Annotated in this window: 56 protein-coding genes, 1 tRNA gene and 1 riboswitch (2 of these 58 running past the window's edge); of the genes, 18 read left to right on the top strand and 39 right to left on the bottom strand. The window is 70.5% G+C overall.

Going from position 1 to position 54,801, the window contains the following annotated elements; genetic code table 11:
• Together FGW31_RS36115 and FGW31_RS21710 are read left to right on the top strand one after the other, a co-directional pair.
• Window positions 1–696 carry the end of a DNA cytosine methyltransferase gene (locus FGW31_RS36115; RefSeq protein ID WP_220450350.1) on the top strand. 1,131 nt of this gene lie to the left of the window's left edge, so 696 of the gene's 1,827 nt are visible here — the last part of the coding sequence; the start codon falls outside the window, past its left edge; its stop codon occupies window positions 694–696.
• Window positions 697–705: 9 nt separating this feature from the next.
• On the top strand, window positions 706–2,055 hold the full coding sequence (locus FGW31_RS21710; protein WP_142195134.1) for a DNA cytosine methyltransferase: 1,350 nt from the start codon (window positions 706–708) through the stop codon (window positions 2,053–2,055).
• Between the two features lie 13 nt (window positions 2,056–2,068).
• Here FGW31_RS21710 and tgmC read toward each other — a convergent pair whose 3' ends face one another.
• The 4 genes from tgmC to FGW31_RS21690 form a co-directional block, all read right to left on the bottom strand.
• On the bottom strand, window positions 2,069–3,232 hold the full coding sequence (tgmC, locus tag FGW31_RS21705) for an ATP-grasp peptide maturase system methyltransferase (protein ID WP_142195180.1): 1,164 nt from the start codon (window positions 3,230–3,232) through the stop codon (window positions 2,069–2,071).
• Window positions 3,225–4,193 (bottom strand): ATP-grasp ribosomal peptide maturase, encoded by a 969-nt coding sequence (gene tgmB / locus FGW31_RS21700; RefSeq protein WP_142195133.1) that lies wholly within the window; start codon window positions 4,191–4,193, stop codon window positions 3,225–3,227. The genes tgmC and tgmB overlap by 8 nt, the downstream gene beginning before the upstream one ends.
• Before the next feature lie 5 nt (window positions 4,194–4,198).
• Window positions 4,199–4,465 carry a putative ATP-grasp-modified RiPP gene (gene tgmA / locus FGW31_RS21695; RefSeq protein ID WP_142195132.1) on the bottom strand — a complete coding sequence of 89 codons (267 nt, stop codon included), beginning with the start codon at window positions 4,463–4,465 and terminating at the stop codon, window positions 4,199–4,201.
• Between the two features lie 173 nt (window positions 4,466–4,638).
• Window positions 4,639–4,971 (bottom strand): hypothetical protein, encoded by a 333-nt coding sequence (locus FGW31_RS21690; protein WP_142195131.1) that lies wholly within the window; start codon window positions 4,969–4,971, stop codon window positions 4,639–4,641.
• A gap of 393 nt (window positions 4,972–5,364) precedes the next feature.
• Here FGW31_RS21690 and FGW31_RS21685 point away from each other — a divergent pair, with 393 nt between their 5' ends.
• Window positions 5,365–6,627, top strand: a complete 1,263-nt coding sequence (locus FGW31_RS21685; RefSeq protein ID WP_142195130.1) for a hypothetical protein — start codon at window positions 5,365–5,367, stop codon at window positions 6,625–6,627.
• Window positions 6,624–7,178, top strand: a complete 555-nt coding sequence (locus FGW31_RS21680) for a GNAT family N-acetyltransferase (protein ID WP_142195129.1) — start codon at window positions 6,624–6,626, stop codon at window positions 7,176–7,178. The genes FGW31_RS21685 and FGW31_RS21680 overlap by 4 nt, the downstream gene beginning before the upstream one ends.
• A gap of 78 nt (window positions 7,179–7,256) precedes the next feature.
• On the opposite strand, the gene FGW31_RS21675 is transcribed toward FGW31_RS21680, so the two are convergent.
• Window positions 7,257–7,859, bottom strand: coding sequence for a GNAT family N-acetyltransferase (locus FGW31_RS21675; protein WP_142195128.1), 603 nt, complete (start codon window positions 7,857–7,859; stop codon window positions 7,257–7,259).
• Window positions 7,860–8,023: 164 nt separating this feature from the next.
• Complete coding sequence (locus FGW31_RS21670; RefSeq protein ID WP_142195127.1) at window positions 8,024–8,314, bottom strand: hypothetical protein; 291 nt, start codon at window positions 8,312–8,314, stop codon at window positions 8,024–8,026.
• Window positions 8,315–8,619: 305 nt separating this feature from the next.
• Between FGW31_RS21670 and FGW31_RS21665 the strand changes: the two genes are divergently transcribed.
• Complete coding sequence (locus FGW31_RS21665) at window positions 8,620–9,393, top strand: hypothetical protein (protein ID WP_142195126.1); 774 nt, start codon at window positions 8,620–8,622, stop codon at window positions 9,391–9,393.
• A gap of 29 nt (window positions 9,394–9,422) precedes the next feature.
• Here the strand turns inward: FGW31_RS21665 and FGW31_RS21660 are convergent, their stop codons facing one another.
• From FGW31_RS21660 to FGW31_RS21640, 5 genes are all read right to left on the bottom strand, one after another.
• Window positions 9,423–9,971: a TetR/AcrR family transcriptional regulator gene (locus tag FGW31_RS21660; RefSeq protein ID WP_142195125.1), complete on the bottom strand. Its 549-nt coding sequence runs from the start codon at window positions 9,969–9,971 to the stop codon at window positions 9,423–9,425.
• A 14-nt stretch (window positions 9,972–9,985) separates the two neighbouring features.
• On the bottom strand, window positions 9,986–10,567 hold the full coding sequence (locus tag FGW31_RS21655; protein WP_142195124.1) for a sugar O-acetyltransferase: 582 nt from the start codon (window positions 10,565–10,567) through the stop codon (window positions 9,986–9,988).
• A gap of 57 nt (window positions 10,568–10,624) precedes the next feature.
• Window positions 10,625–11,005: a VOC family protein gene (locus FGW31_RS21650; protein ID WP_142195123.1), complete on the bottom strand. Its 381-nt coding sequence runs from the start codon at window positions 11,003–11,005 to the stop codon at window positions 10,625–10,627.
• A 235-nt stretch (window positions 11,006–11,240) separates the two neighbouring features.
• Entirely contained in the window at window positions 11,241–11,684 is a 444-nt protein-coding gene (locus FGW31_RS21645; RefSeq protein ID WP_142195179.1) for a DUF2267 domain-containing protein, read from the bottom strand.
• 333 nt (window positions 11,685–12,017) lie between these two features.
• Entirely contained in the window at window positions 12,018–12,440 is a 423-nt protein-coding gene (locus FGW31_RS21640; protein WP_182674762.1) for an Hsp20/alpha crystallin family protein, read from the bottom strand.
• 213 nt (window positions 12,441–12,653) lie between these two features.
• Here FGW31_RS21640 and FGW31_RS21635 point away from each other — a divergent pair, with 213 nt between their 5' ends.
• Window positions 12,654–12,956: a hypothetical protein gene (locus FGW31_RS21635; protein ID WP_142195121.1), complete on the top strand. Its 303-nt coding sequence runs from the start codon at window positions 12,654–12,656 to the stop codon at window positions 12,954–12,956.
• Between the two features lie 391 nt (window positions 12,957–13,347).
• On the opposite strand, the gene FGW31_RS21630 is transcribed toward FGW31_RS21635, so the two are convergent.
• The gene (locus tag FGW31_RS21630) at window positions 13,348–14,877 is read right to left on the bottom strand and encodes an MFS transporter (RefSeq protein ID WP_142195120.1); all 1,530 of its coding nucleotides are present in this window, start codon (window positions 14,875–14,877) and stop codon (window positions 13,348–13,350) included.
• Between the two features lie 53 nt (window positions 14,878–14,930).
• Window positions 14,931–16,277, bottom strand: coding sequence for a DUF445 domain-containing protein (locus FGW31_RS21625; RefSeq protein ID WP_142195119.1), 1,347 nt, complete (start codon window positions 16,275–16,277; stop codon window positions 14,931–14,933).
• A gap of 330 nt (window positions 16,278–16,607) precedes the next feature.
• On the opposite strand from FGW31_RS21625, the gene FGW31_RS21620 reads away from it, so the two are divergent.
• A complete protein-coding gene (locus FGW31_RS21620; RefSeq protein WP_142195118.1) occupies window positions 16,608–17,975 on the top strand; it encodes an SGNH/GDSL hydrolase family protein in 1,368 nt (455 codons plus the stop codon).
• A gap of 199 nt (window positions 17,976–18,174) precedes the next feature.
• On the opposite strand, the gene FGW31_RS21615 is transcribed toward FGW31_RS21620, so the two are convergent.
• The 4 genes from FGW31_RS21615 to FGW31_RS21600 form a co-directional block, all read right to left on the bottom strand.
• Entirely contained in the window at window positions 18,175–18,978 is an 804-nt protein-coding gene (locus FGW31_RS21615) for a DUF1707 SHOCT-like domain-containing protein (RefSeq protein ID WP_142195117.1), read from the bottom strand.
• Between the two features lie 79 nt (window positions 18,979–19,057).
• Window positions 19,058–20,047, bottom strand: coding sequence for an ABC transporter ATP-binding protein (locus FGW31_RS21610; protein ID WP_142195116.1), 990 nt, complete (start codon window positions 20,045–20,047; stop codon window positions 19,058–19,060).
• Window positions 20,048–20,080: 33 nt separating this feature from the next.
• Window positions 20,081–20,902, bottom strand: a complete 822-nt coding sequence (locus FGW31_RS21605) for an ABC transporter permease (RefSeq protein WP_142195115.1) — start codon at window positions 20,900–20,902, stop codon at window positions 20,081–20,083.
• On the bottom strand, window positions 20,895–21,695 hold the full coding sequence (locus FGW31_RS21600; protein WP_142195114.1) for an ABC transporter permease: 801 nt from the start codon (window positions 21,693–21,695) through the stop codon (window positions 20,895–20,897). The genes FGW31_RS21605 and FGW31_RS21600 overlap by 8 nt, the downstream gene beginning before the upstream one ends.
• 321 nt (window positions 21,696–22,016) lie before the next feature.
• Between FGW31_RS21600 and FGW31_RS21595 the strand changes: the two genes are divergently transcribed.
• Window positions 22,017–24,428 (top strand): transglycosylase domain-containing protein, encoded by a 2,412-nt coding sequence (locus FGW31_RS21595; RefSeq protein ID WP_142195113.1) that lies wholly within the window; start codon window positions 22,017–22,019, stop codon window positions 24,426–24,428.
• Window positions 24,429–24,505: 77 nt separating this feature from the next.
• Window positions 24,506–25,597, top strand: coding sequence for an IS630 family transposase (locus FGW31_RS21590; RefSeq protein ID WP_142195112.1), 1,092 nt, complete (start codon window positions 24,506–24,508; stop codon window positions 25,595–25,597).
• Window positions 25,598–25,757: 160 nt separating this feature from the next.
• Here FGW31_RS21590 and FGW31_RS21585 read toward each other — a convergent pair whose 3' ends face one another.
• The 3 genes from FGW31_RS21585 to FGW31_RS21575 all read right to left on the bottom strand — a co-directional run bounded on the left by FGW31_RS21585 (window position 25,758) and on the right by FGW31_RS21575 (window position 26,970).
• Window positions 25,758–26,078, bottom strand: coding sequence for a DMT family transporter (locus FGW31_RS21585; protein WP_142195111.1), 321 nt, complete (start codon window positions 26,076–26,078; stop codon window positions 25,758–25,760).
• Window positions 26,079–26,111: 33 nt separating this feature from the next.
• Window positions 26,112–26,175, bottom strand: a riboswitch (guanidine-III (ykkC-III) riboswitch).
• 64 nt (window positions 26,176–26,239) lie between these two features.
• Window positions 26,240–26,596, bottom strand: coding sequence for a GroES family chaperonin (locus tag FGW31_RS21580; RefSeq protein ID WP_142195110.1), 357 nt, complete (start codon window positions 26,594–26,596; stop codon window positions 26,240–26,242).
• A 44-nt stretch (window positions 26,597–26,640) separates the two neighbouring features.
• Window positions 26,641–26,970 carry a DUF3618 domain-containing protein gene (locus FGW31_RS21575; RefSeq protein WP_142195109.1) on the bottom strand — a complete coding sequence of 110 codons (330 nt, stop codon included), beginning with the start codon at window positions 26,968–26,970 and terminating at the stop codon, window positions 26,641–26,643.
• A gap of 140 nt (window positions 26,971–27,110) precedes the next feature.
• Between FGW31_RS21575 and bcp the strand changes: the two genes are divergently transcribed.
• The 3 genes from bcp (at window position 27,111) to FGW31_RS21560 (ending at window position 28,451) form a co-directional block, all read left to right on the top strand.
• Window positions 27,111–27,578, top strand: coding sequence for a thioredoxin-dependent thiol peroxidase (gene bcp, locus FGW31_RS21570; RefSeq protein ID WP_142195108.1), 468 nt, complete (start codon window positions 27,111–27,113; stop codon window positions 27,576–27,578).
• Between the two features lie 135 nt (window positions 27,579–27,713).
• Entirely contained in the window at window positions 27,714–28,355 is a 642-nt protein-coding gene (locus tag FGW31_RS21565; RefSeq protein ID WP_142195107.1) for an HNH endonuclease signature motif containing protein, read from the top strand.
• A gap of 13 nt (window positions 28,356–28,368) precedes the next feature.
• Window positions 28,369–28,451 (top strand) — tRNA-Leu (locus tag FGW31_RS21560).
• Between the two features lie 41 nt (window positions 28,452–28,492).
• Here the strand turns inward: FGW31_RS21560 and rdgB are convergent.
• The 4 genes from rdgB to FGW31_RS21540 all read right to left on the bottom strand — a co-directional run bounded on the left by rdgB (window position 28,493) and on the right by FGW31_RS21540 (window position 30,827).
• Window positions 28,493–29,095: an RdgB/HAM1 family non-canonical purine NTP pyrophosphatase gene (gene rdgB, locus FGW31_RS21555; protein ID WP_142195106.1), complete on the bottom strand. Its 603-nt coding sequence runs from the start codon at window positions 29,093–29,095 to the stop codon at window positions 28,493–28,495.
• Window positions 29,096–29,128: 33 nt separating this feature from the next.
• The gene (locus tag FGW31_RS21550; RefSeq protein ID WP_142195105.1) at window positions 29,129–29,527 is read right to left on the bottom strand and encodes a tropomyosin; all 399 of its coding nucleotides are present in this window, start codon (window positions 29,525–29,527) and stop codon (window positions 29,129–29,131) included.
• 141 nt (window positions 29,528–29,668) lie between these two features.
• The gene (gene rph, locus FGW31_RS21545; protein ID WP_142195104.1) at window positions 29,669–30,406 is read right to left on the bottom strand and encodes a ribonuclease PH; all 738 of its coding nucleotides are present in this window, start codon (window positions 30,404–30,406) and stop codon (window positions 29,669–29,671) included.
• A 187-nt stretch (window positions 30,407–30,593) separates the two neighbouring features.
• Window positions 30,594–30,827: a glucose PTS transporter subunit EIIB gene (locus FGW31_RS21540; protein ID WP_030868674.1), complete on the bottom strand. Its 234-nt coding sequence runs from the start codon at window positions 30,825–30,827 to the stop codon at window positions 30,594–30,596.
• A 184-nt stretch (window positions 30,828–31,011) separates the two neighbouring features.
• On the opposite strand from FGW31_RS21540, the gene FGW31_RS21535 reads away from it, so the two are divergent.
• Both FGW31_RS21535 and FGW31_RS21530 read left to right on the top strand, forming a co-directional pair.
• Window positions 31,012–32,319 carry a PTS transporter subunit EIIC gene (locus FGW31_RS21535; protein ID WP_142195103.1) on the top strand — a complete coding sequence of 436 codons (1,308 nt, stop codon included), beginning with the start codon at window positions 31,012–31,014 and terminating at the stop codon, window positions 32,317–32,319.
• 212 nt (window positions 32,320–32,531) lie between these two features.
• Entirely contained in the window at window positions 32,532–33,779 is a 1,248-nt protein-coding gene (locus FGW31_RS21530) for a PTS transporter subunit EIIC (RefSeq protein ID WP_142195102.1), read from the top strand.
• 71 nt (window positions 33,780–33,850) lie between these two features.
• Here FGW31_RS21530 and FGW31_RS21525 read toward each other — a convergent pair whose 3' ends face one another.
• From FGW31_RS21525 to clpS, 9 genes are all read right to left on the bottom strand, one after another.
• A complete protein-coding gene (locus tag FGW31_RS21525) occupies window positions 33,851–34,603 on the bottom strand; it encodes an MBL fold metallo-hydrolase (protein WP_142195101.1) in 753 nt (250 codons plus the stop codon).
• 518 nt (window positions 34,604–35,121) lie between these two features.
• Window positions 35,122–36,072, bottom strand: coding sequence for a PLP-dependent cysteine synthase family protein (locus FGW31_RS21520; protein WP_142195100.1), 951 nt, complete (start codon window positions 36,070–36,072; stop codon window positions 35,122–35,124).
• A gap of 5 nt (window positions 36,073–36,077) precedes the next feature.
• Window positions 36,078–36,356: a MoaD/ThiS family protein gene (locus tag FGW31_RS21515; RefSeq protein WP_142195099.1), complete on the bottom strand. Its 279-nt coding sequence runs from the start codon at window positions 36,354–36,356 to the stop codon at window positions 36,078–36,080.
• 101 nt (window positions 36,357–36,457) lie between these two features.
• Complete coding sequence (locus FGW31_RS36110; RefSeq protein WP_310740016.1) at window positions 36,458–36,553, bottom strand: putative leader peptide; 96 nt, start codon at window positions 36,551–36,553, stop codon at window positions 36,458–36,460.
• A 99-nt stretch (window positions 36,554–36,652) separates the two neighbouring features.
• Window positions 36,653–37,075 (bottom strand): M67 family metallopeptidase, encoded by a 423-nt coding sequence (locus FGW31_RS21505; protein WP_142195097.1) that lies wholly within the window; start codon window positions 37,073–37,075, stop codon window positions 36,653–36,655.
• Window positions 37,076–37,215: 140 nt separating this feature from the next.
• Window positions 37,216–38,643 (bottom strand): amino acid permease, encoded by a 1,428-nt coding sequence (locus FGW31_RS21500; protein ID WP_142195096.1) that lies wholly within the window; start codon window positions 38,641–38,643, stop codon window positions 37,216–37,218.
• A gap of 428 nt (window positions 38,644–39,071) precedes the next feature.
• The gene (locus tag FGW31_RS21495; protein ID WP_142195095.1) at window positions 39,072–40,607 is read right to left on the bottom strand and encodes an alanine/glycine:cation symporter family protein; all 1,536 of its coding nucleotides are present in this window, start codon (window positions 40,605–40,607) and stop codon (window positions 39,072–39,074) included.
• Between the two features lie 365 nt (window positions 40,608–40,972).
• Complete coding sequence (locus FGW31_RS21490) at window positions 40,973–41,575, bottom strand: DUF2017 domain-containing protein (RefSeq protein ID WP_142195094.1); 603 nt, start codon at window positions 41,573–41,575, stop codon at window positions 40,973–40,975.
• Between the two features lie 55 nt (window positions 41,576–41,630).
• A complete protein-coding gene (clpS, locus tag FGW31_RS21485; RefSeq protein ID WP_137301422.1) occupies window positions 41,631–41,948 on the bottom strand; it encodes an ATP-dependent Clp protease adapter ClpS in 318 nt (105 codons plus the stop codon).
• 110 nt (window positions 41,949–42,058) lie between these two features.
• On the opposite strand from clpS, the gene FGW31_RS21480 reads away from it, so the two are divergent.
• Together FGW31_RS21480 and FGW31_RS21475 are read left to right on the top strand one after the other, a co-directional pair.
• Window positions 42,059–43,396, top strand: coding sequence for a nicotinate phosphoribosyltransferase (locus tag FGW31_RS21480; RefSeq protein WP_142195093.1), 1,338 nt, complete (start codon window positions 42,059–42,061; stop codon window positions 43,394–43,396).
• A 392-nt stretch (window positions 43,397–43,788) separates the two neighbouring features.
• Window positions 43,789–44,376, top strand: a complete 588-nt coding sequence (locus FGW31_RS21475; RefSeq protein ID WP_142195092.1) for an isochorismatase family protein — start codon at window positions 43,789–43,791, stop codon at window positions 44,374–44,376.
• A 198-nt stretch (window positions 44,377–44,574) separates the two neighbouring features.
• Here FGW31_RS21475 and FGW31_RS21470 read toward each other — a convergent pair whose 3' ends face one another.
• Both FGW31_RS21470 and FGW31_RS21465 read right to left on the bottom strand, forming a co-directional pair.
• Window positions 44,575–44,919 carry a hypothetical protein gene (locus tag FGW31_RS21470; protein WP_142195091.1) on the bottom strand — a complete coding sequence of 115 codons (345 nt, stop codon included), beginning with the start codon at window positions 44,917–44,919 and terminating at the stop codon, window positions 44,575–44,577.
• Between the two features lie 134 nt (window positions 44,920–45,053).
• Window positions 45,054–47,408 carry an immune inhibitor A domain-containing protein gene (locus FGW31_RS21465; RefSeq protein WP_142195090.1) on the bottom strand — a complete coding sequence of 785 codons (2,355 nt, stop codon included), beginning with the start codon at window positions 47,406–47,408 and terminating at the stop codon, window positions 45,054–45,056.
• A gap of 391 nt (window positions 47,409–47,799) precedes the next feature.
• Between FGW31_RS21465 and FGW31_RS21460 the strand changes: the two genes are divergently transcribed.
• Window positions 47,800–48,087 carry a hypothetical protein gene (locus FGW31_RS21460; protein ID WP_373303410.1) on the top strand — a complete coding sequence of 96 codons (288 nt, stop codon included), beginning with the start codon at window positions 47,800–47,802 and terminating at the stop codon, window positions 48,085–48,087.
• Window positions 48,088–48,231: 144 nt separating this feature from the next.
• On the opposite strand, the gene FGW31_RS21455 is transcribed toward FGW31_RS21460, so the two are convergent.
• From FGW31_RS21455 to FGW31_RS21445, 3 genes are all read right to left on the bottom strand, one after another.
• Window positions 48,232–48,930: an RDD family protein gene (locus tag FGW31_RS21455; protein WP_142195088.1), complete on the bottom strand. Its 699-nt coding sequence runs from the start codon at window positions 48,928–48,930 to the stop codon at window positions 48,232–48,234.
• A 96-nt stretch (window positions 48,931–49,026) separates the two neighbouring features.
• Window positions 49,027–50,520, bottom strand: coding sequence for an RDD family protein (locus tag FGW31_RS21450; RefSeq protein WP_142195087.1), 1,494 nt, complete (start codon window positions 50,518–50,520; stop codon window positions 49,027–49,029).
• A 115-nt stretch (window positions 50,521–50,635) separates the two neighbouring features.
• A complete protein-coding gene (locus FGW31_RS21445; RefSeq protein WP_142195086.1) occupies window positions 50,636–52,051 on the bottom strand; it encodes an FAD-binding oxidoreductase in 1,416 nt (471 codons plus the stop codon).
• Window positions 52,052–52,154: 103 nt separating this feature from the next.
• Here FGW31_RS21445 and FGW31_RS21440 point away from each other — a divergent pair, with 103 nt between their 5' ends.
• Window positions 52,155–53,552, top strand: coding sequence for a tetratricopeptide repeat protein (locus FGW31_RS21440; RefSeq protein WP_142195085.1), 1,398 nt, complete (start codon window positions 52,155–52,157; stop codon window positions 53,550–53,552).
• A gap of 167 nt (window positions 53,553–53,719) precedes the next feature.
• On the opposite strand, the gene hppD is transcribed toward FGW31_RS21440, so the two are convergent.
• Window positions 53,720–54,801, bottom strand: the 3' portion of a protein-coding gene (gene hppD, locus FGW31_RS21435; protein ID WP_142195084.1) for a 4-hydroxyphenylpyruvate dioxygenase. It continues 67 nt past the right edge of the window; only the last 1,082 of its 1,149 coding nucleotides appear in the window; the start codon falls outside the window, past its right edge; its stop codon occupies window positions 53,720–53,722.

Raw genomic sequence — 54,801 nt, 5'->3', positions numbered from 1 at the left:
CGGGCCGAGGACACCGAAGAACGGCGGGTCCTTCGGCGCGCGATCGAACTCGCTTGCAAGATCAGGCCCCGCGCCGTCCTCTTCGAGAATGTGCCCGATCTAGTGGAAAGTCCTGATTTCGCAACGGACCGCGCCTGGATGGAGACCGAGTTGGGTAACGCCGGCTTCCGGTCGAGTTGGAAAGTCCTCAACGCAGCGGACTTCGGCGTGCCGCAGAATCGCCGGAGCGGCTTCCTGGTCGCTCTGCAGGATGCCGTATTCCCGGCCTTCTCGTGGCCCGATCCGAGCGGGGTTCCGGCCCCCACTGTGGGCCAGGTGCTGGGGCCCTCCATGGCCTCCCGCAACTGGTCCGGAGCCGACCGCTGGGCCGTGAATGCCGACCGCGTCGCACCCGCGCTCGTCGGTGGTTCGGACCGCCGGGGCGGCGCGGACCTGGGGCCCACCGGGAGCAAGAAGGCCTGGGCCGCACTGGGGGTGAACGGCAACAGTCTGGGAGACGAGCCGCCCGGCGCGGACTTCCCGGCGGACGAGCTTGTCAAGCTGACCGTCTCCCAGGCGGCAATGATTCAGTCGTTCCCCTCCGAGTGGGCGTTCTCCGGAGGGAAGACGTCCCGGTACCGTCAGGTCGGTCATGCCATGCCACCACCGCTGGCGACTGCTCTGGGCCGTGCCCTGGCAGCCGCTCTGCGCAGCTAAGATCGCCCCATGCGCACGCCCCGACCAGTTGCCCCCGACCCCATCACAGTCGTTGATCTCTTCAGCGGTTGCGGGGGCTTCACCCAGGGCTTTCACGAGTTTCGTCCCGGAAACTCGACCGACAGCGGTCCGGTCTTCCACAGCATCGCGGCGGTGGAGCACAACGCCGCCGCGGCGGCCACGTACGCGGTCAACTTCGGCAGTCTTCGAGTGCACGAGCAGCTTCCGTCCGCTCGAGTGCACGTGGGAGACATCGAGGAGTGGGAGCCCACTTCCGAGGCCCTCAACGCGGACGTGGTCGTCGGCGGCCCGCCGTGTCAGGGTTTCTCCGCTCTCAACCGCAAGAAGAAGGGCAGCGAGCGCAACCGCCTTTGGGAGGACTATGTGCGCATTGTCGCGCTCGTTCGTCCCAAGGTTTTCGTGATCGAGAACGTCGACCGCTTCCTCAGGTCGGACGAGTTCAGGAATCTGTTGAGCGAGGTGGAGGACGGGGGCCTCCTTGCCGAGTATCGCCTCGTCGACCCCCCGGGCCACGAGCCGGCCGACAGCGCCGAGGGACGAGCGAAGCGCTATCTGCTCAACGCTGCCGACTACGGGGCGATCCAAGCCCGTCGCCGTGCCATCGTCATCGGGGTCCGCCGTGACATCGACACGGGACGCGTGATGTCTTATCCGGTGCGGACCCATGTCCGACGTCCGAGGAACACGGCCACCGATGTCACAGTTCTGGCAGGAATGGAATCCACGGTCTCCTACTGGAAGGCGGTCGACGACGTCTTCGCGGAGTCGTCCCTACGTGAACTTCGCGGTACCGAACTTCCGGACAGCAAAGAGTTCGTCCCGGAGATAAATGCCGTCCTGCCGGGCATCTTCACAACAAACGATCTCCATTTCGGCCGGAACCCGGAGCCTCTTTCCAGGGCTCGGTACCGGGCCATCCCTCCGGGCGGCAATCGCAAGGACCTCAGGGGCAAGTACTACACCATGGACGAATTCGGGGAGATTCACATCTTCCCCGAGGAGAAGCCCGCAGGTGTGCGAACCCCCGTGGAGTACCTTTCGACCAAGAGCTGGGACAGCCACAACACCGGCACCGGCGACGTCATGGGGCGACTGCGTCTGGGAGAGCCGTCGGTCACCATTCGCACCGAATTCTACAAGCCGGAGAAGGGCCGATATCTGCATCCGGAGGAACACCGGCCCATCACCCATTTCGAGGCCGCCAGGATCCAGGGCTTCCCTCTCGACTTCCGCTGGTGTGGCACCAAGACTGAAATCGCCACGCAGATCGGTAACGCCGTTCCGATTCCCCTGGGGAAAGCCATCGCCGGAGCCATTCACTCCTTCCTACGAGGCTGAACGGCCTGCGCCTTCAGGCAAGACAGTGGCTCCATGCGAGTTGCGTGTCCTCGATCCAGTACTCGTGCGCCCGCTCGGTGACACGCAGCCGCAGGCTGCCGATGTCCGGGCGACCTGCGGCATACCAGTCCGCGAGGTTCCGCTCGACCACGTCCCACAGCGCGACTGGTCCCCCCTGGCCGACCGTCCAGCCGGCCGCGTTCTCGGTGAAGGCCGCGAACGACTCCCGTTCCTCGTCGAACAGGTACAGCAGTCGCGAACCGTCGCTGCTCCGGGCACGGACGAACTGAGCACGTGGTAGCGCAAGCTGGGTGAGGAAGGCAGGCATCCACTCCTCCAGGAGGGTGGGTGGCAGTTCGGCGAGGCGCTCGGTGTCGACGTAGGCCGTGCGGGCCGACAGGTCTCCGTCCGGCGGTCTGCGGGCCTGTGAGCGGGCCTGCATGAACGAGGAAGGGCCGACAATCCTGCCTTCCGCAGTGCCGTCCTCGTTGACGGTGACCTTCGCCAGGCCCGTGCCGTACGGCCACGAGCCGATCGTCGTGAGGACGATCCCACCGGGCCTGGTCTGCCTGACCCAGGTGTACGGGATGCGGCGTACGGCGCATGTGGCGATCACCCGGTCGTAAGGGGCGCGAGCAGGGTGCCCCACCAGGCCGTCACCGACCAGTGTCCACGTGCTGAACCCTGCTTCTTCGAGAGCCGCGTCCGCCCGGCCGGCGACCTCGTGGTCCACTTCGATGGTGGTGACGTTGTCCTCGCCGAGCAGGTGACACAGCAAGGCGGTGGAATAGCCGGTGCCGGTTCCGATCTCCAACACTGTGTGGCCGACACTCGGCTCGGCCTCCTCGATCATGCCGACGACGGTCATGGGCCTGGTCGACGAGGATGTGGGCACACCGGCCACCGGCTCAGGGGTCCGGTCGGCAGTCAAGTGGCCGTCCAGTTGGGTGGCGAGCGACTGATCGGCGTAGACGATGTCCAACCAGTCCTTCGGCGTTGTGCCGAGTGCTGTCACCGGGCGCCAGTTCCCTCCTTCGCCGGGGAGGAACACGCCGGGGTGAAGGAACAACTCACGCGGGACGGCTTCGACAGCAGCGCTCAGCTCCGGGCTGGTCAGTGCGCCCTCCGCCTTCAGCCGTCCGGCCAACGCGCGCCGGTGCAGGGCACTTTCAGACATCGGCATCGCCCTCTCCCGTGATGAGCAGGTCGGCAAGAGCAGCGGACATCCCCAAACCTGTCTTCTCCTCCAGCCATCCCCACTGACCATTGGGATTCAACTCCAGCCAGTTGGGATTACCGTCACGGTCCAGGGCAAGATCGAACGAGCCCGAGACCAGACCGAAATGATCCAGAAAGGCGAGCAGTTGTTTTTCCAGGCGGCCGGGCAGGTCGACGACACGATAGGTGAGAGCCCTGTAGTCCTGACGCCAGTCGAGGAGATCGGAGTCAATTCGCACGGTGAATACTCGGCGGCCGACCACCAGAACCCTGAGGTCGGCTGTCTTGTCCACCTGGGCCTGGAACAGGTGAGGCACCACACGTACGGTGTCGTCCAGATCCTCGACACCGACCGGTTCCGCCCATGAGGTCAAGGCGACTCCGTTTCGCTCGTACGGGGTCCAGCGCAACGTCTTGTGGATGACCTGCCCGTGCTCGCGGATGAACCGCCGCGCCTCTTCCGGATCGTTCGTCACGAGAGTCGGTGGCACCTTCAGGCCCACGCGGCGGGCCAGCGCCAGCTGCGCCGGCTTGTAGTCGGCGGCGGCGTTTTTCAAGGGGTGGTTGACCCAGAGGCAGCCTCGCAGGGAGTAGAGGGTGCCGCCCAGGCCGTAGCGCACCTGCGCGGCGGCGAATCGGGCGTCGGCGTCGGGCAGCGAGGCGAAGGCGGGCCAGACGGGACGGCGCCAGTACACGGCTCGGATCTCTTCCAGACGTACCGCCCTCGATGAGGTCCGGAGCTGTCCGGTCTCCGGGGCCGGGCAAGTACCGAAACGCGCCGCAACGGTCAGGCCCGTACCCATGTCGGCTGGATTGAAGCGAACCACTCGTGCCCCCAGCCGGTTGAGGCGGGCGATCACCATGTCGGCGGTGACGTCGTTGGCCTCGGTTACCACGAGCACGGTGTTCCTCTCGACCACGGTCGTCAGTCCCTCTGGCTGTCCTGGTCGTGGCCCTGGTCGGGTTGCGAATCGAGGTTCGTCGCCGTGCAGGTCTCGGTGCCGGAACTGGTGCCGTGCTTTCCCATCTCGATCACCTGACCCGAGTGGTCTCGGAAGACACCGGTCTGCGACACGGGGTCGATGGCGACCGTGGTGAACCGCAGCTCCACCGTGGTGGGGTACGGGCGCAGGCGGCCGATCCCCCAGGGACGTACGGGCGTGAGGTAGTCGCGGGTGGTGTTCGTGGCCATGGGTGCCCTCTCGGCGTTGGGTCGAGTGGATGGTGGTTGGAGGCGGGGGTCGCGGTGAGTGGTGGACTCGTGCAGCGCAAGGCGCGTGAGAAGGTCTCCCAAGTCGCCCCTGCCGGTTCGGATCTGCCTCGCGCGCTCCCCTCGGTAGGCCGCGCAGTCCGGACAGTCGTCTCTCATGCGGTCCGCCGCTCGACGTCGATGAAGGCCTCCGTGCACCGGGCAAGGTTCACGAGGTGCTGCCAGGCGGTGAAAGGGGTGGCGTCGGCGTGCGGCGGCGCGTCGAGAAGCCGGTTGGACAGGCGCCGCATCACGCGCACGGCCTCCCGTTGGTCTCCTCGCGTGTGGTCGACGAGTGCCCGGAGCATTCCGGCGACGGTGTCCATGCGCTCCAGGGTGTCGGTCAGCGGCGGGACTTCCAGCCGGGGTGACGTGATTCGCCCCACCACGGCGAGGACGTGCGCGCGGTCGAGGGCCGGCACGTCGGCCTGTTCGGTTGTGATCTCCAAGGGTGACTCCCTTTTCGGGTCCGGGCGCGCCTGTTGCCTGGTCGCCGGTTCTCAGGCGCAGCGTCTTCTGCATTGCTGACCGGACGGACGCACCGCCGTACAGGGGAGGCCGTTCGAATCACCGGTGTCTCGCGTCCCCGTGACCCCGTCGGCTCGGTGGCCCGTGGCAGCGCAGGCACCCACTGTTGAACAGGTACGAATACCCGGCAGCGTTGAGCGAGCGGCTTTCCCGGTTCCGGTGGTGCTGATCCGTGCGGAACCAGTTCACCGTCTGATCGGGGCCGACGGGCAACGGACGACCGGACGTTTGGGCGGACGTTTCGGCAGTTGCCAGGACACGAGATCGCTACCGTAGGGACGATCCACAACAGCGGTGCGGACTCGGGGGAAGCGATGGCTGAGTTGGTGCGGTTACGGCAGGCAGCCGGATACACGCAGGAATCCTTCGTTACCGCATTCGCCAAGGAAGCCTCACGCCTCGCTGTCGACGCCTCCCTGAGTGTGCGCCAGTTACGACGTTGGGAGCGGGAAACACCGCCGCCCCTGCCTCACCCGAGTCAGCAGACCGTACTGGAGGCACTGTTCGGTGTGCCGCTGAACGAGATGGGGTTCGAGGTCCCCCGACACCGACTGACGGTTTCGGCTCCGATCAGCGACCCTGAGAAGGTGAAACGCAGAACGTTCGTTGCCGATGTCGGGACACTCGCCGCCACAGCCCTTGTGCCGGCCCGCCCGGGCCCACGCATCGGGGCCTCCGACATCGCTCGACTTCGGGCCGAGCTCGACGGTCTCTATCGGACGGACCACATGCTGGGGAGCGTCCCGGCCACGGCGCAGGCGCTTCGCATCGAAAGGTCCATCACGCACGCCCTCGAATCCGCGTCCTACACGAGCCGCACCGGTCGCGAGTTGCACACCATGCTCGCCGAGATGCACGGACACAGGGCCTGGTACGGATATGACGGCGGACGAATCGATCAGGGCCGAGCCTTCTGCATGGAGGCCATGGGAGCAGCCCAACTCATCGATGACCCCATGCTTCAGATCTCCGCACTGGAGACCCTTGTGCTTCTCGCCGTCAAGGCCGGCCGGGCGTGGGAGGCGGCGAGCGCCGTGGAACAGGCTCATCGCCTGGCCACACACGCGGGTGCGGGATCCACCGTGCATCTGGTGATCGCGTTGCGGGACGCCAACGTTGCGACACATGCCCGGGATTTTCCGGGTGCCCGCCGCGCTCTGAGTCGGGCCATCAGCCATCAAGGACGTGGCGACACGGACACCTATGTGCCGAAATGGGCGCGGTTCGCCGGGCCGTACGAGATCGACTACGCGACGGCAGACATGTACGTGCACGCGGGACAGCCCAAGCGCGCATTGCCCTTTCTGCGCGCCGCTGTGCGCAGCATCGATGCCGACCTCGCCCGTAACAGCGCCTCCTACCGCCTGAAACTCGCATGTGTCCTCCTCGAAGCGCGGGAGATCGATGAGGCATGCGCGGAGATGAACGCAGTACTGGACGCCGCCGACGGGATCGCCTCCCCGCGTTTGATGGCAAGAATGCGGGAATTCCAGCGGGCCGTTGCGCCGATCGACACCGGTGTTGCGCGCGCATGCGATGAGCGTCTCCGCGCGACTGTACGAGGGAGCACTGCATGACAGGCCAGGAGGGCATCACACTGGAGCGCATGGACGGGGGCGGCGCCATGGAGGCGGTCGACGCGTTCAAGAGTGTCTACGCAGAGGCGTTCGCGGAGCCGCCGTACGAGGAAACGGCCGAGGAGGTGGCGGCTGCCTTTCGGCGCTTTCCTTCCCAAGCCCGCAACGAGGCCTTCCGCGCCACGCTGGCGCGCACCGGTGACGGTGAGCCCGTCGGCATGGCCTACGGGTATCCGCTCGGGCCGAACACCGGCTGGTGGCAAGGGCTAATCCAGCCTGTGTCCGAGGACATGCGCCGGGAGGACGGGCACCGCACCTTCGGCCTCATGGAGTTGGCCGTTCGCGTCCCATGGCGTAGGCAGGGGGTGGCTCGGCGCCTGCACGACGTGCTGCTCGACAGTACGGGCGCCGAGCGGGTACTGCTGAACGTGCACCCGGACAGCACTGCGGCTGTGGCCGCGTATCGCGCCTGGGGGTACGAGAAGGTCGGCGAGACCCGGCCCTGGAACGGCGCGGATGTTCACGACGTGATGTTGCTGGCTCTCCGTTGAGCATGGAGGTCTTCGCCCGCCGGGTCGCGGCCGGCGGTACGGCCCTGAGGGTGCTCGGTCTTACTCGCCGCCCGCGGGTCACCGCGCCTGGTCGGGCTCCCGCCACATCTGCCACAGGATCGGGCCGCCGTCCGGCAGGCGCAGTTCGGCGCGGACCGTGAAGCCGAAGTGCTCGTAGAAGGGCAGGTTGGACGGCTTGGAGGATTCGAGGTAGGCGGGCAGGCCCGCCGCGTCGGCCTTGGCCAGGCCGGAGCGGAGCAGGGCGGCTCCGTGGCCCTGGCCGCGGGCGGCCGGGTCGGCGCCGATGACCGCCAGGTACCAGTGCGGTTCCTGCGGGGTGTGCCGGGCCGCCGCTTCGACGGCCGCCCCGAAGACGGGGGCCCGGTCGCCGAGGATGTTCTGGAGTTCCTGGATGGTCCCGGCGTCGGGGACGGCCTTGGCCTGAGCCTCTGGCGGCACCCAGAAGGCGGCCGCGGCCTCCGTGCGCTCACACACGGCGTTGTGGAGGTACTGCCGGGTGAAGAGGGTGGTGAAGTAGCGGCCCAGCGACGCCTCGCGCGAGGCGTCGGCGGTGAAGAACCAGCGCATCATCGGGTCGTCGTCGAAGGCGCGGGCCAGGGTGCGGCTGATCAGGGAGGCGTCCTCGATCGTTGCCGGCTGCGGAGTGCTCGTTATCGGCATACGGGTCATTCTGTACCGAGCGGGATGCCCGCCGACGGGCGGGGCGGGTGCGTCGGGTGGGGCGCAGGGGTCGTCGTCACCGGGAGGCGAGGTCGGTAACCGGGGGGGGCCGGACGGGTGCGTTGGCCAGGGCGCGGCGTCCGGGTGGGCGGTCGTGCGTTCGGTCACCAGCAGCGTGCGTGCAGGAACCAGCGCCAGTCGGAGCATTCCGCCGGGGCGACCGGCATCTCGGCGGGCGTGGCCGCCTTCACCCGCTCCGGCGTCCAGTACGCGCGGATCTCCTCGGGTGTCATCGTCCGGCGCTGCACGCCCGCTTCGGCGGAGGGGCCCGGGTCCGGCACGGTGGCCCACACGGCCGCGAAGGAGATCCCGATCGATCCGACCGACGCCGCGAGCACGAGCCATCCGCGGGGCGTCAGGGTGGACCTGCGTCGGCCGTGACGGGCGGCGTTCATCGGGGCTCCTCGAGGGTCTCGTGTTCCGGCGCGGCGGCGTGGGCTCGCGTGGGCCACAAGTATGCGCGGGGTCGGTGGAGTTGAGGCGTGGGTGGGGCCGGGGCCCGGCTCCGCCGCGAAGGTTTCCCACGAAGGCTTCACCGGGCCGCCGCAACCGGAGCCCCGGGCGAGGCGTCCGGTCGGGGTGAGTCCCCCGCGGCCGACGGGCTCGGCCGCGGAACCCGCTCGACGAACCCGGCGGAGGACGTCGGAAGCAGGCGGGTGAGGAGACCGTCGACGATCAGAACCGAGGAAAGGTGAACACCGTGCCGACCACTCCCCTGGATCCCACCGAGCAGGCCGAGACCTGCGCCGAGATCGGCGACATACTCACCGCCGGGCTGCCCGAGGGGTGGGCAAGGGCGACACTGCGCTGGTCGGATCTGGTCTCCAGCGGCTCGATGGCGTCCCTGGCGGTCGTGGACGCGGACGGCGCCTGCCTCACCGCCGCCGGCATCCCGAAGGGCATCGACGACCTGTGCCGGCGGCTGCGCGCGGGCATGTACCACGAGGACCTCGGCACCTGGTTCACACTGGCGTACACGCTGGTCCCGGACCGCTACTCGGTCGACTACGACTACGACGGCGAGCCGGACGCCGTCTCCTTCACGCCCGAGCACTACGCCCAGGACCTGCAGTACTTCCCGCGCGCCGAGGAGCACGTCCCCAACTGGCTGCGGCGGAAACTGGACGGCCTCCCCAACGTCTACGGCGGCGTGTACCTGGACGTCGACGCCCGCGAGGGCACGTCCACGCCGTCGCTCGGCGAGGTCGCCGAGACCCTGGCCGCGGCCGGCTGGGACTCCCGGCCCGACGACCGCTTCCGCGGAGAGCTCGCCTTCTCCACCGACTGGGCCCGGCTCAGCACCCTGTCCGACCCGCAGCTGATCCGCTTCGCCGGGCAGGTGGAACCGCAGCGGTGGGAGGAACTGCACACGCTGCTCAACGGGTTCGGGTGGAACGTCGGCATGTCGTGCTACGAGCCGCGCGGCGGAGACCTCGTACGGGAGTTCCCGCCGCCCCGTGACACCGGCCGCTGAACCGGACGCCGCCGCGCCACGGTGTCGCGCTACGGCACCGCGCCGGTGATGCGGGCCACCGCCTCGCGGGTCAGCTCACGGTCGGGCGGGGCGTCGTCGAGCGCACGGTGCAGGGTCAGGCCCTCGATCAGGGCGTCGAGCTGGCGGGCCGTGCGCGCGGAGAAGTGCTGCTCCAAAAGTTCACGGCTGCGGCGCATCCACGTCCGGCACAGGACACGGTACGGCTCGTGGCGGGCGGCCAGCGTGTAGAGCTCCTGGGTGAGGACCAGGTCGCGGCCGGGGCCCTCGGAGAGCGTGTGGATGAGGTCGGTGACCGCTTCCCGGGCCTCGTCCGCAGTGGAGGCTTCGCCGAGGTGCTGCTCGAAGAGGGCCACGAAGTGGTCGGCGTGGCCGGTGAACGCCTCGCGCAGCAGGTCGTCGATGCCGCTGAAGTGGTACGTCATCGAGCCCAGGGGCACCTGCGCCCGCGCGGCGATCTTGCGGTGGGAGACGCCGGCCACGCCCTCCTCCACGATGAGGTCGAGCGTGGCGGCGAGGATGCGTGCGCGGCGGTGCGGGTCGGTGTGTCCGGTGGCCATGGCGGTTTCCGGGATCAGAGCGTACGGACCGGGCGGGCCGGGTTGCCGACGGCCACGACGTTCGCGGGAACGTCCTTGGTGACGACCGCGCCGGCACCGATGACGGAGTTGTCGCCGATGGTCACCCCGGGGCACACGATGGCGCCGCCGCCGAGCCACACGTTGTCGCCGATGGTGATCGGCAGGGCGGCCTCCAGCTTGTCGCGGCGCGGCCCCGGCTCCACCGGGTGGGTGGGCGTGAGGAGTTGGACGTTCGGGCCGATCTGGCAGTCCTCGCCGATGGTGATGCGTGCGACGTCCAGCGCGGTCAGGTGGTAGTTGACGAAGGTACGGGCGCCGATGCTGATGTTGCTGCCGTAGTCGACGTACAGGGGCGGGCGGACGTCGATGTCCTCACCGGCCGAGGCGAGCAGCTCGGTGAGGATCGACCGGGCCTCGTCGGGGTCCTCGAGGTACGCGGCCTGGTAGCGGGCCGTCAGCTGCATGGCGTGCCGCAGCCGGCGGGCGATCTCCGGATCGTCGGCGATGTAGAGATCACCGGCGAGCATGCGTTCGAGGTTGGTGCGCGGGTCGTCCGCGAAGTAGTCCGTCGCCATGCGTACGATCGTACGCTCGGGGCGGGCCGGTGTGCAGTGCGGCGCGAGGCGGCGGGCTCAGTCCAGGTCGCCGCGCTCGATGCAGAATTCGTTCCCTTCCGGGTCGGCCAGGGTGACCCAGCCGCCGCCGTCGGGGCGGGTGTGGTCGGCGAGTCGGCGGGCGCCGAGGGCGAGGGCGCGGGCCACCTCCTCCGCGCGGGTGCGGCCCCTGGGCCGCAGGTCGAAGTGGAGGCGGTTCTTGGCGGTCTTGCCCTCCTCCACCCGGACGAACAGCAGGCCCGGGCCGCCCGCCGGGTCCTCGATCAGGGCCTCCGGGTCGCCCGGCTTGTCGTCGTCGGCGAGCGGGTTGCCGAGCATCTCGCTCCAGAACAGGGCGAGGTCGTAGGGGTCGCCGGTGCAGTCGAAGGTGACGTGGCGGATGACGGGGTGGTGGTTCAACTGCCCTCCCGGGGCGAGGTCCAGGTGTCGGCCGCCGGTCGTCGGGGCCGGGTGCCGGCCGACGACCGGCGGGGCCGGGCGGTCGGCTGCCCGGTCGTCGGGGCCGGAGGTCCGGCCGCCGACGGTCGGGGTCGACCTGGCAGCTTGCCGTGTCGGGAGGGTGCGGGGCGAATGGATTTCCGGGGACCCGGGCGGCGGACCGGCCGAGCGGTCCGGCGGTCGGGTCCCCGGGTGGTCACTCCGCCGTGGTCAGTTCCGCCCGGCCGAACAGGAGGGCGTAGCCCGCGGGGAGTTGGGCCAGGATCCTGGTCACCAGGGCGTCGCCCACCAGGTCGGGCAGCACGCTCAGGACCGAGCTGACGTCCCAGCGGGCCGTGGCCGGCGTCGCGCCCTCGATGCGGGGCGCCACGGAGTCGACGAACTCCGCCGCCGTCAGCCTGCGGGTCGCCGGGATCTGCGACGCGACCACTCTCGCCGCCTCCTCGGGCAAGGCGCGGGCCAGGTCGACCCGTTCGTCGCCGACGACGTGGCCGCCGAGGGCGGAGAGGACGATCCGGGTGACGCTCTCCGCCTCCGCCCTGGTCCGGTACTGGCCGGACTCCCGTACCGCGTCGACGAGTCGGTGCCAGCCGTCGTCGCGGACGCGGTGGTCGCGGGCCGGGACCGGTGCCGGGATCACCGCGTCCGCGCCCGGGGACGCGGGCGTGCGCGAGGCGGCCGGCGCACTCGGCGTGCTCGGCGTGCTCGGCGTGCTCGGGGTGCTCGGCACGGTCCGTGCGGGGTGCGCGGGCTGTGCGGTCCGTGCGGGCTGTGCGATCGGCGTGGTCAGCGTGCTCATGAGCGGCTCCTCTCCTTCTCCGGGGCTTGTCCGGGCTGCGCCGGGCTCCTCCGGGCATCGCCGGGCTTCTCCGGGCTTCGCCGGGGCGCGAGGGCGCGTCCCGCGGGGGCCGGGGGGAGGAACGGCCGGTGTCCGCGGGACGCGTCGCGTGGGTGCTGTGGGCTGGTCGCGCCGTCAGCCGCTGATCTGCCTGGGCCTGTCGCCGCCGGTGATCTGGATACGGCGCGGCTTGGCCTGTTCGGCCACCGGAATGCGCAGGGTCAGGACGCCGGCGTCGTAGGACGCGTCGATGCGTTCGGTGTCCAGGGTCTCGCCGAGGAAGAGCTGACGGGTGAAGGCGCCGGTGGGACGTTCGGCGACCACCAGCTCGGCGTCCTCGGGGGCCGGGGAGCGGCGCTCGGCGCGCACGTTGAGGACGTTGCGCTCGACGTCCAGCTCGATGGTCTCCGGGTCGATGCCGGGGAGGTCGAAGTGGACGATGAAGTCGTCGCCTGCCCGGTAGGCGTCCATCGGCATCATCGAAGGACGGGCGGTGGAGCCGAAGACCTGCTGCGCGAGTCGGTCGAATTCGCGGAACGGGTCGGTACGCATGAGCATCACAGTCCACTCCTCTCTTCGGGTGTCATCTGTGCGATGCCCTCACTTCCGTCTTCTTATATAGCTCGGAGGAGGAAACTTGACAAGCGCGGACTCAACTCGGGTCGGCCTTCGGCTTCACGCCCCCGCGAGGGGCGGTCCCGGACCGGGGGTTAGCCTCGGGAACCAGTGAGAGGACGCCCTCTCGGGCGTCGTGGTGGAAGGCAGGCAGACATGGCGAAGGTTCCCAGTTCGGTGGTGGCCGCAAGCGGCCTCGTCGGGGGGTACGGCGTGGCCCGCTGGACCCGCAAGCGGCAGCTGGGCGGCGTCGTCCTCGCCGCCGCCGGGGCCACCGCCGCACGGCAGTGGCGGGAGCGGGCGGGAGGTGCGGCGGCCGGAGCGCTGTCGGTGGCGTACGTCGCCGCCTTCGCCGGGTCGCACCCGCTGGCCAAGAAGGTGGGAGCCTGGCCCGCCGTGTTCGGCGCGGCCGGGGCCGTGGCCCTGGCGTCGTGGGCGGTCGCCGACCGGCGCGGGTGAACTGCGTACCGCCCGACCGGGCATGGGTGACCTGCGGCGGGTCACCGACCGGCTGGGGTGAATGCGGCATCCGACCGGGGGTGGGCGAGCCGCGGCGGGCCGCCGACCGGCGCGGCTGAACTGCGGCCGTCCGACCGGCGAGCATGAGCCGCGGCGGGTCGCCGACCGGAGCGGGTGAACTGCGTACCGTCCGACCGGGCGTGGGTGACCTGCGGCGGGTCGCCGACCGGCGCGGCTGAACTGCGGCCGTCCGACCGGGCGTGGGTGACCTGCGGCGGATCGCCGACCGGCGCCGGTGAGTCGGCCCCGCCGGGCCGAACCCGCGCCGGCGCCCGGCCGGTCACGCCGTCCCTCTCACAACGCCGCCGCCCGCGCAACGCCGCCGCCCGCGCTACGCCGGCGCCCCCGGTCCCGCTTCCGGCCCGGCGGCGGCGCCCGTGCGGGCCGGGTCGGCCGTCGTCGGCCGGGGCGGGACGGCGGTGAGGGGCTGGGCGATGTCCTCCAGGGACCGGCGTTCCGCCTTCACCGCGAGGAACGCGGCCACCAGGCCCGCCGCGCACATCAGCCCGGCGCCGACCTGGAAGGCGAGGACGGTGTCGCCGACTTCGCCGGTGCCGGTGAGGTCGGCGAACAGCAGGGGGCCGCTGATGCCGCCGGCGGCGGTGCCGAGGGCGTAGAAGAAGGCGATGGACATCGCGCGGGTCTCCATGGGGAAGACCTCGGAGACCGTCAGGTAGGCGCTGGAGGCGCCCGCCGAGGCGAAGAACAGCACCGCGCACCAGCAGGCCGTGAGCGTCGCCGCGCTCAGCGAGCCCCGGTCGAACAGCCAGGCCGTGCCGAACAGCAGCAGACCGGAGAGCAGATACGTGCCGGAGATCATCACGCGGCGGCCGACCGTGTCGAAGAGCGCGCCGAGCAGCAGCGGGCCGAGGAAGTTGCCCAGCGCGATGACGGCGAAGTAGTAGCCGGTGCTGCCGGACGGGACGTCGAAGAACGTCGTCAGGATGGCGCCGAAGCCGAAGGTGATGGCGTTGTACAGGAACGCCTGGCCGATGAAGAGGGAGAAGCCGAGTACGGACCGCCTGCGGTACCTGGCGAAGACGGTGCGGGCGATCTCCGTGAACGTCACGCTCTTGCGCTGACGGATCGTCAGTTCGCCCCGGGCGTGCGGCAGCGGCTCGCCCTTCTCGGCCTCGACGCGCCGTTCGATGCCGCCGACGATGCGTTCGGCCTCCTCGTGGCGGCCGTGGATCAGCAGCCAGCGCGGGCTCTCCGGGACGTGCCGCCGCACGAGGAGGATGACCAGGGCGAGCACGGCGCCGAGGGCGAAGGTCAGCCGCCAGCCGACGTCCGCCGGGAACAGGTCCGTGTCCAGCGCGACGATCGACAGCAGGGAGCCGCCGACCGCGCCCAGCCAGAAGCTGCCGTTGATGATCAGGTCGACGCGGCCCCGGTACTTCGCCGGGATCAGCTCGTCGATCGCGGAGTTGATGGCCGCGTACTCGCCGCCGATGCCGAAGCCGGTGAGGAAGCGGAACAGCAGGAACCACCAGGTGTCGAAGGCGATCGCGGTGAGGGCGGTCGCACCGAGGTACACCGCCAGGGTGATCATGAAGAGTTTTTTCCGCCCCCAGATGTCCGTCAGGCGGCCCCAGAACAGGGCGCCGGCGCAGGCGCCGGCCACGTAGAGGGCGGCGGCGATGCCGGTGACCTGGCCGGAGGTGATGGGCAGTCCGCTGCCGGGCTCGGACAGCCGGGCGGCGATGTTGCCGACGACCGTGACTTCCAGGCCGTCGAGGATCCACACGGTCCCGAGGCCGATCACGACGCTCCAGTGCCAGCGGGACCACGGCAGGCGGTCCAGGCGGGCGGGAATGCCGGTGGTGACGGTACGGCCGGTCTCGGACTGCGCGGTGGTCATGGGCACCCTCCCAGGTGAGGCGAACCCACGCCGAGTGCCCCGCCGTCGGGGCGTTACGCCCCCAGCGCCCGCGACAGCGTGTAGATCAGCAGGCCGGCCAGCGAGCCGACGACGGTGCCGTTGATGCGGATGAACTGCAGGTCGCGGCCGATGTTGGCCTCGATCTTCTTCGTGGTGTGCTCGGCGTCCCAGCTCGCCACCGTGTCCGTGATCAGCGAGGTGATCTCCTTGCGGTAGGTGGTGACGACGTACACCGCGGCGCCCTCCACCCAGCCGTCCACCTTGCCCTGCACCTTGGGGTCGGCCGCCATGCGCGCGCCCAGCGACAGCAGCGACGCCCGCACGCGCAGCCGCAGTTCGCTGCGCTCGTCCTCCGCCGCGGAGACGATCATGGATCGTACGGCGGTCCAGGCGGAGGCGATCAGGTCCTGCACCTCGTCGCGGCCGAGGATGTCGCCCTTGAGGCGTTCGATCCGGGCGCGGGTGTCGGTGTCGGACTGGAGGTCGGAGGCGAAGTCGGTGAGGAACCGGTCGAGGGCGCCGCGCGCGGGGTGGGCGGGCATGTCGCGCATCTCGGTGACGAAGCGCAGCAGTTCCCGGTAGACGCGCTCGCCGACCTTGCGGTCCACGAACCTCGGGGTCCAGCCCGGCGCTCCGCCCTGCACGGCGTCCATCACGGAGTCGCCGTGCAGCACCAGCCAGTCGTGGGCGCGGGTGACGATCAGGTCGACGGCGCGCTTGTGACCGCCGTCGGCGACGATCTTCTCCAGCATCTTGCCCATGCCGGGCGCGATCTCCTGGGCGTCGGCGCGGCGGGTGATGGCCTCGCCGACCACCGCCTGGACGTCGGAGTCGCGCAGCACGGTCAGCGCGCCGCGCAGGGCCGCCGACAGCTCGGCGGTGACCCGGTCGGCGTGTTCGGGCACGGCGAGCCAGGCGCCGAGCCGGCTGCCGATGCCGACGGCGCGCAGCCGCAGCCGTACGACGTCCTCGGAGAGGAAGTTCTCACCGACGAACTCGCCGAGGGAGACGCCGAGCTGGTCCTTCTTGGTGGGGATGATCGCGGTGTGCGGGATGGGCAGGCCGAGGGGACGGCGGAAGAGGGCGGTGACGGCGAACCAGTCGGCGAGCGCGCCGACCATGCCGGCTTCGGCCGCCGCGGCGACATAGCCCGCCCAGGGGCCGGCGCCCTGGTGGGAGGCCCACTTGGTGAGGACGTAGACGACGGCGACGAACAGCAGCAGTCCGGTGGCGGTGAGCTTCATCCGGCGCACACCGCGCCGCTTCTCCTCGTCCGCGGGACTGAAGGTGGTCATCGCACGGTTCGAGAAGGCGCCGGTGTGGGCATGCTGCCCTTCGGCGTCCCGGTCTCCGGTTTCTGCCACTTTCGTCCGTTCCATCCGCTCCACCCGTTCGGTGATCCCTCACACATTGTCCCTTCCTGACCGACTACTGGAACGGGACAGGAGTTCCCGGCGTCTGTCCGGGAGGGGAAATGTCCGGGGGACGTCCGGGGGATCACCCAGGGGTTCGGGGGTTCCCGGGGGTTCGGGGGCCACGGCCATCCGGGCAGCCCACGGCGTCACCCGGGGAGCCCACGGCGTCACCCGGCAGGTCCCGGGGGCCGCCGGTCTCCCCACCCCCATGACACCTTCCCCACCCCCATGACACATCATGGGGTCGTCGGATCGGAGCCTCGGGCTCCCGTCTCCCGAGGAGAACAGAACAGCATGACCCGGGGTCGTGACGGGGACACGTCGGTGCCGCCCGCCAGGCAGCGCGCCCTGCTCGCCGCGATCGTCGCCGCGATCGTGGCGGTTTCCGCAACCATCTACGTCGGTGTGGCGGCCGACGACGGTACGACGCACCGCGACACCCTCGCCGGCGGCCACGGCGAGCGGAACGGTCCGGCCGCGCCCGCGTCCACCGGCACCTGGGTCTCCTCCTGGGCCACCGCCCCGGTCGGCGGCGAGCCCGGCACGGAGCTGACGGGGCTCGCCGGCCGCTCGGTGCGCAACGTCGTCCACACCAGCGCCGGCGGCACCGGCGCCCGCGTCACGCTGTCCAACCTCTACGGCCAGTCCCCGCTGACGGTCACCCACGCCTCGATCGCCGTCTCCGCCGCACCGGGCACGGCGGAGGCGCTCGCCGAGACCGTGCGCCGGCTCACCTTCACGGGCAGTCCGACGGTCGTCGTCCCGGCCGGCGGGCAGGTGACGAGCGACGTCGTGCGCCTCGCCGTCCCGCACGACGGGGACGTCCTGGTCACCACGTACTCCCCGACCGCCTCCGGCCCGGTCACCTACCACCCGCACGCGCGCCAGATCTCGTACGTCGCCGACGGCGAGCACACGCGGGACGCGAGCGGGGCGGCGTACACCGAGCGGAGCACCTTCTGGCGGTACGTGACCGCGCTGGACGTGCTGAGCAACGAGGCCGACGGCACGGTCGTCGTCCTCGGCGACTCGCTGACCGACGGGATCACCTCCACCGTCGGCGCCAACAACCGCTGGCCGGACGTGCTGTCCGACCGGCTGCGCGCGGCGCTCGCGGCCGGGCGGGACGTACGCCGCTACAGCGTCGTCAACGAGGGCATCAGCGGCAACCAGATCCTCGCCGACGGCCTCGGCCGGCCCGCCGAGAACCCCAGCGGGCTGAACCGTTTCGGCCGGGACGTCCTCGGCCGCACCAACGTCAAGGTCGTCGTCGTGGTCCTCGGCATCAACGACATCCTGCGCCATCCCGGCACCGCCGACCCCGACCGCATCCTGGCGGGCCTGAACACCCTGGTCGAACGGGCGCACGCGCGCGGGCTGAAGGTCGTCGGCGCGACCCTGATGCCGTTCGGCGGCCACCGCGGCTACACCGACGCGCGCGAGGCCGTACGGCAGCGGATCAACGAGGAGATCCGCGCGGGGCGCGTCTTCGACGCCGTCGCCGACTTCGACAAGGCGCTGCGCGACCCGTACGACCCGCGCCGCTTCCGCCCGGACTACGACTCCGGCGACCACCTCCACCCCAGCGACAAGGGCTACACGAGGATGGCGGAGGCCTTCGACCTGGACAGCCTCGAAGGCGGAGCCCCGGCCGAGCTGTAACCCACCCCTGTCGCCCCGGGCGGCCCCGGCTGCGCCCGGCGCGGGCCCCGCGACCACCGCGCTCCCGCCCTTACGGCTCCGGGACGGCCCGCCCCCACAGCGGAGCCCCCGCTTTCCGGGCCCTGCGGCCCGGGAGTTTCGGGCCCCACAGTGGAGCCCCCGCTTCCGGGCCGTGCGGCCCGGAAGTCCCGGCTTGCGCTCAGCGGTCGCCGTCCCGGCCGCGCTCCCCGCTCTCCTCGCGGCGGCCGCGGCGGTCGTGCAGGTGCAGGCCCAGCGGGTCGTGCAGGTTGTGGCGGGAGCCCTCCAGCTCCCGGCGGCGGCTCTCCTTGCGCTCCAGCTTCTGGCGGCGGCGCTCCTCGCGCAGCCGCTGCTTCTCCGAGCGCGGCAGCTTGCGCTGGACGCCCACGCCGCCCCAGAAGGCCAGGCCCGTGACGATCACGCGCGGGCCGCCGGGCTCACCCGGCACACCGTCCTCGCGGTGGTCGAAGCCGCCCATGATGCCGACACCGCGCACCACCACCTCGACGCCGGGCGGCACGATGATCTCCACCCCGCCCATGATCGCGACGGCGTTGATGACGATCTCCCGGTCCGCGAAGTACGCCTCCCGCAGGTCGATCTCGCCGCCGCCCCAGAAGGCGAAGCAGTTGAAGCGCCGCGGCGCCGTCCACTGCCCCTTGCGCTGGAAGCCCGACATCACGGCCACGCCCCACGAGGACGTCCCCGAGTCGCCGCCGACGATCCGGCCCGCCCAGTCGCCGCCCGGCGCCGGCTCCTTGGTCAGCGACACCGCCGGCGCCACCGCCGCGCCCCGGTCCGGCAGATCCCGGGTGATCGGCGCCAGGTCCCCGTACGTCCGTGCCGCGTACGTCGCGTCCAGCCGCTCCTCGAACTCCTCCATGTCGAGGCGGCCCTCCGCGAGGGCGTCCCGGAGGATCTCGGCGACCCGTTCACGGTCGGCGTCGGAGGCGCGGAGGTCCGGCACGGCTGCGTCGTCGGTCATACCCAGCAGCCTACGAGTTGTCCTCGCCGCACGGCTACGAGAGCCGCCGCCACCACCGCGGCACGACCCGATTCCCGCCCTACGGAACCGGACGCCCCACTTCCTTGCCGTGGCTGTCGCCGTGCAGCATCTTCGCGATCACCGCCTCGATGTCCGGCTCCCGCACCGACAGGTCCACCAGCGGGTACTCCGCCGCGATCCGCGCCACCAGCCCCGCCGCCGACTCCGACGCCGGGAACGCCAGCCACTGCCGCGGCCCCTCCACCCGCACCACCCGGGCCGGCGGCGGCGCGTCGATCGGCGGCAGCTCCCGCGCCAGGTCCACCACCAGCGTCCGTTCGCTCTCCCCCGACTCGTGCAGTCCCGCGAGCGCACCGTCGTACACCAGCCGGCCGTGGTCGATGACCATCACCCGCGAACACAACTGCTCGATGTCCTGCAGGTCGTGCGTGGTCAGCAGCACCGTCGTGGCGCGCTCGGCGTTCAACTGCCGCAGGAACTCCCGCACCTTCGCCTTGGAGACGACGTCCAGCCCGATCGTCGGCTCGTCGAGGTACAGCACCTCCGGGTCGTGCAGCAGCGCCGCCACGATGTCCCCGCGCATCCGCTGCCCCAGCGACAGCTGGCGCACCGGCACGTCCAGCAGACTGCCCAGCTCCAGGAGTTCGACCAGCCGGTCCAGGTTCTCGCGGTACCGCGCGTCCGGGATGCGGTACATGCGGTGCATCAGCCGGTAGGAGTCGATCAGCGGCAGGTCCCACCACAGCGTCGTACGCTGCCCGAACACCACCCCGATCCGGTGCGCCAGCCGCGTCCGCTCACGGGACGGCTCGATCCCGGCCACCCGCAGCCGGCCGGCGCTCGGCGTGAGGATCCCGGTCAGCATCTTGATCGTCGTCGACTTGCCGGCACCGTTCGGGCCGATGTAGCCGACCATCTCACCGCGCGCCACCGCGAACGAGATCGAGTCGACGGCCCGCACCCGGTGCCGCTCCCGCCGCATGAACCCGGTCTTCCGGCGCACCTCGAAGACCTTCTCCACACCGTCCAGTTCAATGAAGGGATCCACCGCACCCACGCGTCCATTCGTGTCCACCGCCCGCTAACTCCCCGTGCTCCGGTACGCCCTGAGCGCCGCCCGCCACGCCAGCCCCGCCGGCACACAGCACGCGACCGCCACCAGCGGCGACGCGAACGACACCCACGGCGGCAGACCGACCGGGTACGGCCGCCCCAGCAGATGGCAGACCGGCACCCAGTTGACGAAGGCGAGCGGCACCAGGAACGTCGCACCGCGCACCAGGTCCTTGCCGAACACGCTCGGCGGATACTGCAACAGCGTCGTCCCGCCGTACGTGAACGCGTTCTGCACCTCCGCGGCGTCCTGCGCGAAGATCTGGAACGCCGCGCCCGCCACGAACACCGCCGAGAAGATCGCCGCACCACTGACCACCATCACCGGCACCAGCAGCACCTTCGGCACGCTCCAGTCGACGTCCACCGACACCAGCGCCCAGCCCAGCACCACCGCACCCTGCACGATCCGGCCCAGCCGGCGCGGCGCGAACCGGTCCGCGCCGACCTGTGCGAGCACCGGCGCGGGACGCACCAGCAGCGTGTCGAACGAACCGTCCCGCATCCGCGCACCCAGCACGTCCATCGAGCCCAGCACCAGATCGGCGATCCCGAACGACGTCACGGACAGCCCGTACAGCAGCGCCACCTCCGGCAGCGACCAGCCGCCCAACGAGTCGACCTGCGAGAACATCAGCAGGATCGCCACGAAGTCCAGGCCCGTCATCACCAGGTTGCCGACCAGCGTCGCGGCGAACGACGCACGGTAGGTCATACCGGCCCGCAGCCACATCCCCGCGATCAGCCCGTACGCCCGCACCCCCTCGACGAGCACACCGCGCTCACCCACCCTGCACCACCACCCGACGCGTCGCCGCCGACTGCACCAGCCGCCCCAGCCCGAGCAGCACCACCGCCCACCCCGCCTGGAACGCGAACGCCCCCGGCACGGCGGTCTCCCCCATCAGCACATCCGCCGGCACCTGGATCTGCGCCGCCCACGGCAGCCACCGCACGACGTCACCGAACGCGCCGGGAAAGGCGTTCAGCGGCAGCACCATGCCCGAGCAGAACACCCCCAGGATCATCAGGACCTGACTGACACCCATGCCGTCCATCAGCCAGAACACGCTCAGGGCCGCCAGATAGCGGATCGCGAAACTCACCACCGCCGCCAGCAGCAGCGTCACCGCGAACGCCGCCCACAGGCCCGCCTCCCCGGGCAAGGCCATCGGGAAGAACAACCAGCCCACCAGGAACGGCACCACGCCCCGCCCCACCATCTGGAACAGCGCCCGCCCCACGTCACCCGCCAGCCACCACAGCTGCAGATCGGCCGGCCGGTACAGGTCCACGGCGATCTCACCGGTGCGGATACGGTCCATCAGGTCCTTCTCCGCGCCCCCGCCCTGAATGGCCAGCGTCGCGTACAGGCACTGCCCCAGCCACACGTACGTGACCGCCTGCGCCTGGTCGTAACCGCCGAGCCCCGGCCTCTCCTCCCACAGCGCCAGATACGTGTACACCAGGATCAACCCGAACACGGTGTTGGTGAACACCCCGGCCGCGGTGGCCGCCCGGTACGACGCGTACCGCCGGAAACCCCCCACCGCGACGGCCAGGTACAACCGCGCCGAGCCCACGCCCGCACCCTCCTCCGCCGAAGGCACCGAAGCGCAGGAGCCTAGTGCGCGCGACCGGCCGACGGCCACGCATTTTCACCCCGCCGGGCCACGCCGCGCCCGCCCGTCGCGCCGACTGCCCCGCATCTCCGACGCCACCGCCGTACCCGAGCGCCTCACCGAGCCCGCGCAGGAGGAGAAGCCGGACGGGTGCGCGAGGCGCGCCGCCGCCGGGGAAACGGGCCACCGGATGCGACAGTCTTCACAGTCTTCCTGAAGCGGAACACACACGGCGTACAGGGCCCAACCACACGAACGAGGCGGAACAGGAGTCCGTGCACCATGAGCGACGAGCCGCAGCGGCAGCAGCCCGGCCAGGGCTGGGCACCGAGACGGCCCCCGACGGCCGACGCCTCCCGCGGCACGGCGGGAGGCACACCCCGGCGCACCGGACGGCGCCGCCTGCTCCCCACCTGGCGGACCGCGCTCGGCGGCCTCCTCATCGCCGCCCTGCTCGTCGTCGGCGGCTTCTTCCTCGGTTACCACCTCGTGCAGATCCCCGCCGCCAACGCCCTCGCCACCCAGCAGTCCAACGTCTACCTCTACGCCGACGGCTCCGTCATCGCCCGCGACGGCGAGGTCAACCGCGAGAACGTCACCCTCGACCGGATCTCCCTGGCCGCCCGGCACGCCGTCCTGGCCGCCGAGGACCGCGACTTCTACACCGAGTCCGCCATCGACCCGCAGGCCATGCTCCGCGCCGCCTGGAACACCGCCACCGGCAAGGGCAAGCAGTCCGGCTCCACCATCACCCAGCAGTACGTGAAGAACTACTACCTCCGCCAGGAGCAGACCGTCACCCGCAAGGTGAAGGAGTTCTTCATCTCCATCAAGCTCGACCGCGAGCAGAGCAAGGACCAGATCCTCGAGGGCTACCTCAACACCAGCTTCTTCGGCCGCGGCGCCTACGGCATCCAGGCCGCCGCCCACGCCTACTACGGCATCGACGCCGCCGAACTCGACGCCGGCCGCGCCGCCTACCTCGCCGCCCTCGTCAACGCCCCCAGCAAGTACGACGTCATCACCCACCCGGAGAACCGCGACGCCGTCGAACGCCGCTGGAACTACGTCCTGGACGGCATGGTCGACGAGGGCTGGCTCGACGCCGGCGAACGCGCCGCCCTCACCTTCCCGACGCCCCGGCGGACGACCCTGCCCACCGGCCTGTCCGGCCAGCGCGGCTACATCGTCAACATCGTCAAGAACCACCTGGTCCAGCACGGCATCGTGGACGAGGCCGCCCTCGACGCCGGCGGCTACCGCATCACCACCACCCTGCACAAGGACAAGCAGGACGCCTTCGTCGACGCCGTCAACGACAACCTCATGGACCGGCTCGACCGCGAGAACCGCAAGGTCGACACCTACGTCCGCGCCGGCGGCGCCTCCGTCGACCCGAAGACCGGCAAGGTCGTCGCCATGTACAACGGCATCGACTACGTCAAGCAGTACACCCCCAACGCCCCCCGCCGGGACTTCCAGGTCGGCTCCTCCTTCAAACCGTTCGTGTTCACCGCGGCCGTCGAGCACGACTCCCGCACCCAGGACGGCCGCCGCATCACCCCGAACACCGTCTACGACGGCACCAGCGAACGCCCCGTCCAGGGCTGGGGCGGCCGCTACGCCCCCGAGAACGAGGACCACCGCGACTACGGCGACATCACCGTGCGCGAGGCCACCGACAAGTCCGTCAACGCCGTGTACGCGCAGATGGCCGTCGACGTCGGCCCCGACCGGGTCCGGCAGACCGCCGTCGACCTCGGCCTGTCCGAGGACACCCCCAGCCTGGACGACGCCGGCCCGTCCATCGCCCTCGGCGTGGCCACCGCCAGCGTCCTCGACATGGCGGAGGCGTACGCCACCCTCGCCAACCACGGCAGGCACGCCGCTTACACCATGATCGAGAAGGTCACCAGGGGCACCGAGACAATCGCCCTGCCCGAGCGCCGCACCCGCCAGGCCGTCAGCCGCCAGGCCGCCGACACCACCACCGCCGTCCTGCGCGGCGTCGTGGAGAACGGCACCGCCACCGCCGCCCAGAGCGCCGGCCGCCCCGCCGCCGGGAAGACCGGCACCGCCGAGGAGGACACCGCCGCCTGGTTCGCCGGCTACACCCCCGACCTCGCCACCGTCGTCGCCGTCATGGGCCAGGACCCGGTCACCGCCGGCCACAAGTCGCTCTACGGCGCCATGGGCCTGCCCCGCATCAACGGCGGCGGCGCCCCTGCGGAGATCTGGGGCCAGTACACCCGCGAGGCCCTGCGCGGGCAGCCCGCCCGCTCCTTCGACCTGCGCCTCCAGCCCGGCGCCTGGCAGACCCAGCCGCCCTCCGACGCCCCCTCCTCCTCGTCCTCCTCGTCCTCCTCCGACGACCCCGGCGACGAGGACGGCACCGCACCGGACGACGAGGACACCGGCGGCCGCACCCCCGACGGCACCGGCACCCGCACGGACAGCGGCCGCACCGGGGACGGCGACGGGGACGAGGGCCGAACGGGCGACGACGGCGGCACGGACGGCACCGGCGGCACGAGCGGCGAAGGCAACGGCGACGGGACGACCGACGACACCACCGGCCGCGGCAACGGCCAGGGCGGAGGCCGCGGCGACGGCGACGACGCCAACGGGGACGACGCACGCGGCCGGAACGGCCTGACCGACGCGCTCACCCCGCACCACCGCAGGGACCGATGACCCGCGACCACCCACTCCCGGGCGGCCTCCCGGCCCCTACCTAGTGACCTGAGTCGGAGATTCATCGTTGGTTGGGTATGAGTCGTCCAGGTCCGAAGATTCCGCCGTTGTCGCTGACTGATGCCCAGCGGGATGTGCTGGAGGGCTGGGTGCGTCGTCGCTCGACAGCCCAGTCCCTGGCTCAGCGCTCGAGGATCATTCTGGAGTGCGCCGAGGGGCACTCGATCATGGAGGTCTCACGCCGGCTTGGTGTCACCGCTGACATGGTCCGCACCTGGCGGCGGCGCTTCCTGGAACGTGGTCTGGACGGCTTGTCCGACGAGCCGCGACCCGGTGTCCCTCGGAAGATCACCGACGCGGACGTCGAGCGTGTCATCGTCAAAACGCTCGAGGAGAAGCCGAAGAACGCCACCCACTGGTCGACCAGGTCGATGGCGGCGGCCACGGGCATGTCCCAGTCGACCATCTCGCGGATCTGGCGGGCGTTCGCGCTGGCCCCGCACCGGTCACAGACGTTCAAGCTGTCCACCGATCCGCTGTTCATCGACAAGGTCCGTGACGTGGTGGGTCTGTACTTGGACCCGCCGGAGAAGGCCCTGGTGCTGTGTGTGGACGAGAAGTCGCAGATCCAGGCCCTGGACCGGTCCCAGCCCGTGCTGCCGATGGTTCCCGGGCTTCCCGAACGCCGCAGTCATGACTACGTCCGTGCCGGCACCACCACTCTGTTCGCTGCCCTGGAAGTCGCCACGGGGAAGGTGATCGGCTCACTGCACCGGCGGCACCGGGCCGTCGAGTTCAAGAAGTTCCTCACCAAGCTGGACAAGGAAGTACCCGCTGAACTCGACGTGCACCTCATCCTGGACAACTACGTCACCCACAAGACGCCCGCCGTCAAGAAGTGGCTGCTGGCACATCCCCGCTTCCACCTGCACTTCACGCCGACCAGTGCGTCCTGGCTGAACCTGGTGGAGCGGTGGTTCGCCGAGCTCACCCAGAAGAAGCCCAAGCGCGGCGTCCACCGCTCCGTCCAGGCCCTCGAACGCGACATCCGCAGCTGGCTCGCCGACTGGAACGACCACCCCAGGCCGTTCGTCTGGACGAAGACCGCCGACGAGATCCTCGACAAAGTCGCCGCCTACTGCCGACAAATCTCTGACTCAGGTCACTAGGGTCTGTCGTTTGGATCAGGTCGGCTGGGAGACGCAGCGCTTCTCAGCCCACCCGAGCGGGGGGGGGGGGGGCGGCGACGCGGAGCGTCGACAACCGATGCCAACGCAGCAGATGTGCGTGCCCCGCCCCGCGAAACCGACATGATCCAAACGACAGGGCCTAGTGCCCCGACGTCGCCTTCAACCCCACCACGGCCACCACCAGCAGACAGACGAAGAAGATCCGGGCCGCGGTCACCGGCTCACCCAGCACCACCATCCCCAGCACCGCCGCCCCGGCCGCACCGATCCCCACCCACACGCCGTACGCCGTACCGATTGGCAGCGTACGAGCGGCGTACGACAGCAACAGCATGCTGCTCACGATGCCCGCACCGGTCAGGACACTGGGCACGAGCCGGGTGAAACCATCGGTGTACTTCATCCCGACCGCCCAGCCCACCTCCAGCAGACCGGCGACGACAAGCAGAACCCAGGCCATGACAGGCACCTCCGGGACACGAACGGAAACGGGGGTGCGTCGTCTTTGCCTTCACCCCGGTACGGCGCGTCTCGTCGGGGCCCCTGAGGGACCACCCACCCTAGCCGCAAAACCCGAAAAAGGGCTGGTGACCATGGTCACCAGCCCCTTCTCCCATCGAACTACAGGTACAAGCCGGTCGAATCCTCGGAACCCTCGAACCGGTCCGCGGCCACCGCGTGCAGATCACGCTCCCGCATGAGCACATACGCCGTCCCCCGGACCTCGACCTCCGCCCGGTCCTCCGGATCGAACAGCACCCGGTCACCCGGCTCCACGGTCCGTACGTTCTGCCCCACCGCGACCACCTCGGCCCAGGCCAGCCTCCGGCCCACCGCCGCCGTCGCGGGAATCAGGATGCCGCCCCCGGAACGCCGCTCACCCTCACTGGTGTCCTGCCGCACGAGGACGCGGTCGTGCAGCATCCGGATGGGCAGCTTGTCGTCCTGGGAACTGTGCTCGTGTCTCTTCGCGCTCACGTCAGAAACCTACCTGCACTCGCGGCGAACGTGGGCGGGCGGGGTCAGCGCCGACGCCGCCGGGACCCCAGGGCCACCAGCCCCACGAGCCCGACGACCAGCAACGCCACCGGCACGACCCGCTCCAGCCGCGGCGAGCCCTCCTCGTCCACGAACTGCGCCTTGACGTCGCTCACCACACGGTTGACCCCGACGTACGCCCGCCCGAGCGTGTGGTCCACGTTGGACACGACCTTGGCCTTCGCATCCCCCATGATCGTCTTCGGGTGCACCCGCACACCGATCTCGTCCAGGGTCTCGGCCAGCACCGCACGACGGCGCTTGATGTCCGCCTCGATCTGCGCCGGGGTTCTGGTGTCCGCCGTGTCCGCCACCGTGTCGCCTCCGAAATCCGCTGATACCTGTGCCGCACAGTCTGTCAGCTCCACGCCGCCCCGCACGGTCAGGACCCCCGGTTACCCTCGATCCCGGCACCCGATCCACGCAGCGCGCACGTACGAGGAGAACCGGACCGATGAGCGAACGCCTCCAGCCCGGGGACGAGGCCCCCGCCTTCACCCTGCCCGACGCCGACGGCAAGGAGGTGTCCCTGGCCGACCACAAGGGCCGCAAGGTCATCGTCTACTTCTACCCCGCCGCCCTCACGCCCGGCTGCACCAAGCAGGCCTGCGACTTCACCGACAACCTCGAGCTGCTGGCGGGCGCCGGCTACGACGTGATCGGCATCTCCCCCGACAAGCCCGAGAAGCTCGCCAAGTTCCGCGAGAAGGAGTCCCTGAAGGTCACCCTCCTCGCCGACCCCGACAAGCAGGTCCTGGAGGCGTACGGCGCCTTCGGCGAGAAGAAGCTCTACGGCAAGACGGTGACCGGCGTCATCCGCTCCACGGTCGTCGTCGACGAGAACGGCAAGGTCGAGCGCGCCCTCTACAACGTCAAGGCGACCGGCCACGTAGCCAAGATCATCAGAGATCTCGGCGTCTGAGGCACGCCCCTCCGGAACGGCCCCTACCGGACTGCCGGCAGGGGCCGTTCCGTTTTTCGTACGTGACCGTCCGATATCCGGCTCGTTACTCCGTACGAGCCCACGAACGGGTGACCGAGACACGGAGGGGGTCCGATGGGGGCAGGCGCGTACGGCAGGGAGCGGCTGGAGGAAGCGGCCCGGGAGGCACGGACGTTGTCGGAGGCGTTGGTGCGGTTGGGCGTGGATCCGCGGAGTTCGACACGGGCGTACATCCGGGAGCGAATGAGGCGCCTCGGAGTGGACACGTCCCACTTCGAGCAGGAGGGAGTCAAGTGGACCAGGGACATCCTCCAAGCGGCGGTCGCGGCGTCGACGAACATGTGTGAGGTACTGCGCCACCTCGGTCTCGATGTCGTCGGCGGCCACCACACCCACATCAGCCGCCGCATCAAGGCGTACGGGATCGACACATCCCACTTCGGGGCGCCTTCCCGCCGCGCCCGGAACGCGAAGAGCCTCCTCGTCGAGCAACCACCCGCCCGAGCCAGGCGCATCGACGGAAGCCGCCTGAAGCGGGCAATGATCGGAGAAGGTACGGACAACCGCTGCGCCTCGTGCGGCATCGAAGCCATGTGGCGGGGAGAGCCCTTGCCGCTCGAGGTCGACCACATCGACGGCAACTGGCGGAACAACCGGCTCGAGAACCTGCGATTGCTGTGCCCCAACTGTCACGCCATTACCAGCACCTGGTGCAGGGGCGGGAACCGGCGTGGACGATCAGCTCAGCACGGGTAGCATTGCCCCGCACGCGGCCGTTGCTGAATGGTATAAGCAGAGGTTTTAGGTGCCTCGGGGCATTTGCCCATGTGGGTTCGACTCCCATCGGCCGCACACGCAGAGGGGTCGCCGTGCGGGCGACCCCTCTCCCATGCTCAGCCCAACAGCTCCCGTACCACCGGTACCAGGGCGCGGAAGGCCTTGCCGCGGTGGCTGATGGCGTTCTTCTCGGCCGGGGTCAGTTCGGCGCAGGTGCGGGTGTCGTTCTCCGGCTGGAGGATCGGGTCGTAGCCGAAGCCGTTGGTGCCGGACGGTTCCCTGCGCAGGACGCCCCTCAACTGGCCCTCGACCACGCGCTCCGTGCCGTCCGGGAGCGCCAGGGCCGCCGCGCAGGCGAAGTGGGCGCCGCGGTGCTCGTCGGCGATGTCGGACAGCTGGGCCAGCAGCAGGTCGAGGTTGGCCTTGTCGTCGCCGTGGCGGCCGGCCCAGCGGGCGGAGAAGATGCCGGGGGCGCCGTTCAGGACGTCGACGCAGAGGCCGGAGTCGTCGGCGACGGCGGGGAGGCCGGTGGCGCGGGCGAGGGCGTGGGCCTTGAGGAGGGCGTTCTCGGCGAACGTGGTGCCGGTTTCCTTGACGTCGGGGACGTCGGGGTAGGCGTCGGCGCCGACGAGTTCGTGGGGCAGTCCCGCGTCGGCGAGGATCGCCCGGAGTTCGGTGATCTTTCCGGCGTTGCGGGTGGCGAGGATCAGGCGGGTCATGGGCCCAGTATCCCCGGGCCCATGGTCCGGTCCTTACGGCGTGCAGACCTTCGTCAGTTCGCCGGCCGCGTCGGTGACCGGGCTGATGTCGGGGGTTTCATCGCCGTTCTCGATGGAGGTGCGGACGTTGCCGACGGCCTTCTCGAGGTCGTCGACGGCCTTGCTGACGTCGGCGTTGTCGGTCTTGTCGCCGATCTCGCCGAGGTTCTTGTCGATGTTGTCGAGGGATTCCTCGAGCTGGGTGACGTCGTTCGACGCGCTTTCGACGGCCTGCTGCATGTCCGTCACGCTGTCGGCGATGGCGTCGGCGGTCTGGACGCAGTCCAGTGCCTTGTCGACGGCGTCGCAGCCGGTGGTGAGTCCGGCGGTCAGCGCGACGGCCGCCAGGGTGGCGGCGACGGCTGTGGTGCGGCGTCGGCGGCTCGCGCCCATGGAACGGTCCCTCCCTCGTCGGGCCGGTCGGCCCGGTTCGTTGGCCGGGCGCCCGGGGTTGAGCCGTGCGCCCGTACTCCTTCAGACGCGGTGGCGGCCGGCGCGGTTGCTCCGCGTCGGCCACCTGTCTTGGTGCGTCCTTTACCTTTCGAGGACGGTATCAAGTGCCGTGCGCTGGGCGGCGGCGAGTTCGGTGCAGCCGGTGACGGCGAGGTCGAGGAGGGCGTTGAGTTCGTCGCGGGCGAAGGGTTCGGCCTCGGCGGTGCCCTGGACTTCGACGAAGCGGCCGTCGCCGGTGCAGACGACGTTCATGTCGGTGTCGGCCTTGACGTCTTCCTCGTAGCAGAGGTCGAGGAGGGGGACGCCGGCGACGATGCCGACGGACACGGCGCTGACGGTGCCGGTGAGGGGCTGGCGGCCGGGGCGGATGAGTTTCCTGCCCTGGGCCCAGGCGACGGCGTCGGCGAGGGCGACGTAGGCGCCGGTGATGGCGGCGGTGCGGGTGCCGCCGTCGGCCTGGAGGACGTCGCAGTCGAGGACGACGGTGTTCTCGCCGAGGGCCTTGTAGTCGATGACGGCGCGCAGGGAGCGTCCGATGAGGCGGCTGATCTCGTGGGTGCGGCCGCCGATGCGGCCCTTGACGGACTCGCGGTCGCCGCGGGTGTTGGTGGCGCGGGGCAGCATCGCGTACTCGGCGGTGACCCAGCCTTCGCCGCTGCCCTTGCGCCAGCGGGGGACGCCTTCGGTGACGGAGGCGGTGCACAGCACCTTGGTGTCGCCGAAGGAGACGAGGACGGAGCCTTCGGCGTGCTTGCTCCAGCCGCGTTCGATGGTGACCGGGCGGAGTTGATCAGGGGTGCGGCCGTCGATTCGAGACATGGTGTCGAGCCTATCCGTAGCCGTGAACGGGGCCCCTGCCGCGGTGGGAAGGGGCCCCGAAGGTGTGGCCGTGACGGATGGGGATCACGCGGATCGCACGGATCACGGGGGATCACCGGTCGCCGGTCACCGCCTCACCGGTCGTCGGCTCACGAGTCGACGGCTCACGAGTCGACGGCTCACCGGCTCACATCATGTCTTCGATCTCGGCCGCGATCGGGTCGGCGTCGGTGCCGATGACGACCTGGATGGCGCTGCCCATCTTCACGACGCCGTGGGCGCCGGCGGCCTTGAGGGCGGCCTCGTCGACCTTGGCGGGGTCCACGACCTCGGTGCGGAGGCGGGTGATGCAGCCCTCGACCTCTTCGATGTTGTCGATGCCGCCGAGCCCGGCAACGATCTTCTCAGCCTTGGTGGCCATGTTCGTTCTCCCTGATCCGAACCGCTTTGTCGCAGTAACCCACAGTTGGCCCATCTTTGCGAGCGGTCATGTCGTGGGTGCCGAATGATGGCGTCACGACAGCGGAACCGTCCCCGCGACTGGTCTACACCAGAGGGCGGACTGCCGCCAAACCCGTCGTCATCGTCTTCCGCGAGGGGACCGCATGAGTGCCGAGAGTCCCGCCGGCGCCGAGCGTGCGGCCGGTCCGGCCCGTGAGCGCTGGAACCGGTTGTTCCAGGGGCTGCAGAAGATGGGGCGCAGCCTTCAGCTGCCGATCGCGGTGCTGCCGGCGGCGGGCATCCTGAACCGGCTGGGCCAGCCCGACGTGTTCGGTGACGAGGGTCTGGGCTGGACGAACGTGTCCAAGGTGATGACGGGCGCGGGCGGTGCGCTGCTGGACGGTTCGCTGGGGCTGCCGCTGCTGTTCTGCGTGGGTGTGGCCATCGGCATGGCGAAGAAGGCGGACGGTTCGACGGCGCTGGCGGCGGTGGCGGGCTTCCTCGTCTATTTCAATGTGCTGCGCCAGTTCCCGGAGGACTGTCCGGATGGTTCGCGGGCGGTGCCGACCGTGGGGTGCCAGGTGGCGGACGGCACGGTGACGGCGTTCACGTACCAGAATCCGGGGGTGTTCGGCGGGATCGTGATCGGGCTGATGTCGGCGTACTTCTGGCAGCGGTTCCACCGGACGCGGCTGGTGGACTGGCTGGGTTTCTTCAACGGCCGCCGGCTGGTGCCGATCGTCATGGCGTTCGCGGCGATCGTGTTCGCGGCGCTGTGCCTGTGGGTGTGGCCGCCGGTGGGTGACGCGCTGGAGAGCTTCAGCGACTGGATGAGCGGTCTGGGCGCGTGGGGTGCGGGTGTGTTCGGGATCGCGAACCGGGCGTTGTTGGTGGTGGGGCTGCACCAGTTCCTGAACGTGCCCATCTGGTTCCAGTTCGGCAGTTACACGAAGCCGGACGGTTCGGTGGTGCACGGTGACATCAACATGTTCCTGGCGGGTGATCCGGATGCGGGGCAGTTCCTCTCCGGGTTCTTCCCGATCATGATGTTCGCGCTGCCGGCGGCGGCGTTGGCGATCACGCACTGTGCGCGGCCGGCCCGGCGCAAGGAGGTCGGCGGTCTGATGCTGTCGGTGGCCCTGACGTCGTTCGTCACGGGGATCACGGAGCCGATCGAGTACTCGTTCCTGTTCATCGCGCCGTTGTTGTACGCGGTGCACGCGGTGCTGACGGGGGTGTCGATGGCGGTGACGTGGGGGCTGGGGGTGCGCGACGGGTTCAGTTTCTCGGCGGGGCTGATCGACTACGTCATCAACTGGAATCTGGCGACCCGGCCGTGGGCGGTGATTCCGATCGGGCTGTGCTTCGCGGTGGTGTACTACGCGGTCTTCCGGTTCGCGATCACGAAGTTCGATCTGAAGACTCCGGGGCGGGAGCCGGAGGAGGAGGTCGAGGACGCGACGAAGGCGTGACCTCTTAGGGTGGGGGTGGCTGTGGAAGCCCTCGGATCCGTGCGGTCCGGGGGCTTTTCGCTGTGCCCGGGGAGGGTTCCGTTTCACGGTGGCGGGCAGGCACGGTGCGTAGCCCTGCGGTAGCAGGATTCGCGGGTTCCTTACGCGGCCTTCATCGTGCTACAAACAGGTCTACACCAGTAGTGGTGTAGACCACCACCGATGGAGGAAGTATGAGCTCCGCCACCGCCTCGGCGGCTCCCGCGAAGAAGCGGGGATCCGGCCTGTTCCAGGGTCTGCAGAAGGTCGGCCGCAGCCTGCAGCTGCCCATCGCCGTGTTGCCGGCGGCGGGCATCCTGCTGCGTCTGGGCCAGACGGACGTGCAGGACAAGCTGAACCTGCCCGACAAGGTCACCGCGGTGTTCGCCACGGCGGGCGGCGCGATCTTCGACAACCTGCCGATGCTGTTCTGCATCGGTGTCGCGATCGGCTTCGCCAAGAAGGCCGACGGCTCCACGGCGCTCGCCGCCCTCGTCGGCTTCCTGGTCTACAGCAACGTCCTGAAGGCCTTCCCGGTCACCGAGGCGAAGGTGCAGGACGGCGCGGACATAGCCGCGACCTACAACAACCCCGGTGTCCTCGGCGGCATCCTGATGGGTCTGCTGGCCGCGGTCCTGTGGCAGCGGTACCACCGCAAGAAGCTGGTGGACTGGCTGGGCTTCTTCAACGGCCGCCGACTCGTCCCGATCATCATGGCCTTCGTCGGCACGGCGATGGGTGTCTTCTTCGGTCTGGTCTGGGAGCCGATCGGCGAGGTCATCTCCGACGCCGGTGAGTGGATCACCGGTCTGGGCGCCGCGGGTGCCGGTCTGTTCGGTCTGATCAACCGCGCGCTGATCCCGGTCGGCATGCACCAGTTCGTCAACACGGTCTCCTGGTTCCAGATCGGTGACTTCACCAACGCCGCCGGCGAGGTCGTCCACGGTGACCTGAACCGGTTCTTCGCCGGTGACCCCGACGCCGGTCAGTTCATGTCGGGCTTCTTCCCGATCATGATGTTCGGTCTGCCGGCCGCCGCCATCGCCATCGCGCACGCCGCCCGTCCGGAGCGCCGCAAGGCCGTGATGGGCATGATGGTCTCCCTCGCGCTGACGTCCTTCGTGACCGGTGTGACCGAGCCGATCGAGTTCGCGTTCATGTTCATCGCGCCGGCGCTGTACGTGATCCACGCGGTGCTCACCGCCCTGTCCATGGCGATCACCTGGGCGCTCGGGGTGCACGCGGGCTTCACCTTCTCGGCGGGCGCCATCGACTACGCGCTCAACTGGAGTCTGGCGACCAAGCCATGGCTGATCATCCCGATCGGTCTGGTCTTCGCGGCGGTGTACTACGTCCTCTTCCGCTTCGCCATCACCAAGTTCAACCTGCCGACCCCGGGCCGTGAGCCCGAGGAGGAGGTCGAGGACGCCACGAAGGCGTGAGCCGTCCTCGTACGACATGACACCGGGGCCCCGGGAGCCGTCACGGCTTCCGGGGCCCTGTTCGTCGCGTCTCAGATCTCGTACGTCGCCCGGGGTGCCGCCAGCCCGACCGGGCCGTCGTACACCGCGCGGGCGTCGGTGAGGTTGACCTGCGGGTCGGTCCACGGGGGGATGTGGGTGAGGATCAGGCGGCGGGCGCGGGCGCGGGCCGCCGTCTCACCCGCCTCGCGGCCGTTGAGGTGCAGGTCGGGGATGTTCTCCTTGCCGTGCGTGAAGGCGGCCTCGCACAGGAAGAGGTCGGCGTCGCGGGCGAGGTCGTCGAGCGCCGGGCTCACGCCGGTGTCGCCGGAGTAGGTCAGCGTCTTCCCACCGTGCTCGATGCGGATGCCGTACGCCTCCACCGGGTGCGCGACGCGCTCGGTGTGCACGAGGAACGGGCCGATCTCGAAGGTGGACGGCTTGACCGTGTGGAAGTCGAAGACCTCGCTCATGGAGGAGGCCGAGGGGGTGTCGGCGTAGGCGGTGGTCAGCCGGTGCTCGGTGCCCTCGGGGCCGTAGACCGGCAGCGGGTCGCAGCGGCCGCCGTCGTGCCGGTAGTAGCGCGCCACGAAATAGGCGCACATGTCGATGCAGTGGTCGGCGTGCAGGTGGCTGAGGAAGATCGCGTCGAGGTCGTAGAGACCGCAGTGGCGCTGCAGCTCGCCCAGGGCGCCGTTGCCCATGTCGAGGAGCAGCCGGAAGCCGTCGGCCTCGACGAGGTAGCTCGAGCAGGCCGATTCCGCGGACGGGAACGACCCCGAGCAGCCGACGACGGTGAGCTTCATGAAGCAGAAACCTCCGCTGGCGGGTGTGGAGAGACGGGGGTCGTGCGGTTTGTCGAGCGTAAGGCGCAAAACCTTTGGTCGCTCCTCCACCAGGGGCCGTTGTGGGCGAACTCACCTGTGCTGTCACCGGTTCGGCTGGAAGGGGCGCGCGCCGGGTCGACAGGGGGCGCGCGGGAGTGAGGGCGCGCCGGTCGGGCCCGGACGGGCGGGAGGATCCGGACGTGCGGGAGGGACCGGACGTGCGGAGGGACCGGACGTGCGGGAGGACCAGACGTGCCGGGGCCGGACCGTGCGGGAGGGACCGGACGTGCGAGAGGGACCGGACGTGCGAGAGGACCAGACGTGCCGGGGGCCGGACCGTGCGGGAGGGACCGGACGTGCCGGGGGCCGGACCGTGCGGGAGGGGCCGGACCGGCGGTCGGGCCTGTGCGTGCGACAGTGCCCGGACGTGCGGAAGGGGCCGGAGTTCCGCTCCGGCCCCTTCCGTACGTGAGGTGCTGCTCGTCGTGCGAGGTGCGCTACGCCCAGAGCTGGCCCTGGAGCGTCTCGATGGCCTCTTCGGTGGTCGCGGCGGTGTAGACGCCGGTCGAGAGGTACTTCCAGCCGCCGTCGGCGACGACGAAGACCACGTCGGCGGACTCGCCGGCCTTCTGCGCCTTCTTCGCCACGCCGATCGCCGCGTGCAGGGCGGCGCCGGTGGAGACGCCCGCGAAGATGCCCTCCTGCTGGAGGAGTTCACGGGTGCGGGTGACGGCGTCCGCCGAGCCGACGGAGAACCGGGTCGTCAGCACGGAGGCGTCGTACAGCTCGGGCACGAAGCCCTCGTCGAGGTTGCGCAGGCCGTAGACGAGGTCGTCGTAGCGGGGTTCGGCGGCGACGATCTTCACGTCGGGCTTGTGCTCGCGCAGGTAGCGGCCGACGCCCATGAGCGTGCCGGTGGTGCCGAGTCCGGCCACGAAGTGCGTGATGGAGGGCAGGTCGGCGAGGATCTCGGGGCCGGTGCCCGCGTAGTGCGCGCCGGCGTTGTCCGGGTTGCCGTACTGGTAGAGCATCACCCAGTCCGGGTGCTCGGCGGACAGCTCCTTGGCGACGCGTACGGCGGTGTTGGAGCCGCCCCCGGCCGGCGAGGAGATGATCTCCGCGCCCCACATGCCGAGCAGGTCGCGGCGCTCCTGCGAGGTGTTCTCGGGCATCACGCACACCATGCGGTAGCCCTTGAGCTTGGCCGCCATGGCGAGCGAGATGCCGGTGTTGCCGGAGGTCGGTTCGAGGATCGTGCAGCCCGGGGTGAGGCGGCCGTCCTTCTCCGCCTGCTCGATCATGAACAGGGCCGGACGGTCCTTGATCGAACCGGTGGGGTTGCGGTCCTCCAGCTTGGCCCAGATGCGGACGTCGGCGGACGGCGAGAGCCGCGGCAGGCGCACCAGCGGGGTGTTGCCGACCGCGGCCAGCGGGGAGTCGTACCGCATCGCCGTCAGGCCATACCGCCGGCCACGGCCGGCAGGATCGTGATGCTGTCCCCGTCGGACAGCTTGGTCTTGATGCCGTCCAGGAAGCGGACGTCCTCGTCGTTCAGGTAGACGTTGACGAAGCGGCGCAGCTGGTCGCCGTCCACGATGCGGGCCTGGATGCCCGCATGCCGGGTCTCGAGGTCGGCGAAGAGCTCGGCGAGGGTGTCCCCGGTGCCCTCCACCGCCTTCTGGCCGTCGGTGTACTGGCGGAGGATGGTCGGGATGCGGACCTCGATGGCCATGGCTGAGGGCTCCTGTCGGAAGAGTCTGTCGTGGGTTCGGTGGGCGTGCTCGGGCACGCGGCAGTTCGCCGCGGCTCACGGCCCACGGCGTCAGCGGAAGATCAACAGATGGCGCTGTTCAGCCTGCAGAGATCGACGTGCAGCCGCGCCACGAGCAGCGTGCTCCGCGCCTTGTCGCCCACGTCGAGAAGAACCATGGGGTCATCGTATCGATTCCCCGACCGCCCTCCGGAGTGTGATCTCACCCTTCGGACACCCTCCTTCCGTCATACGGGATGGCCTGCCGGATCGCCGGGTCAGTACGCGTCGACGACCTTGACCTCTTCCTCGGTGACCTGGCCGTCGAGGATGCGGAACGAGCGGAACTGGAACTCGCCGGCGCCGTCGGTGTCGGCGGTGGAGACCAGGACGTAGTGGGCGCCGGGCTCGTTGGCGTAGGAGATGTCGGTGCGCGAGGGGTAGGCCTCGGTGGCGGTGTGGGAGTGGTAGATGACCACCGGCTCCTCGTCGTTGTCGTCCATCTCCCGGTACAGCTTCAGCAGGTCCTGGGAGTCGAACTCGTAGAAGGTGGGCGAGCGGGCCGCGTTCAGCATGGGGATGAAGCGCTCGGGGCGGCCTGCGCCCACGGGTCCCGCCACCACGCCGCACGCCTCGTCGGGGTGGTCCTGGCGCGCGTGGGCGACGATCCGGTCGTACAGGGCCTGGGTGATGGTCAGCATGTGGGTCAGGATAAGCAGACGGGCTGTCCCGTACCGAGGGGTGGTACGGAACAGCCCGTAATGCGGACAGCTTGCGCGGTGGGCGCGGGAAGTGCCCGGAGGACTCCCCGCGGCCGGGTCGACCGCGGCGGGTGCGGAGGCTAGCCGCCGACCTTCTCGAACTCGTTCTCGCCGCGCTGCGTGACCTGCGGGTTGCGGTTCTTGAGGACCGCCCAGCCGATGCCGAGGGCGATGGCCCAGCCGGCCATCACGTACAGGCAGATCCTGGCGTCCGCGTCGTAGGCGATCAGGCCGGTGACGAAGAGCAGGAAGGCGATGGCGATGTAGGAGCAGACCGAGCCGCCGGGCGCCGGGAAGGACGAGGCGGGCAGCCGGCCCGCGACGACCTGGCGGCGGTAGAGGACGTGGCTGATCAGGATCATCAGCCAGGTCCAGATGCCGGCCGCGGTGGCGACGGAGGTGACGTAGCCGAAGGCCTTCTCCGGGACGGTGTAGTTCAGGACGACGCCGATGCCCATGAAGATCACCGAGATGCCGATGCCGAGCGCCGGCGTCTTGGTGGAGGACAGCCGCTGGAAGACGCGCGGGGCCTCGCCGTTGTCGGCCAGGGTGCGCAGCATGCGGCCCGTGGAGTACATGCCCGAGTTGCAGGACGACAGGGCCGCGGTCAGCACGACGAAGTTGACGATGCCGGCGCCGGCCGGGATGCCGATGACCGCGAACGCCTTCACGAACGGGCTGGCGCCGTCGGAGAACTCGGTCCACTTGACGACGCACAGGATGACGGTGAGGGCACCGACGTAGAACAGGGCGATGCGCCAGGGCAGGGTGTTGATCGCCTTGGGGAGGGTCTTCTCCGGGTTCTCCGACTCACCGGCCGTGACACCGACCAGCTCGACGGCGAGGTAGGCGAACATGACGCCCTGGAGGGTCATCAGGGACGAGCCGATGCCCTTGGGGAAGAAGCCGTCGAAGGCCCACAGGTTGGAGACGGCGGCGGTGTCGCCGGCCTGGCTGAAGCCGAAGGTGAGGACGCCGAGGCCGATCACGATCATGCCGATGATGGCCGTGACCTTGACCATCGAGAACCAGAATTCGATCTCGCCGAACAGTTTCACCGAGATCAGGTTGGCGCCGAACAGCACGATCAGGAAGACCAGCGCCGAGACCCACTGCGGGATCTCCGGGAACCAGTAGTTGATGTAGATGGCCGCGGCGGTGAGTTCCGCCATGCCGGTGACCACCCACATCAGCCAGTACGTCCAGCCGGTGAAGTAGCCGAAGAACGGGCCGAGGAACTCGCGCGAGTACTCGGCGAAGGAGCCCGAGACGGGGCGGTAGAGCAGGAGCTCGCCGAGCGCCCGCATGATGAAGAAGATGATCACGCCGGCGAGGGCGTACATGACGATCAGGCTGGGTCCGGCCTTGGCGATGTTCGCCCCGGCTCCCAGGAAGAGCCCGACGCCGATGGCGCCGCCGATCGCGATCATCTGGACCTGACGACTGTTGAGCCCGCGCTCGTACCCCTCCTCGGGTACGGACTCCGTGTCGACCTGCGGTGAGGCCATGTGTGTGCGCCTTTCTCCATGCCGACCCGGGCCGGTGTCGGCCGCGGACCGTTTCTCGATCCCCCCGGACTGATGGAGCGGGGCGGACACCTGGAGCCCGCCCGTGCCTGGCCGGCGGTCGCCGGCTCGGTGGCGCACCCGGCGGAACATAAGGGTGGTGTTCGCCGGGCGGTCGTGAAGATTTATCACGGCCGCCACACTGATCAAACGGCCCGTTTGTGGCGCACACCACAAGGAGAAGCGGACAAAGTGTGTCTGGGGCGCCATAGATGGCGGGCGCGGTGACAGGATCGTTATCCGGATTTGAGCGTCCGTTGAGCGAACACCTGTCGCACCGGAAGCGGCGCCCGCAGAGCGCGAGGGGCCTGCCCGTACCGGTGATGGTACGGGCAGGCCCCTGACCGCGCGGATGCGCCCCCTGGCGAGCCTCACAGGCTCCTGGCGGCCTCCGCGGCGCTCGCCCCGGCCTCGACGTCCCCGCCCGCCCGGCGTCGGCGGACGAACTCCAGGAAGGAGTGCAGTTCCCGCTTCACCACCGGGGCCAGCAGGTAGAGGCCGATGATGTTGAAGACCGAGAGCAGGAACAGGGCCGAGTCGGCGAGGCTGATCAGCGAGTCGAGGGAGAGCAGCGAGCCCGCGACGACGAACACGCTCCAGATCACCTTGAACGTCGTCTCACTGGCCCGGCTCCGGCCGAAGAGGTACGACCACGCCTTGAGGCCGTAGTAACCCCAGGTCAGGATCGTGGAGAAGGCGAACAGCAGCACCGCGACGGTCAGCAGGTTCGGGAACCAGGGCAGCACGGTGGCGAAGGCGTCGGAGGTGATGGTGACCCCGCCGATGCTCTCGCCGGCGCGGGCCTCGTCCCAGCTGGCGGGGGCGGCGATGACGATGGTCAGCGCGGTCATGGTGCAGATGACGACCGTGTCGATGAACGGCTCCAGCAGCGCGACCAGGCCCTCGCTGGCGGGGTGCTTCGTCTTCACCGCGGAGTGGGCGATGGGCGCGGAGCCGAGGCCGGCCTCGTTGGAGAAGGCTGCCCGCTGGAAACCGACGATCAGGGCGCCGATCACACCGCCCGCGACACCGTCGGCCTCGAAGGCGCCCTGGAACACGGTGCCTATGGCGTCGGGCACCGCGGTGACGTTGGTCAGGATGACGATCAGGCAGGCCACGATGTACATGATCGCCATGGCCGGGACCAGTCGGCTGGTCACCGAGGCGATGGACCGGATGCCGCCGAGCAGCACCAGGCCCACCAGTGCGGCGACGACCAGGCCGAACAGCACGGCACCGGCCGACGAGGCCAGGAAGCCGTCCTCGCCGCCGAAGGTCGAGGAGATCTGCGCGTAGCTCTGGTTGGTCTGGAACAGGTTGCCGCCGAACAGACCGAAGAAGAGGATCATGATCGAGGCCAGCACGGCGAGCACCTTGCCGAGCCTGGCGCCGCCGCTGCCGAAGCGCTCGGCCAGCCCCTTGGGCAGGTAGTGCATGGGCCCGCCGGAGACGGTGCCGTCCGCGTGCTCCTCCCGGTACTTCACACCGAGGGTGACCTCGACGAACTTGGTGGCCATGCCGAGCAGACCGCAGAGGATCATCCAGAAGGTGGCGCCCGGGCCGCCGATGGACACGGCCACCGCGACACCGGCGATGTTGCCAAGACCCACGGTGCCCGAGACGGCGGCGGTCAGCGCCTGGAAGTGGTTGACCTCGCCGGGCGAGCCGTCCTCGTCGTACTTGCCGCGCACGACGTCGACGGCGAGTTTGAGTTTGCGGGCCTGTAGGAGGCCGAACCACGCGGTGAAGACGAGACCCGCGACCACGAGCCAGGCGACGATGAGCGGCAGCTCGGTGCCGCCGACGGGGACGGTGTAGAAGACGATGTCGCCGACCGTGGTGGCGACGGGATCGAAGAAATCGCTGACGGCGTCGTCGATGGACTGGGTGATGGAGTCGAGTGACATCGAACTTCCTCGGTGGTGCGGGGACAACCTGACTGGGCGCGGCGGAGCGGGGGCGGCACGGCGGCGCCATGTCCCGTTCGGCGACGGCGGTGGGGGCGCCGGCCCGGGAACCGGGTCGACAGCTCTCGTGTCGTTTCTGGTCCTGCACACCGGCGGGTGACCGGTCGGCTTGCTCAGGCCGACCGGTCGGCCGCAAGCGAGTTGCCGATTTTTACCACGCGTTTACCGCCTCTTTGAGTGACGCAGGTCACAGAAGACCGCCCCTGCGACACAAAGCCGCAGGGGCGGTGACGGGATCGTTATGCGGACTTGAGGTTCCTCTGAGCGAACCGATCAGTGGACTTTTCCGGACATCCAGCGCGGATTCACGGCATGAGTGTCGAGACGAGCGTCTCCTGGAGGCCGCCGAGCCACAGGTACGCCATCACCATCGGCTTGCGCGGGTCCTCGTCGGGGAGGTGGAAGAGGAGGTCGCTGTCGTCCTCGTCGCTGATCTCCAGGCGGGAGCCGATCGCCAGGCGCAGGTCGTTCAGGGCGCCGAGCCACCGGCGGGACTCGTCCGGCGACAGCTTGAGGACCGCGCCGCCCTCGCCGCCCGCGGTGAGCGCGTCCAGGGAGCGGATCACGGCGAGGGCGTTGTCGCGCTTGCCGGCCCGCAGGTCGTTCTCGGTGTAGCGGCGGAACTCGGCGGAGTGGGCGCGCTCCTCCTCGGCCTCCTTGCCGCGGGCGGGCCGCTCGGGGTCGCCGTAGGCGTCCGGGAAGAGGCGGCGCAGCACGGGGTCGGCGGGCGGCTCGCTGGGGCCCTCGGCGAAGAGTTCGGCGAGCGGGTCGCCGGAGGTGTCCTCGGCGGGGCCGGGGCCGATGAGCTCCAGCAGCTGCACGGCCAGGGACCGGATGATGGAGATCTCGACGTCGTCGAGGGCGACGGCCGCGCCGCCGCCGGGGAGCGGTTCGAAGTGTCCTGGCATGGAGGCGTTCGCTACTTCCGGTCCTGCGGGCGGGGTCGGTTCATGTCCGGCTCGGTCACTTCCGGTCCTGCTGGAGGGTGGCCCACAGTCCGTAGCCGTGCATGGCCTGGACGTCGCGTTCCATCTCCTCGCGGGTGCCGCTGGAGACGACCGCCCGGCCCTTGTGGTGGACGTCGAGCATGAGCTTGGTGGCCTTGTCCTTGGAGTAGCCGAAGTACGTCTGGAAGACGTACGTCACATAGCTCATGAGGTTGACCGGGTCGTTGTGGACGATGGTGACCCACGGGACGTCGGGCTCGGGTACGGCGAAGACCTCCTCCGCCGACTCGGTGCGTTCGATCTCCAGGGGTGCGGGTGACGTCACACTGCCCATGCTGCCACCGCAGGGGGGTGCAGGCACAAACCGGCCCGCTCGGGCGGGGCGCCGTCCGGCATCCGGACCCGAAATCGTCAGAGTGACGAAATGGGGGTACTATCCCTGCCATGAACACAGCGGACCTTGGGCTGCCGGTGGACGTTCCCTCGACGGCACTCTTCACGGACCAGTACGAGCTGACGATGCTGCGGGCCGCCCTGAAGGCGGGGACGGCCGGACGGCGCAGCGTGTTCGAGGTCTTCACCCGGCGGCTGCCCAACGGCCGCCGCTACGGCGTGGTGGCCGGCACCGGGCGGGTGCTGGACGCGGTGGAGAACTTCCGTTTCGACCCGGGCGTCCTCGGGTTCCTGCGGGAGAAGAACATCGTGGACGACGAGACGCTCGACTGGCTGGCCGGCTACCGCTTCTCCGGCGACATCTGGGGCTACCCCGAGGGCGAGGTGTACTTCCCCGGCTCGCCGATCATGCGGGTCGAGGGCAGCTTCGCGGAGTGCGTGCTGCTGGAGACGGTGCTCCTGTCGATCCTCAACCACGACTCGGCGATCGCCGCGGCGGCCTCCCGGATGTCGTCCGCGGCCGGTGACCGGCCGCTGATCGAGATGGGCGCCCGGCGCACCCACGAACTGGCCGCCGTGGCCGCCGCCCGCGCCGCCTACGTCGGCGGCTTCGCCTCCACCTCCGACCTCGCGGCCGGCTTCCGCTACAACATCCCGACCGTCGGCACCTCCGCCCACGCCTTCACCCTGCTGCACGACAGCGAACGCGACGCCTTCCGGGCCCAGGTGGACTCCCTCGGCGGCGGTACGACGCTGCTCGTGGACACCTACGACGTGGCCGAGGCGGTCCGTACGGCCGTCGAGATCGCCGGGCCGGAGCTGGGCGCCGTGCGGATCGACTCCGGTGACCTGCTGCTGGTGGCGCACCGGGTGCGGCAGCAGCTGGACGAGCTGGGCGCCACCGGCACGAAGATCATCGTGACCTCGGACCTGGACGAGTACGCCATCGCCTCGCTGGCCGCGGCGCCGGTGGACGCCTACGGGGTGGGGACGCAGCTGGTGACCGGGTCCGGACACCCGACCGCGTCCATGGTCTACAAGCTGGTCGCCCGCGCCGAGTCCAACGACCCGAAGGCGCCGCTGGTGCCGGTGGCGAAGAAGTCCAGCGGCGGCAAGACCTCCATCGGCGGCCGCAAGTGGGCGGCGCGGCGGCTGGACGAGCACGGCGTCGCCGAGGCCGAGGTGATCGGCACCGGTGCCGTGCCGGCCGCGCTGGCCGACCGGCAGCTGCTGGTGCCGCTGGTCAAGGGCGGCGAGGTGGTCGCCCGGGAGCCGCTGGACGTGGTCCGCGACCGGCACGCCGCGGCCCGCGCGGGTCTGCCGCTGTCGGCTACCCAGCTCTCCCGCGGGGAACCCGTCATCCCGACGGAGTACGCGCAGGTGCCCTAGGGTCTGTCGTTCGGATCAGCGCGGCTGTGAGGTGCGGTGCCCTTTCGACCGGCCCGAGCGGGGTCCGGTGCGTGCAGCTGCAAGGCGGAGGAGGGCGACAACGCGGAGCGGTGGCAACCGACGACAACGCCGCAGATGCGCGTGCCGGACCCCGCGACCCCGGGATGATCCGAACGACTGGCCCTAAGGGCGGCTGAGGCGCGCCGCCGCCGGCGGTGTGCGCCTCGTACGCCGGGCGGGGCTCCCGGTACGCGGGCCGGGTCCTCGCCCGCCGCTGCCGTGCCCCTGTCCGCGCCGTCCGCGAGTCACTAGGCTCGGGAGGTTCACCGGCCGGGCCCGTCCCCCCACCCCGACCCCTACCCCATAGTCGCCATAGTCGAAGGACACCCACCATGCGCCGCGCACTGATCGTCGTCGACGTGCAGAACGACTTCTGCGAGGGGGGCAGCCTCGCCGTCGCCGGCGGTGCCGACGTGGCCGCCGCCGTCACCGAGCTGATCGGCCAGGCCCCGGCCGGCTACCGCCATGTGGTGGCCACCCGGGACCACCACATCGCACCCGGCGGGCACTTCGCCGACCGTCCCGACTACGTGCGCTCCTGGCCCGCGCACTGCGTCGCCGGGACCGAGGGCGTCGGCTTCCATCCGAACTTCGCCCCCGCGGTCACCTCGGGAGCGGTCGACGCCGTCTTCGACAAGGGGGCGTACTCGGCGGCCTACAGCGGCTTCGAGGGGACCGACGAGAACGGCACGTCCCTGGCCGACTGGCTGCGGGCCCGGGAGATCGACGAGGTGGACGTGGTGGGCATCGCCACCGACCACTGTGTGCGCGCCACCGCGCTGGACGCCGCCCGCGAGGGCTTCCGCACCCAGGTGCTGCTCGATCTGACCGCGGGAGTGGCCCGGGAGAGCACCGAACGCGCGCTGGAGGAGCTGCGGGCGGCCGGCGTACATCTCTCGGGCAAGCCCGTCGTGCAGTGACCCGTACGGGCCGTCGTGCCGTGACCCGTGCGAGGCCCGTCGGCGAGTGACCCGTACGAGGCCCGTCGGCCAGTGACCCGTACGGGGCCCGCGTCCGTGCTGTGACCCCGTACGGGGCCCTTCGCGCTGTGACCCGTACGGGTGCTGTCGTGCAGTGGCCGTACGGGGCGGCCCGGCCGCCCGGCGGCGGTCGGTGTTCTACGCGGGTGTCGCGGGCCGTCTGAGCAGGGCCCGGATCGGGTGCCAGAGCTCCACCGCCAGGTCCGCGCCCGCCAGGACAGCGTTGTCGGTGGCCGTGCGCCATATCAGGCCGTCGGGGTGGTGCAGCACCGCGGTGATCTCGTCCGGGGTCGGCGGGGCGGCGTTGCCCCGCAGGTAGACCGACCGCAGCCCCAGGTTGCGCAGCCTGGTCAGGGCGCGCGCCCGGTTGTGGGCGTGGACGAGGACGCGGACGCCGGCCGGTGCGTCGGCGGCGGGACTGGGCAGGTTGAGCGCCACCACCACCGTGCCGTTCGGCAGCTTGCTGAAACCTCCTGCGGCCATGCGGTCATACCCCCGTGTCGGCCCGTGTCGGGACAGGTGTCAATAAGAGAGCCACAGGGGGCACCTAAACACGGATCGGCGGTGACCCGCCAGGGGGTCACCGCCGATCATGTTCTGACCTGCGAAGATGCTATTTACCTGCCCGCAGGGCCGACCTCGAGCTCGATCGTCGAGCCGTTCTTGGCCTCCTTGAGGATCTTGATCTTCGTGTTGGTGTCAGTGATCTTGACGCCGGCGGTCTTGTTCGACTCGTCGTAGTAGTCGTTGGTGCGGTCGTTGAAGACCGACACGCCCTTCGACGACGGGATCCAGGTCGCCACGTCCGCCTTGTGCAGCGTGATGCCGTCGGTCGGGTAGAGGCTGAACGGCGCGTCGTAGCTCTGCACGCGGTTGCGCATCAGCGTGCCGTCGGACCACTTCAGCGCGTCCGGGTGCGAGTCGACCGGCAGGAGCAGACCGACGCCCGGGTGCTGGCTGGTGTTGTTGTCCGCCTGGGAGGTGTCCCACTTCCAGATCAGCAGGCCGTTCTGGTACGCGTAGTGCTCCACCCAGTCCGGACGGCTGTTGGCGAAGCCGAAGTTGTACGGGCCCGTCTTCAGCGTCTTGTCGTACGACACGTACTGGCGGTTCTCGGCGATGTAGTACTGCGCGTAGTCCTTGGTGAAGGACGCGCCGACGCGGGAGAAGCCGGTGGCGGTCCAGGCGCCGTCCGCGCTCTCGGCGTTGTCGGAGAAGAGCGGCGTGCCGTCCGCCGTCACCGTGATCGCGTCGGCCGTGAAGCCCTTCTGGGCCACGCCGCCGTCGGTCTGGTAGCGGAAGCGCAGGTCGATCTTCTGGCCGGCGTAGGCGTCCAGGGAGTACGCGAGCTTCTTGTGGCCGTCGACCGTGCCGTGCAGGGCGGGCTTGTCGCTGCCGTCGCGCGGGATCGGCTGACCGTCGACCGTGCCGTCGATCGCGGTCCAGTTGGCGCCGCCGTCGGTGGACACCTCGGTGTAGAGGTAGTCGTAGTCGGCCTCGATGTCGTACCAGCCGTCGAAGGTCAGCTCGGCCTTGGACTTGCCGGTGAGGTCGACCGAACGCGTCAGCGTGTTCTTGAGGTTGTCGCCGCTGCCGCTCCACCACTGGGTGGCGCCCTCGGCCGGCTCGACGATCTCGGTGGTGACGGCCTTCTTCGGCAGTTCGACGACCAGCGCCTGCTTGTGCTTGGTGTTGTACTCGGCGACGCCCAGCTTGTGCCAGGAGTTGACGCCGGCCTTGGCCGTGTCGAAGTTCAGCCAGCCGAGCTGGAGCTTGTCCCAGGCGGTCATGTCGCCGGGCAGGTCACCGATCTCGTTCTTGCCGGTGCCGAGCCACGAACCGGACGACATCAGCGTCCAGAAGCCGGTGGAGTTCTCGCCGCCGGCGGTGTCGTAGTGGTCCGGCAGACCGAGGTCGTGGCCGTACTCGTGGGCGAAGACGCCGAGTCCGCCGTTCTCCGGCTGGATGGTGTAGTCGCCGACCCAGATGCCGGTGTCGCCGATCTGGGTGCCGCCGAGCTTGTTGTTCTCGGGGCCGGTGGCGCCGGCGTCGGTGCCGAAGGCGTACCAGCGGTGGGCCCAGATCGCGTCCTCGCCCTGGGCGCCGCCGCCCGCGGACTCGTCCTCGCCGGCGTGCACGATCTGGAAGTGGTCGATGTAGCCGTCGGACTCGTTGAAGTCGCCGTCGCCGTCGTGGTCGTAGCGGTCCCACAGGTCGTACTGGGACAGCTGCGACGTGATCTGGGCGTCGGTGCGGCCGGCCGCCTTCTGCTGCTCGACCCACGCGGTGACGCCGTCCTGCACCGCGTACCAGGCGCAGTTGTCGGGGTCGCACTTGTTGGAGCCGTAGCGGGCCTCGTTGTACGGGACCTTGACCCAGTCGGAGACCTCGCCGTCGACCGAGTAGCGGCCGGAGGACTGCTTCTCGTAGTAGGTCTTGACCGAGTTGACGCCCTTGCCGGACCCGAAGTACAGGTCCTCGAAGTGCTGCTGGTCGTAGTCCTCCTGCCAGGCCGTGGAGTTGTCCTTCTCCCGGTCCGGCTCGGCGATCTGGTTGTGCAGCGGGCCGGGGGTGCCGCCGTAACGGCTGTCGATCTTGTCCCCGAACTCGACCAGGATCGTGAAGATCTTGTCGGTCTTCTCGCGGCCGAGCTCGACGTACTTGCTGTCGCCCTTCTTACTCTTCAGCTGGACGACCTTCGAACCGTCACGGTTCTTGACCGAAGCCTTGCCGGAAATGACCTGCTTGATCGCTTCTTCGCGCTGCGCGGCCTGCGTCTTGCTCAGCGGGCCGTCGAGGTCGTGGTCGGCGTGGTGGCGGTCCGCCGGATCGTGGCGGTCCACGGCACCGGGCCGCTCGGCCGCGTCGGCCGTGTCGGCCTGGGCCATGGTGAACGCAGAGCAGGTGGCGGTGGCCGCCGCGAGGGCCACGCCTATCGCGGCCGCTCTGAACGTCCAGGGTCTACTGGTCACTTGAGATCCCCTCCCGCGTCCGTACGGCGCGGACGAGGAAGGTTCCGTCGATGGAAGATTCCCGCGCGTACGTGATCAACGCGTGTAGTCAAGTGACGACATTTGACTAGAGGTTCGACAGAAAAAACAGCCCTTGACTTGCACCGTTCAACTGCACTATGCGGAGACGACGTTCGCTTTCCGGACACATCCCCGCGAACCCGAACGGGCGCGTACGACCGTCCACGGGATGGACGCCATACATCCGTGCGCCCCCTGTGCACCGGCCCTGTCGGTCAGGTCACGCTTACCGTCCGTTCCGCTCGGGCACCCTCGCCGTTAGAGTCGGTTGGTGGAACGCCCTTGAACCGGTGGAAAGCCAGGCCGACAGCCCCCGACTCCCGAGGACACGATGGCCATGCCCCGTCCGACTGTCGCTCAGCTCGCTTACGGTTCGTGCACCGTGATCTTGTCGACACTCGCCATGCTCCTGCTGTCCGGGACGAGTTCGGGCGTGGGGATCGCGGTCGTCGCCGTCATTGCGCTCGTCCTCGGACTCCTGGTGGCCCTGACCGTTCCGTCGGCCGGGCCCCGGCGGCCCGTCGCGGAGGAGCGGCCCGCGGCACCGGAAACGGAGTCGGTGCGGGCCACCGTCCCCGCCCCGCCCCGCGAGCCGGTCCGGGAGCGGGCGGCGTCCTGACCGCCCGGACCCACCGGCCGTCGACTCGGCCGTCGACTCGGCCGTGCCTCCGGCCGTCGACTCGGCCATCCCTCCGGTCGTCGATTCGGCCGTGCCTCCGGTCGTCGATTCGGCCGTGCCTCCGGTCGTCGATTCGGCCGTGCGTCAACGCGTGCTGACCACCACGGTCTTGGCCGCCTTGTCGTGCAGGCCCTGCTTGTAGGGCCGGTCGAAGAAGCTCCAGCCGCCCGAGATCGCCGTCCACACACAGGCGCAGCAGAACGCGAACGGCAGCCACAGCACGGCGGCCCGGATCAGCGCGGTCTGCACCGAGGGCGTCGAGCCGTCGTTCAGGTCGGCCACCCTCATGCCCAGCCACTTCTTGCCCAGGGTCTGACCGGTGCGGGCGGTCATGAAGGTGTCGTACGCCAGGTAGAGGACGGCGGCGACGACGGACTGGCCGAAGGAGTTGCCGACGTTGATCTCGTCGCCGTCGACGTTGTACTCGCTGACGCCGAACGGCCAGGTGAGCAGCCAGACGACGACACCGACGAGGAGCATGTCGATGAGGCGGGCGAGCGTGCGCCGGCCGCTGTCGGCGAGCGGGGGCATACCGGCCAGGGGGTCGGCGGCACCGGGATGACCGCCGTAGGGGCCGCCGCCTTGAGGACCGCCGCCCGCCCCGTAGGGGCCGCCGCCCCCGGGACCGCCGCCGGGCCCGTAGGGGCCGCCGCCGGCCGCGTACGGGTTGTCGTACGGGGAGCCCGGCCCCGGTGCTCCGGGGCCGCCCGGCGGTGGCTGTTTCTTGAACGGGTCGTCGTCCGGCGACTGCTGACCGGAGCCGGAGGGCGGTTCGGTGCTCATGGCCCGAGTCGACCGCGAACCCCCCGGCCCCGCATCCGGCGGGCCGCCGTCCGGAGTACCGGTGGCCGCAGCCGGTACGGCCGCGGCCGCTCCGGGTCAGCCGGCGACGAAGGTGTGCGCGGCCTTGTCGTGCCAGCACTGCCGCCAGGGCTTGTCGAACAGGCACCACAGCACGCCGACCACACCGACGACGAGCAGCCCGGGGATGCAGTAGACGAGCCACCGGCGCAGGGCCGCGCCGAACTCCGGTGCCTCATGGCCCTCGATGTCCCGCACCTCCAGCCCCAGCAGCTTCTTGCCCAGGGTGCGGCCCCACTTGACGGTGGGCAGCACCTCGTAGAGGACACCGGCGAGGAGCAGCACGGCCAGGGTGATGCCGAGGTGGACCGCCGTCGTGCCGTCGAGCAGCCAGACCGTGACGGTCTCGCCGGACAGCTTGGCGGCGTCGATCTTCGCCTGGATGTGGTCGACGGCCTGGATGCCGAGCGGCACACCGGCCACCGCGGTGACAGCGGCCACGACGAGCGTGTCCAGCAGCCGGGCGGCCAGCCGCCGTCCGAGCGCGGCGGGACGGGCGGCCGCCTGTCGCCGGGCGGCCGCCTGGAAGGGGTCCTCGACCGGCGGCTTCCACGGCGCGACCGGCGGCTCACCGCCGTCGGCGAGCCGGTGCACCTGCTGCGCCCAGGACGCCTGGCCGCCGCCGGGACCGGTGGTCAGCGGCGCGGCGGGGGCCGGGGGTGCGGCGGGCGCGGCAGCTTGCGGGGGCACGGGCGGGGCGGTGACCTGCTGCGGGCCGGACGGTGCCGTGGCCGCGGCGGCCGCGCGGTCGGCGGCGGCCTTCCCCGCCCCGAACCCGGGTCCTGAGGAAGCGGGAGCCTGCTGCCCCACGGGCCCCTGCTGGGGCCCCTGCGGCCCGGCGCCCTGCGGCGCGTCCCGCTTCACCGCGCGGAAGGTCATGGTGCCCTCGTCCGCGGGGGCCGCGGTGGCGGGGTCGGCCGCCGGCCGGGGCGTGGCCGTCGGCCTGCGGAACATGACGGTGTTGCCCGCGTCGGCGTCCTGGGCGCCCTGGGAGGCGGCCTCCGGCGGGGACGCGTGCGGCACCCGCGGGTCGGCGCCCCAGGACACCTTGCGGTCCTGCTCACCGCCGAAGCCGGACTGGCGGGAGCGGTCGGCGCCCCAGGCCGAGGCCGGTTCGGGCCGGCTGCCGTGCTGCGCCTCGGCCGGGGCGGCGGACGCGGCCGGAGCGGATGCCGCGGGCGGGGCGGCGGCGGACGCCGGGGACGGGGCGGGCCCGGAGGCGGGGGACGACGCAGGAGTGGCGGCCGGGTTCGCCGGAGGAGCGGTGGCCGGGGACGGCTCGTCCTGCGGGTCCTCGTCGAAGAAGTGCGGGCCGGTCTCCTCCACGGAGGGCTGCGCGGGACGCACCCCGGGCGGCGGGGCGAGCGGCTCGCCGTCCTTGGGCGCCGGACGGCTCGTGCCCGGTACCCAGGAAGAACCGTTCCAGTACCGGACATATCCAGGAATGGACGGGTCCGGGTAATACCCTTCGCGAGGGCTGTCGTCGCCGGGTGCCGGGGTTGGGGCGCTCATGTCCGTCGTCCCGTATCTGCTCGATGGGTGGGTCGGGGGGATCCACATCTATCAGACGCGCGGGACCCGGACCGTCCGTCCGACCGGACCCCACTCCTTTCGGGCACCTTCTCGTTCAGAAGAGCTTGCCCGGGTTCAGGATGCCGTGCGGGTCGAAGACCTGTTTCACGGCCCGCTGCATCTCCAGGTTGACGGGACCGAGTTCACGCGCCAGCCACTCCTTCTTCAGCACACCCACACCGTGCTCGCCGGTGATGGTGCCGCCGAGCTGCAGGCCGAGCGCCATGATCTCGTCGAAGGACTCACGGGCCCGCCGGGACTCCTCGGGATCCTGCGCGTCGAAGCAGACCGTCGGATGGGTGTTGCCGTCGCCCGCGTGCGCGACGACGCCGATGGTGAGCCGGTGCTTCTCCGAGATGCGCTCGACGCCGTCGATGAGTTCGCCGAGCCGGGAGCGCGGCACGCACACGTCGTCGATCATCGTGGTGCCCTTGACCGCTTCGAGCGCGACCAGGGACATCCGCCGCGCCGTGAGCAGCAGTTCGGACTCTGCGGCGTCCTCGGCGGGCACCACCTGGGTGGCGCCGGCGGCCTCGCACAGGGCGCCGACGGCGGCGAGGTCGGCGGCCGGGTCGGTGGTGTCGAAGGCGGCGAGCAGCAGCGCCTCGGTGGACTCCGGCAGGCCCATGCGGGCCATGCCGTTGACCGCACGGACCGTCGTACGGTCCATGAGTTCCAGCAGGGAGGGGACGTGGCCGCCGGCCATGATGCGGCACACGGCGTCGCAGGCGGCGGCCGAGGAGGAGAACTCGGCGGCCAGCACGAGCTGCTCGGGCGGCTTGGGCCGCAGGGCGAGGACGGCGCGGACGACGATGCCGAGGGAGCCCTCGGAGCCGACGAACAGCCGGGTCAGGTCGTATCCGGCGACGCCCTTGGCGGTGCGGCGGCCGGTGGACATCAGCCGGCCGTCGGCGAGGACGACGTCCAGGCCGAGGACGTACTCGGCCGTCACGCCGTACTTCACGCAGCACAGCCCGCCCGAGGCGGTGCCGATGTTGCCGCCGATGGTGCACATCTCCCAGCTGGAGGGGTCCGGCGGGTAGGCGAGGCCGTGTTCGCCGACGGCGCGGGAGAGGGTGGCGTTGACGACGCCGGGTTCGACGACGGCGATCTGGTCGACCGGGTCGATCTCCAGGATGCGGTCCATCTTGGTCAGGGAGAGCACGATGCAGCCGTCGCTGGCGTTGGCGGCGCCGGACAGACCGGTGCGGGCGCCCTGCGGGACGACGGGCACGCGAAGCTCGGTGGCGGTGCGCATGACGTGCTGGACCTGTTCGACCGTGCGCGGCAGGACCACCACCGCGGGGCTGCCGGCCGGGCAGAAGCTCGCCATGTCGTTGGCGTAGGAGGCGGTGACGTCGGGGTCGGTGAGCACCGCTTCGGCGGGCAGCCCGCCGAGCAGCCGGTCGACGAGAGGTCCGGCCGCCACCGTGTCTTCATCGCGTCGCGCTTCGATACGGCTCATGATCACAGCGTGACACCCGGGGCCATCGGTGTGAACCCCACGGAGGCAGCCGCGTCACCTCGGGGTGTGATCATCGTATGAACATGGGGTGTGGCGCAGAGTGTGCGCCATGGACGACAAGCCTTGTGAGCCGCGCGGGCGGGTGCGGCGCCGGGTGCTGCTCGGCTCGGCCGGCGGGTCCGCGGTGCTCGGCGGGGTGCTGGTACTGCTGCCGTGGGGGCACGGAACGCCGGAGGCGCCGTCTCCGCAGGAGCGGGCGCTGGCGGCGGTCACCAGTGGCGTGCCGGCCGCGCTGCCGGACCTGGCGGCGCTGGTCGAGGAGCGCGAGCGGCACCTGAAGCAGCACCCGAGGGACGCCCGGGCCTGGGCGGTGCTCGGCGCCGCCCGGGTGGAGCAGGGGCTGCGGCTGGCGGACCCGGCGTGCTGGTCGCGGGCGGAGAAGGCGCTGCGCACCTCGCTGAAGGTGCGGCCGAAGGACAACGCGCCCGCGCTGCGCGGGCTGGCGACGCTGGCCAACGCCCGCCGGGACTACGCCGAGGCGCGCACCTGGGGCGAGGCGGCGCGGAAACTGGAGCCGAAGCGGTGGACGACGTATCCGCCGCTGATCGAGGCGTCCATGGGGCTCGGGGACGACGAGGAGACGCAGAAGCTGCTGGACCGGCTGACCGGGCTGCGCTCCGGGCCGGCCGTGATGGCGCGGGCGGCGGCCGTGTACCGGGAGCGGGGCTGGCGGGAGGACGCGGCGGCGCGGCTGGCCGACGCGGCGTCGGCGGCCGGCGAGCCCGCCGAGCGGGCGGCGTACCTGGAGCGGGCCGGGCAGCTCGCCTGGGAACGCGGGGACCGGGAGGACGCGCTGCGGCACTTCCAGGAGGCGGTGCGCACCGACCCGGACCAGCGGGCGGCGCAGGCCGGGCAGGGCCGGGCGCTGGCGGCGCTGGGCCGGATGACGGAGGCGCTCAGCGCGTACCGGGTGGCGCTGGCGGCGCAGCCCCGGCCCGAGTACGCGCTGGAGCTGGGCGAGCTGTACGAGTCGCTGGGGCTGCGGCAGGCGGCGGAGGTGCAGTACGCGCTGCTGCGGGAGCGGGTGCGGCTGGCCGCCGCGCACGGGGCCGACGAGGAGCTGTTCCTCGGCCGGTTCGAGGCGGACCACGGGGACCCGGCCGCGGCGGTGCGGCGACTGCGGGCGGAGTGGAAGCGGCAGCCGTCGACGGCGGTGGCGGACGCGCTGGGCTGGGCGCTGCACCGGGCGGGACGGTCGTCGCAGGCGCTGTCGTTCGCGGTGCGGGCGACGGAGGGGGTGCAGGGCGGCGGGGTGCGCAGCGCGCTGTACGCCTTCCACCGCGGGATGATCGAGCGGGAGCTGGGGCGGTACGGGGCGGCGCGGCGGCATCTGCGGGAGGCGGTGCAGATCAACCCGTACTTCTCGCCGCTGCGGGTGCCGCAGGCGAAGGCGGCGCTGGCCCGCCTGGGGGAACCGTCCGTCCAGGCGGGGCCCGAGTCGTCCTGACGGAACACCGGTGCGGGGCGCGGGCGGGTGTGCGCGGCCGGCGCCTGCGGGGTGCCTACCCGGAGCGTGTGCCGCCGGCGCCCACCCGTGCCGTCCCGCGGCGCGACTGCCCGCGGTGGCGGCGGACGACCGCGGGTGGACGCGGCGTGGCTGTCCGGGACGGGGCTCTACAGGTTGCCGCGCTTGGCCTGCTCGCGTTCGATGGCCTCGAAGAGCGCCTTGAAGTTGCCCTTGCCGAAGCCCATCGAGCCGTGGCGCTCGATGAGTTCGAAGAACACCGTCGGACGGTCCTGGACCGGCTTGGTGAAGATCTGCAGCAGATAGCCGTCCTCGTCGCGGTCGACGAGGATCTTCAGCTCGCGCAGCGTCTCGACCGGCACCCGCGTCTCGCCGGCCCACTCGCCGAGGGTGTCGTAGTACGAGTCCGGGGTGTCCAGGAACTGCACACCCGAGGCGCGCATCTGGCGGACGGTCTGCACGATGTCGTTGGTGTTCAGCGCGATGTGCTGGACGCCGGCGCCGCCGTAGAACTCCAGGTACTCGTCGATCTGGGACTTCTTCTTGGCGATGGCCGGCTCGTTGATCGGAAACTTCACCTTCAGCGTGCCGTCGGCCACCACCTTCGACATCAGCGCGCTGTACTCGGTGGCGATGTCGTCGCCCACGAACTCCTTCATGTTCGTGAAGCCCATGACCTTGTTGTAGAACGCCACCCACTCGTTCATCCGGCCGAGTTCGACGTTGCCGACGCAGTGGTCGACGGCCTGGAAGGTGCGCTGGGCCGGCGGTTCCACGATCGGGTCGGCGGCGACGTAGCCGGGCAGGTAGGGGCCGTCGTAGCCGCCGCGCTCGACCAGGGTGTGGCGGGTCTTGCCGTAGGTGGCGATCGCGGCGAGGACGACGGTGCCGTGCTCGTCCTTCAGCTCGTACGGCTCGGCGACGGAGCGGGCGCCGTGCTCGATGGCGTAGGCGTACGCGGCGCGCGCGTCCGGCACCTCGATGGCGAGGTCGATGACGCCGTCGCCGTGGGCGGCCACGTGCTCGGTGAGGAAGGTGCCCCACTCGGTGGCGGGCTTGATGACCGAGGTGAAGACGAAGCGGGCGGAGCCGTTCTCCAGGACGTAGCTCGCGGTCTCGCGGCTGCCGTTCTCCGGTCCGGAGTAGGCGACCAGCTTCATGCCGAAGGCGGTGGAGTAGTAGTGCGCCGCCTGCTTGGCGTTGCCCACGGCGAAGACGACCGCGTCCATTC

Origin of the sequence: Streptomyces calvus (genome assembly GCF_006782915.1) — a bacterium.
In the GTDB taxonomy this organism is placed as follows: Bacteria; Actinomycetota; Actinomycetes; order Streptomycetales; family Streptomycetaceae; genus Streptomyces; species Streptomyces calvus.
Note: the sequence above shows the minus strand (reverse complement) of the source record. Positions and strands in the feature narration are given on the sequence as shown.

Coding starts and splice junctions, on each gene's coding strand:
- FGW31_RS21675 (WP_142195128.1), bottom strand. CDS start 7,859: ATGCCGATAACGAGCACTCCGCAGCCGGCAACGATCGAGGACGCCTCC.
- FGW31_RS21455 (WP_142195088.1), bottom strand. CDS start 48,930: ATGAGCACCGAACCGCCCTCCGGCTCCGGTCAGCAGTCGCCGGACGAC.
- FGW31_RS21595 (WP_142195113.1), top strand. CDS start 22,017: ATGAGCGACGAGCCGCAGCGGCAGCAGCCCGGCCAGGGCTGGGCACCG.
- FGW31_RS21525 (WP_142195101.1), bottom strand. CDS start 34,603: ATGAAGCTCACCGTCGTCGGCTGCTCGGGGTCGTTCCCGTCCGCGGAA.
- FGW31_RS21450 (WP_142195087.1), bottom strand. CDS start 50,520: ATGAGCGCCCCAACCCCGGCACCCGGCGACGACAGCCCTCGCGAAGGG.
- FGW31_RS21680 (WP_142195129.1), top strand. CDS start 6,624: ATGACAGGCCAGGAGGGCATCACACTGGAGCGCATGGACGGGGGCGGC.
- FGW31_RS21540 (WP_030868674.1), bottom strand. CDS start 30,827: ATGGCCACCAAGGCTGAGAAGATCGTTGCCGGGCTCGGCGGCATCGAC.
- FGW31_RS21535 (WP_142195103.1), top strand. CDS start 31,012: ATGAGTGCCGAGAGTCCCGCCGGCGCCGAGCGTGCGGCCGGTCCGGCC.
- rph (WP_142195104.1), bottom strand. CDS start 30,406: ATGTCTCGAATCGACGGCCGCACCCCTGATCAACTCCGCCCGGTCACC.
- FGW31_RS36110 (WP_310740016.1), bottom strand. CDS start 36,553: ATGGTTCTTCTCGACGTGGGCGACAAGGCGCGGAGCACGCTGCTCGTG.
- FGW31_RS21460 (WP_373303410.1), top strand. CDS start 47,800: ATGGCCATGCCCCGTCCGACTGTCGCTCAGCTCGCTTACGGTTCGTGC.
- FGW31_RS21640 (WP_182674762.1), bottom strand. CDS start 12,440: ATGCTCATGCGTACCGACCCGTTCCGCGAATTCGACCGACTCGCGCAG.
- FGW31_RS21520 (WP_142195100.1), bottom strand. CDS start 36,072: ATGCGGTACGACTCCCCGCTGGCCGCGGTCGGCAACACCCCGCTGGTG.
- FGW31_RS21630 (WP_142195120.1), bottom strand. CDS start 14,877: ATGACCACCGCGCAGTCCGAGACCGGCCGTACCGTCACCACCGGCATT.
- FGW31_RS21470 (WP_142195091.1), bottom strand. CDS start 44,919: ATGGCCGCAGGAGGTTTCAGCAAGCTGCCGAACGGCACGGTGGTGGTG.
- tgmA (WP_142195132.1), bottom strand. CDS start 4,465: ATGGCCACGAACACCACCCGCGACTACCTCACGCCCGTACGTCCCTGG.
- FGW31_RS21505 (WP_142195097.1), bottom strand. CDS start 37,075: ATGCTGACCATCACCCAGGCCCTGTACGACCGGATCGTCGCCCACGCG.
- FGW31_RS21670 (WP_142195127.1), bottom strand. CDS start 8,314: ATGAACGCCGCCCGTCACGGCCGACGCAGGTCCACCCTGACGCCCCGC.
- FGW31_RS21660 (WP_142195125.1), bottom strand. CDS start 9,971: ATGGCCACCGGACACACCGACCCGCACCGCCGCGCACGCATCCTCGCC.
- FGW31_RS21495 (WP_142195095.1), bottom strand. CDS start 40,607: ATGTCACTCGACTCCATCACCCAGTCCATCGACGACGCCGTCAGCGAT.
- FGW31_RS21490 (WP_142195094.1), bottom strand. CDS start 41,575: ATGCCAGGACACTTCGAACCGCTCCCCGGCGGCGGCGCGGCCGTCGCC.
- FGW31_RS21585 (WP_142195111.1), bottom strand. CDS start 26,078: ATGGCCTGGGTTCTGCTTGTCGTCGCCGGTCTGCTGGAGGTGGGCTGG.
- tgmC (WP_142195180.1), bottom strand. CDS start 3,232: ATGTCTGAAAGTGCCCTGCACCGGCGCGCGTTGGCCGGACGGCTGAAG.
- FGW31_RS21515 (WP_142195099.1), bottom strand. CDS start 36,356: ATGGCCATCGAGGTCCGCATCCCGACCATCCTCCGCCAGTACACCGAC.
- FGW31_RS21440 (WP_142195085.1), top strand. CDS start 52,155: ATGGACGACAAGCCTTGTGAGCCGCGCGGGCGGGTGCGGCGCCGGGTG.
- FGW31_RS21480 (WP_142195093.1), top strand. CDS start 42,059: ATGAACACAGCGGACCTTGGGCTGCCGGTGGACGTTCCCTCGACGGCA.
- FGW31_RS21500 (WP_142195096.1), bottom strand. CDS start 38,643: ATGGCCTCACCGCAGGTCGACACGGAGTCCGTACCCGAGGAGGGGTAC.
- FGW31_RS21590 (WP_142195112.1), top strand. CDS start 24,506: ATGAGTCGTCCAGGTCCGAAGATTCCGCCGTTGTCGCTGACTGATGCC.
- FGW31_RS21685 (WP_142195130.1), top strand. CDS start 5,365: ATGGCTGAGTTGGTGCGGTTACGGCAGGCAGCCGGATACACGCAGGAA.
- FGW31_RS21550 (WP_142195105.1), bottom strand. CDS start 29,527: ATGGGCGCGAGCCGCCGACGCCGCACCACAGCCGTCGCCGCCACCCTG.
- FGW31_RS21565 (WP_142195107.1), top strand. CDS start 27,714: ATGGGGGCAGGCGCGTACGGCAGGGAGCGGCTGGAGGAAGCGGCCCGG.
- FGW31_RS21620 (WP_142195118.1), top strand. CDS start 16,608: ATGACCCGGGGTCGTGACGGGGACACGTCGGTGCCGCCCGCCAGGCAG.
- rdgB (WP_142195106.1), bottom strand. CDS start 29,095: ATGACCCGCCTGATCCTCGCCACCCGCAACGCCGGAAAGATCACCGAA.
- bcp (WP_142195108.1), top strand. CDS start 27,111: ATGAGCGAACGCCTCCAGCCCGGGGACGAGGCCCCCGCCTTCACCCTG.
- FGW31_RS21530 (WP_142195102.1), top strand. CDS start 32,532: ATGAGCTCCGCCACCGCCTCGGCGGCTCCCGCGAAGAAGCGGGGATCC.
- clpS (WP_137301422.1), bottom strand. CDS start 41,948: ATGGGCAGTGTGACGTCACCCGCACCCCTGGAGATCGAACGCACCGAG.
- FGW31_RS21710 (WP_142195134.1), top strand. CDS start 706: ATGCGCACGCCCCGACCAGTTGCCCCCGACCCCATCACAGTCGTTGAT.
- FGW31_RS21625 (WP_142195119.1), bottom strand. CDS start 16,277: ATGGAACGGACGAAAGTGGCAGAAACCGGAGACCGGGACGCCGAAGGG.
- FGW31_RS21635 (WP_142195121.1), top strand. CDS start 12,654: ATGGCGAAGGTTCCCAGTTCGGTGGTGGCCGCAAGCGGCCTCGTCGGG.
- FGW31_RS21615 (WP_142195117.1), bottom strand. CDS start 18,978: ATGACCGACGACGCAGCCGTGCCGGACCTCCGCGCCTCCGACGCCGAC.
- FGW31_RS21655 (WP_142195124.1), bottom strand. CDS start 10,567: ATGGCGACGGACTACTTCGCGGACGACCCGCGCACCAACCTCGAACGC.
- FGW31_RS21475 (WP_142195092.1), top strand. CDS start 43,789: ATGCGCCGCGCACTGATCGTCGTCGACGTGCAGAACGACTTCTGCGAG.